General features: G+C 44.6%; 36 protein-coding genes. 18 read left to right on the plus strand and 18 right to left on the minus strand.

Annotated features, from left to right (window positions below):
* Positions 1-220 precede the first annotated feature (220 nt).
* The 4 genes from AAY47_RS10385 (at position 221) to AAY47_RS10400 (ending at position 3413) form a co-directional block, all read left to right on the plus strand.
* Positions 221-988, plus strand: coding sequence for an amino acid ABC transporter substrate-binding protein (locus AAY47_RS10385; RefSeq protein ID WP_047769570.1), 768 nt, complete (start codon positions 221-223; stop codon positions 986-988).
* A 163-nt stretch (positions 989-1151) separates the two neighbouring features.
* Positions 1152-1859 carry an amino acid ABC transporter permease gene (locus tag AAY47_RS10390; protein ID WP_047769572.1) on the plus strand — a complete coding sequence of 236 codons (708 nt, stop codon included), beginning with the start codon at positions 1152-1154 and terminating at the stop codon, positions 1857-1859.
* Positions 1837-2601, plus strand: a complete 765-nt coding sequence (locus tag AAY47_RS10395) for an amino acid ABC transporter ATP-binding protein (RefSeq protein ID WP_047769574.1) — start codon at positions 1837-1839, stop codon at positions 2599-2601. The genes AAY47_RS10390 and AAY47_RS10395 overlap by 23 nt, the downstream gene beginning before the upstream one ends.
* A 38-nt stretch (positions 2602-2639) precedes the next feature.
* The gene (locus AAY47_RS10400; RefSeq protein WP_047769576.1) at positions 2640-3413 is read left to right on the plus strand and encodes an amino acid ABC transporter substrate-binding protein; all 774 of its coding nucleotides are present in this window, start codon (positions 2640-2642) and stop codon (positions 3411-3413) included.
* A 600-nt stretch (positions 3414-4013) separates the two neighbouring features.
* On the opposite strand, the gene rraB is transcribed toward AAY47_RS10400, so the two are convergent.
* Positions 4014-4448: a ribonuclease E inhibitor RraB gene (gene rraB, locus AAY47_RS10405; RefSeq protein ID WP_047769578.1), complete on the minus strand. Its 435-nt coding sequence runs from the start codon at positions 4446-4448 to the stop codon at positions 4014-4016.
* Between the two features lie 233 nt (positions 4449-4681).
* Between rraB and argF the strand changes: the two genes are divergently transcribed.
* A complete protein-coding gene (gene argF, locus AAY47_RS10410; RefSeq protein ID WP_047769580.1) occupies positions 4682-5695 on the plus strand; it encodes an ornithine carbamoyltransferase in 1014 nt (337 codons plus the stop codon).
* A gap of 351 nt (positions 5696-6046) precedes the next feature.
* Complete coding sequence (locus tag AAY47_RS10415) at positions 6047-7327, plus strand: bifunctional O-acetylhomoserine aminocarboxypropyltransferase/cysteine synthase (RefSeq protein WP_047769582.1); 1281 nt, start codon at positions 6047-6049, stop codon at positions 7325-7327.
* An 85-nt stretch (positions 7328-7412) separates the two neighbouring features.
* Here the strand turns inward: AAY47_RS10415 and AAY47_RS10420 are convergent, their stop codons facing one another.
* Both AAY47_RS10420 and AAY47_RS10425 read right to left on the minus strand, forming a co-directional pair.
* Entirely contained in the window at positions 7413-7715 is a 303-nt protein-coding gene (locus AAY47_RS10420) for an XRE family transcriptional regulator (protein ID WP_047769584.1), read from the minus strand.
* 6 nt (positions 7716-7721) lie between these two features.
* A complete protein-coding gene (locus AAY47_RS10425; RefSeq protein WP_047769586.1) occupies positions 7722-8072 on the minus strand; it encodes a type II toxin-antitoxin system RelE/ParE family toxin in 351 nt (116 codons plus the stop codon).
* A gap of 58 nt (positions 8073-8130) precedes the next feature.
* On the opposite strand from AAY47_RS10425, the gene AAY47_RS20620 reads away from it, so the two are divergent.
* Complete coding sequence (locus tag AAY47_RS20620) at positions 8131-8286, plus strand: PLP-dependent transferase (RefSeq protein ID WP_255334813.1); 156 nt, start codon at positions 8131-8133, stop codon at positions 8284-8286.
* A gap of 155 nt (positions 8287-8441) precedes the next feature.
* On the opposite strand, the gene AAY47_RS19985 is transcribed toward AAY47_RS20620, so the two are convergent.
* From AAY47_RS19985 to AAY47_RS23290, 10 genes are all read right to left on the minus strand, one after another.
* Positions 8442-11489 (minus strand): inverse autotransporter beta domain-containing protein, encoded by a 3048-nt coding sequence (locus tag AAY47_RS19985; RefSeq protein ID WP_053014253.1) that lies wholly within the window; start codon positions 11487-11489, stop codon positions 8442-8444.
* 532 nt (positions 11490-12021) lie between these two features.
* Positions 12022-13314, minus strand: coding sequence for a F390 synthetase-related protein (locus AAY47_RS10435; RefSeq protein ID WP_047769588.1), 1293 nt, complete (start codon positions 13312-13314; stop codon positions 12022-12024).
* Complete coding sequence (locus AAY47_RS10440; protein WP_047769589.1) at positions 13311-14117, minus strand: MBL fold metallo-hydrolase; 807 nt, start codon at positions 14115-14117, stop codon at positions 13311-13313. Before AAY47_RS10440 ends, AAY47_RS10435 begins: the two co-directional genes overlap by 4 nt.
* Positions 14110-15129, minus strand: coding sequence for an NAD-dependent epimerase/dehydratase family protein (locus tag AAY47_RS10445; protein ID WP_047769591.1), 1020 nt, complete (start codon positions 15127-15129; stop codon positions 14110-14112). Before AAY47_RS10445 ends, AAY47_RS10440 begins: the two co-directional genes overlap by 8 nt.
* Complete coding sequence (locus AAY47_RS10450; RefSeq protein WP_047769593.1) at positions 15126-16124, minus strand: 3-oxoacyl-[acyl-carrier-protein] synthase III C-terminal domain-containing protein; 999 nt, start codon at positions 16122-16124, stop codon at positions 15126-15128. Before AAY47_RS10450 ends, AAY47_RS10445 begins: the two co-directional genes overlap by 4 nt.
* 620 nt (positions 16125-16744) lie before the next feature.
* The gene (gene potD, locus AAY47_RS10455; protein WP_047769631.1) at positions 16745-17797 is read right to left on the minus strand and encodes a spermidine/putrescine ABC transporter substrate-binding protein PotD; all 1053 of its coding nucleotides are present in this window, start codon (positions 17795-17797) and stop codon (positions 16745-16747) included.
* 192 nt (positions 17798-17989) lie between these two features.
* The gene (gene potC / locus AAY47_RS10460; RefSeq protein WP_047769595.1) at positions 17990-18769 is read right to left on the minus strand and encodes a spermidine/putrescine ABC transporter permease PotC; all 780 of its coding nucleotides are present in this window, start codon (positions 18767-18769) and stop codon (positions 17990-17992) included.
* A complete protein-coding gene (gene potB, locus AAY47_RS10465; protein ID WP_047769597.1) occupies positions 18766-19626 on the minus strand; it encodes a spermidine/putrescine ABC transporter permease PotB in 861 nt (286 codons plus the stop codon). Before potB ends, potC begins: the two co-directional genes overlap by 4 nt.
* Positions 19610-20725, minus strand: a complete 1116-nt coding sequence (potA, locus tag AAY47_RS10470; protein WP_047769599.1) for a spermidine/putrescine ABC transporter ATP-binding protein PotA — start codon at positions 20723-20725, stop codon at positions 19610-19612. Before potA ends, potB begins: the two co-directional genes overlap by 17 nt.
* A 421-nt stretch (positions 20726-21146) precedes the next feature.
* Positions 21147-21275: a helix-turn-helix domain-containing protein gene (locus AAY47_RS23290; protein ID WP_369813309.1), complete on the minus strand. Its 129-nt coding sequence runs from the start codon at positions 21273-21275 to the stop codon at positions 21147-21149.
* A gap of 133 nt (positions 21276-21408) precedes the next feature.
* On the opposite strand from AAY47_RS23290, the gene AAY47_RS10475 reads away from it, so the two are divergent.
* The 4 genes from AAY47_RS10475 to pyrB all read left to right on the plus strand — a co-directional run bounded on the left by AAY47_RS10475 (position 21409) and on the right by pyrB (position 25413).
* A complete protein-coding gene (locus AAY47_RS10475) occupies positions 21409-22833 on the plus strand; it encodes a Na+/H+ antiporter NhaC family protein (protein WP_047769601.1) in 1425 nt (474 codons plus the stop codon).
* 22 nt (positions 22834-22855) lie between these two features.
* A complete protein-coding gene (locus tag AAY47_RS10480) occupies positions 22856-23845 on the plus strand; it encodes a D-cysteine desulfhydrase (protein ID WP_047769603.1) in 990 nt (329 codons plus the stop codon).
* A gap of 202 nt (positions 23846-24047) precedes the next feature.
* Positions 24048-24176 (plus strand): hypothetical protein, encoded by a 129-nt coding sequence (locus AAY47_RS23055; protein WP_255334811.1) that lies wholly within the window; start codon positions 24048-24050, stop codon positions 24174-24176.
* A gap of 295 nt (positions 24177-24471) precedes the next feature.
* Positions 24472-25413 (plus strand): aspartate carbamoyltransferase, encoded by a 942-nt coding sequence (gene pyrB / locus AAY47_RS10495; protein ID WP_047769606.1) that lies wholly within the window; start codon positions 24472-24474, stop codon positions 25411-25413.
* A gap of 101 nt (positions 25414-25514) precedes the next feature.
* Here the strand turns inward: pyrB and AAY47_RS10500 are convergent, their stop codons facing one another.
* Together AAY47_RS10500 and AAY47_RS10505 are read right to left on the minus strand one after the other, a co-directional pair.
* A complete protein-coding gene (locus AAY47_RS10500) occupies positions 25515-26264 on the minus strand; it encodes an FCD domain-containing protein (protein ID WP_047769608.1) in 750 nt (249 codons plus the stop codon).
* A gap of 120 nt (positions 26265-26384) precedes the next feature.
* On the minus strand, positions 26385-27377 hold the full coding sequence (locus tag AAY47_RS10505) for a TRAP transporter substrate-binding protein (protein WP_047769610.1): 993 nt from the start codon (positions 27375-27377) through the stop codon (positions 26385-26387).
* Between the two features lie 262 nt (positions 27378-27639).
* Between AAY47_RS10505 and AAY47_RS10510 the strand changes: the two genes are divergently transcribed.
* The 7 genes from AAY47_RS10510 to AAY47_RS10540 all read left to right on the plus strand — a co-directional run bounded on the left by AAY47_RS10510 (position 27640) and on the right by AAY47_RS10540 (position 35273).
* A complete protein-coding gene (locus tag AAY47_RS10510; protein ID WP_047769612.1) occupies positions 27640-28146 on the plus strand; it encodes a TRAP transporter small permease in 507 nt (168 codons plus the stop codon).
* A 24-nt stretch (positions 28147-28170) separates the two neighbouring features.
* Positions 28171-29472, plus strand: a complete 1302-nt coding sequence (locus AAY47_RS10515; protein WP_047769614.1) for a TRAP transporter large permease — start codon at positions 28171-28173, stop codon at positions 29470-29472.
* Positions 29473-29483: 11 nt separating this feature from the next.
* Positions 29484-30668: a mannonate dehydratase gene (gene uxuA, locus AAY47_RS10520; RefSeq protein ID WP_047769615.1), complete on the plus strand. Its 1185-nt coding sequence runs from the start codon at positions 29484-29486 to the stop codon at positions 30666-30668.
* A 66-nt stretch (positions 30669-30734) separates the two neighbouring features.
* A complete protein-coding gene (locus AAY47_RS10525; protein WP_047769617.1) occupies positions 30735-32210 on the plus strand; it encodes a fructuronate reductase in 1476 nt (491 codons plus the stop codon).
* A 17-nt stretch (positions 32211-32227) separates the two neighbouring features.
* Entirely contained in the window at positions 32228-33661 is a 1434-nt protein-coding gene (uxaC, locus tag AAY47_RS10530; protein ID WP_047769620.1) for a glucuronate isomerase, read from the plus strand.
* A 3-nt stretch (positions 33662-33664) separates the two neighbouring features.
* Positions 33665-34675 carry a sugar kinase gene (locus AAY47_RS10535; protein ID WP_083446799.1) on the plus strand — a complete coding sequence of 337 codons (1011 nt, stop codon included), beginning with the start codon at positions 33665-33667 and terminating at the stop codon, positions 34673-34675.
* Positions 34641-35273, plus strand: a complete 633-nt coding sequence (locus AAY47_RS10540) for a bifunctional 4-hydroxy-2-oxoglutarate aldolase/2-dehydro-3-deoxy-phosphogluconate aldolase (protein ID WP_047769622.1) — start codon at positions 34641-34643, stop codon at positions 35271-35273. Before AAY47_RS10535 ends, AAY47_RS10540 begins: the two co-directional genes overlap by 35 nt.
* Positions 35274-35684: 411 nt before the next feature.
* On the opposite strand, the gene AAY47_RS10545 is transcribed toward AAY47_RS10540, so the two are convergent.
* From AAY47_RS10545 to AAY47_RS10555, 3 genes are all read right to left on the minus strand, one after another.
* On the minus strand, positions 35685-38003 hold the full coding sequence (locus AAY47_RS10545; protein WP_047769624.1) for an FdhF/YdeP family oxidoreductase: 2319 nt from the start codon (positions 38001-38003) through the stop codon (positions 35685-35687).
* A 208-nt stretch (positions 38004-38211) separates the two neighbouring features.
* Positions 38212-41391 carry a type III restriction-modification system endonuclease gene (locus AAY47_RS10550; protein ID WP_047769627.1) on the minus strand — a complete coding sequence of 1060 codons (3180 nt, stop codon included), beginning with the start codon at positions 41389-41391 and terminating at the stop codon, positions 38212-38214.
* Between the two features lie 10 nt (positions 41392-41401).
* Positions 41402-42244 carry a DNA methyltransferase gene (locus tag AAY47_RS10555; RefSeq protein WP_083446800.1) on the minus strand — a complete coding sequence of 281 codons (843 nt, stop codon included), beginning with the start codon at positions 42242-42244 and terminating at the stop codon, positions 41402-41404.
* Positions 42245-42320 lie beyond the last annotated feature (76 nt).

Genomic DNA, 42320 nt, shown 5'->3' on the forward strand with positions numbered 1-42320 from the left:
AAAGGGACAAAAACTCATTTACTTCGTTTATAACGATATTGCACTTAATATGTGAATCCAAGATCATTAAATAATAATCAATAGAAAACCAAGATAGACCCAGTTTATTACCCATGACATCAGGATATGATATAACTTTATTTTATATATAAGGCTGATGATATTACCGCTATAGTGGAAATAATTTCAAAAAACAATAATTCCCTCTCGGAGAAATAACATGAAAGCCATACTCAATATATTATTAGCGGGTATTATCCAGTTAGGTGTCACCTCACTTGCCTATGCACAATCTACCCTTGATAACATTCAATCCACGGGGATATTCAGGATCGGAACCGAAGGTGCCTATTCTCCATTCAGTTATCATGATGCTTCTGGGAAACTGACCGGGTTTGATGTGGAAATCGGCCGCGAAATTGCATTACACATGAAAGTGAAACCTGAATTTATTGAAAGTAAATGGGATGGTTTGATTGGTGGACTGGATGCCGGACGTTTCGATGCCGTGATGAACCAGATTGCCATTACACCGGAGCGCGAGAAGAAATACCGATTCTCCCTGCCCTATGTTATCTCAAAAGCCGTACTGATTACCCGCAAAGATAACAACGATATTAAGACGTTCAGCGATTTAAAAGGGAAAAAATCGGCGCATACCCTGACGAATAACTTTGCCCAAATCGCCAGACATTATGGGGCTGACATTATCGGCACTAATGGTTTTAATCAGGAAATAGAACTGGTGAGCACAGGCCGCGCAGATGCGACAATTAACGATAAACTTTCTTACCTCGATTACAAAAAACATCGCCCGGATGCACCGGTAAAAATTGTTGCCGCAGATACCCAGGCAGCACAAACCGCCGTGCTATTGCGTAAAAATGATACTGAATTAAAAGCCGCAATAGATAAAGCGATTACTGAGATAAAAGCGGATGGGACTTATCAACGCATTTGGGATAAATATTTCGCTGAAAGCGACTAACCAATCATGAAAATAGGAGCCTAACGGAATAGGCTTTTAAAATAAATCTTAGGTTCTAAGCTATAACTTTATTGTATATAACGTTCATCTTTTCTTGCCATATCATCATTAAAACAACCCTATAAAAAATAAATATATTTTTAATCTCTATCAGGAAGGTTTTATGAACCCATCATGGCTCAATTTAGCGTTGGATTCCCTATGGCCGATGATTTACGCCGGCCTGACATTCACGATTCCCCTCACACTGATAACATTCGTACTGGGGATCTCATTGGGGTTTTTCGTTGCGCTCATCAGGTTGTATGGCCCTAAGCCACTGGTGGCTGTCGTTCGGTTTTACGTCTGGTTGATTCGTGGTACGCCTCTGCTGGTACAGCTATTCCTGATCTTCTACGCCCTGCCCAGCGTAGGGATTACGTTGGAAGCGTTCACCTCCGCCGTTATCGGCTTTACCCTGAATGTGGGAGCCTATACCTCAGAAGTGATCCGTGCCGCACTGACTTCTGTTCCCAAAGGGCAATGGGAAGCCTCTCACTCTATCGGCATGAGTTGGTGGCAATCACTGCGCCGGATCGTCCTGCCACAAGCGGCACGGGTTTCAATTCCGCCCTTGTCCAATACCTTTATTTCACTGGTAAAAGACACTTCGCTGGCTTCCGTCATTACCGTGCCAGAAATGTTTCTGGCGGCACAGCGTATCGCCGCCGTCACCTACCAGCCGCTGATCCTGTATACCGAAGCCGCCATTCTCTACCTCCTTTTAAGTTCGGTGTTATCAGCACTGCAAGTCCGGTTAGAAAAGAAATTCACTCAGCAAAACAGCCGTAAAAATAAGGAAGGCAAAGATGATTCAGCTTACCAACATTGAAAAAAGTTTCGACGGACAGAAGGTGCTGAAAAAGATTAACCTGACCATTAAAGAAGGCAGCCTGACGGCACTGATTGGCCCTTCCGGGAGCGGCAAAAGTACTTTACTGCGTTGCATTAATCTGTTGGAGATCCCGCAGGCTGGCAAGCTGGAAATCGGCAAAGAACAGATTATCTTTACCGGGAAGGAACGACTGCCACATCGGGAAATCCAGCGTTTTAACCGGCAAACCGGCATGGTATTCCAGAACTTTCAGCTTTTTCCGCATCTGACGGTGATTGAGAACATTATGGAAGGGCTGATTTGGGTTCAGAAATGGTCTCGTGAACGCGCCAGAGAACGGGCGCTGGCGTTGCTGGATAAAGTCGGCTTATCCCACAAGGCGGATGTTTGGCCCGCCACACTGTCGGGCGGTCAGCAGCAGCGTGTGGCAATCGCCAGAGCAATGGCACCTTCCCCCAAGGTGCTGCTATGCGATGAACCGACATCGGCGCTTGATCCTGAGTTATCCAAAGAAGTCGTCTCAGTTTTGAAACAACTCGCCGGAGAAGGCACTACCATGTTAATGGCAACGCACGATCTGCGTCTGGCGGCCAACCTTGCCCATAATGTTGTATTTCTGGAATCGGGTGAAATTATCGAATCGGGCACGGCAAAAACCATTTTCACCCACCCCAGCAAGGTGCGAACAGTCGAATTTATCTCAACCCTGACAGAAACCTTACCGGATTGGGAAATATAGCGAGCAGTCACGGTACATTATTTATTCGGAGAAACGCGATGAAAAAAATTTTGAATTTATTACTGGCGAGTGCGACTGCTCTTGCTATTTCAGCCCCTGGCTATGCCGGCAAAGATTTTGATGCCATCAAAGCCGCTGGCGTCTTTAAAATCGGCACGGAAGGCACTTATCCTCCTTTTACCTACCACGATACCAACAATCAATTAACCGGCTTTGACGTCGATATCGCGCGGGAAATCGCCCGACGTTTGAACGTCAAACCTGAATTTATGGAAGTCAAATGGGATGGTTTGATTGCTGGATTGGATGCTAAACGTTTTGATGCGGTTATCAATCAGGTCGGCGTTACCCCGGAGCGGACAGCGAAATACAGTTTTTCTCTTCCTTACACGACGTCTCAGGTTGTGTTGATCACCCGTAACGATAACGGTGATATAAAAAACTTCGCGGATATTAAAAACAAACGTTCAGCCCAATCATTGACCAGCAATTACGGGCAACTGGCAACTACTTACGGCGCGAGTCTGGTCAGTACAGATGGTTTTAATCAGGCTATTGATCTGGTCGCTACCGGACGCGCTGATGCCACACTCAATGATCGTCTGTCATTTTTGGATTTCAAAAAACAGCGCCCTAATGCGCCGGTAAAAATTGTCGCCCAGCAAACCGATGCGAGCAAATCAGCCGTCTTGCTGCGTAAAGGGGATGCTGAGTTACTGGAAGCAGTGAATAAGGCCCTGCAAGAGATCAAGGATGACGGTACGTATGCCCGTATCTCTGAGAAATATTTTGGCGTGGATATTTCCAAATAAAGTTTTATTTTCCTAAATAGATGGCGGCATTTTTATTAGGTCGCCTTTTTTATATTAAAAAACAACACGCCCTCCTCACAAACCACCATCATTTTATTAAAAACAAGTAACATATTTAAACATACTGAAAGCATTTAACTAAACGCTATAAAATTCTATGATTCAACCTATTCTCACTAAAACTAAAAACACTCACAAAGGAAATTTATAAATATTCTATAAACGAGTTAAAGATAATATATTTTTATTCAAATAGTTACACCTGAAAAGAATCTACTTACAAAATTTGAATAAGGAAAATAATAAATTCCTCAAAATAATTCAACACTGGGATGATAAATAAAAAACGCCCTTTTCATCAGAATTTGGGGCACGTATTAGAAAAATGCAGGGATTGCCCGACAAATCGTGAAGCAATCTCTTGAGTTTGGCACAGAGCAAGGCTTTAAACGCGCTATCTGGCAACAACAGAAAACCTGAAAGCCGCCATTGCCTTATATGAAATGATAAAAACACTATAACACCCATAAATCAGCCCCACGGTTTAAGTGGGGCATTTGGGTTTAACGCTATCTTTTTCGACGTTATCTTCAATCGATCTTAATGGAGTCTGGGTTCGGATTCATCGTCTTCAGGGGGAAAGAGATCACCATCATCTTCATCATCATCATCAGGCGCGTTAGGATCTTCAAAATACGTCCCCCAACCGTCGTAATAGACACCGATCTTTTCTGCCAGATCGATGAGTTGCACAACCTGTACGTTGATCAATTCAGCCGCTAAACGACTTTCACTGATCACATCACAACACATCAAAACGACACCCTCTTCGGTTTCCAGCTCTTCCGCATCCGTGACTTCATAGCCTAACCTGAATGCTTCAAGGGCTGCTTTTTCCAGTTGATCGAAGTTTTCTGCCGAAAAATGGTGTTCAATAATATAAAGTGCATCAGGATCACTGCCATCTTCCAATAATTCTTCGATGATCAAGCGAGTTTCTTCGCACTGTTCTTCTAAAGCATGTGGGTCTGCCATGCCAATCCCCTCTGTCAGTCGGCTGTCTTGTTTTGCATTCTCCCATCTTTTATGTACAAAGGATATATCTATCCAATTTTGTCCAAAAAGAAATGCATAACATAAGCGACTGATCTATAACCTGTCTTGATACCTTCATGCCAGTAAACGCTGCACACAGGGCTTGTAATTGCATTTTTTATCGATATATAGTGAATATAAATTCAATATTGCCCTAATGGAGACAATGCATAATGAACCCTTTTTTCAAGCGTTCTTTCCTAAGATTACTTGATATTTCCTCCACAGAAATTGATACTCTATTAACTTTATCCCATGCATTAAAAGCGAATAAAAAATCAGGTTCGGAATCTCCCGTCCTTACAGGGAAAAACATTGCCCTGATTTTCGAAAAAGACTCCACTCGTACACGCTGCGCATTTGAAGTCGCGGCGCATGATCAAGGTGCCAATGTTACCTATTTAGGCTCAAGCGGCAGTCAGATCGGGCACAAAGAATCCATCAAGGACACCGCGCGGGTACTTGGGCGTTTGTATGATGGTATTCAATACCGTGGATATAGTCAGAAAATTGTTGAAACGTTGGCACAGTACGCAGGCGTTCCGGTTTGGAATGGCCTGACTGATGAATTCCATCCAACCCAACTTTTGGCTGATTTAATGACGATGCAGGAACACAGCCCAAAACCACTATCTGAAATCAAATTTGCCTATTTGGGCGATGCCCACAATAACATGGGCAATACCCTGCTGGAAGCTGCTGCACTGACGGGTATAGATCTCCGTTTAGTTGCGCCACGAACCTGCTGGCCGGAAAAAAAGTTGGTGGCGGAATGCCAAAAACAGGCAGAGAAAACGGGCGGTCAGATCACGCTGACAGAAGATATTGCGCAAGGGGTAAAAGGGGTCGATTTTCTGTATACCGATGTTTGGGTATCAATGGGAGAACCGAAATCAGTCTGGCAAGAACGCATTGCATTACTGAAACCCTATCAGGTCAATATGGCGGTTGTGAAACTCACAGGGAATCCAGATGTTAAATTTCTGCATTGCCTGCCTGCTTTCCATGATGAAGAAACAACACTCGGTAAGCAACTGGCAGAGGAATTCAATTTATCTGGTGGCCTGGAAGTCACAAATGAAGTATTTGAATCAAAACACAGCATTGTGTTTGATCAGGCTGAAAACCGAATGCATACCATTAAGGCTGTGATGGTAGCAACACTGGTGGAAAACCTCACGTTGTAATCGTTGCTTTATATTTTGCGTCCACTCATATTACATTTTCAATTTTAAGAATATAATTAAATAAAAATAGTGAGTTAAATCACTATTTTTATTTGTATCAACCTAAGTAATATGAATTGGCGATTTATACTCGATAAACTTCAGGTTGCAATCCGCAAGACGACGCGAGGCCTTATATTTCCCCGCACAGCGGGGAAATATAACACGGATATTAAAGTTGGATTGGTATATATTGCCTCATTGCATTGCCATTTTTAATTCAGGATTATTTTTTGATATCAACCAGAACAGAAAAAACGCGTTACTCTTTTTAATTGTCAGTAGCACTTTACCTAACGAAAGGAAATGACAATGAAATTAGAAACTTTATCCATCCACGCAGGTTATTCTCCCGATCCAACCACCAAAGCCGTTGCTGTCCCGATTTACCAGACCACTTCCTACGCTTTTGATGATTCCCAACATGGCGCTGATCTGTTTGATTTAAAAGTGGAAGGTAATATTTATTCCCGCATTATGAACCCAACCAATGATGTATTGGAAAAACGTATCGCCGCTTTGGAAGGTGGTATCGGTGCGCTGGCGGTTGCTTCTGGTATGGCGGCCATCACCTACGCCATACAAACCATTGCGACTGTCGGGGATAATATTGTCTCTGTCGCAAAATTGTATGGCGGAACTTATAACCTGATGGCGCACAGTTTCCCAAACCTGGGAATTGAAACCCGTTTTGTTGATCATGACGATCTCGCTGCCGTTGACGCATTGATCGACCAGAAAACCAAAGCCGTTTATTGTGAATCCATCACCAACCCAAGTGGGAATATCGTGGATATTCAGGCGCTGGCAGATATTGCCCATCGGCACGGCATTCCTCTTATTGTCGATAATACCGTCGCAACCCCCTATTTATGCCGCCCGTTTGAACAGGGTGCCGATATTATTATTCATTCTCTGACCAAATATATTGGTGGGCATGGTACTTCTATTGGCGGGATCATTGTCGATTCTGGCAAATTTCCCTGGGCTGTGCATCAGGAGCGATTTGCGATTTTAGGCACCCCGGATCCTTCGTATCACGGCATCACCTATACCGAACATTTTGGTGCCGCCGCCTTTATCGCGCGCTGCCGTGTCGGGCCACTGCGTAGCACAGGAGCCGCTTTATCACCATTCAATGCTTTCCTGATTTTACAGGGGCTGGAAACCCTGGCACTGCGTATGGAGCGCCATACTGAAAATGCCCTGAAGATCGCACAATATCTGGAAAGACATTCTCAGGTATCTTGGGTTAACTATGCAGGATTGCCTGCACATCCTGAATATAATTTGGCTATCCGCTATATGGGGGGCAAGCCAGCCTCTATTCTGTCTTTCGGCATTAAAGGCGGGGAAAAAGCCGGTATACGCTTTATTGATGCTCTGCAACTTATTGTGCGTTTGGTCAATATCGGTGATGCCAAATCGCTGGCCTGCCATCCAGCCTCAACCACCCATCGTCAGCTAAATGATGAAGAAATGGTAAAAGCAGGCGTTTCACGTGATTTAATTCGCTTATCCATCGGTATCGAACATAGCGATGATATTATTGCCGACCTCGCGCAAGCGCTGGAGGCAGCAAAGACGCAGTAAGATCATTGTTAATAGCGGTAATACCAGAATATTGCAAATGTAGTAAAAATAAGCACAGGCTCTAATTTTGAGCCTGTGCTTTAGATTAAACGACAAAACCATAGTGTGTGCCGTCGGGTAACTCTACGTCGATACGCAACTTACCACCGGATGCTTCCACGTAACGTTTGAGAGAAGATAACTTCAAGTCGCGGCCAGGTTTCTCCATATCGGAGACAGTTGGTTGCTTAATGCCGAGGGCCACAGCAATGTCGCCTTGAGTCAGATTCATGCGTTCACGAAGTTCTGCCAGATGGATGTTAAGCAACATCTCAGTCGCTGCTTTTTGTGCGTTGGCAACAACTTCGGGCTTTTCACTTACCAGTATTTGGTCAAGAGTTCTTGCCATAATTATCTACTCCTTCTTCAATTTCTCCAGATGCGCCGTGAATTCGCGGTCAGCAATCGGAATCATAATTTCGTAAAACCTTTTCTCATTTCCGTTCTTGTTACCGGCACAAAGAAGGATCCCTTTACGTTTAGGATCGAACGCAAAGAACGCTCGGATTGGATCGCCTTTACTTTGAACCCGCAGCTCTTTCATGTTGCTGTAGAATGAACCCCTAACGGCGTCTGCGTATGGCCGGGGTAACATCGGGCCTCGCTCCCGAAGCACCATCATTGAAGCCAGAACGTTGGTACGGTCGGTGTCATCCAGAACATTGAACCACTCATCAAAGGTATCCGTTGTCTCTATGGTCCACATGATTATCCCTCGCCACGATATAGATTAAATACTATATAGATGCAAGCCTATGGTCAAGATCTTTCTCTCGTTTCGGTATGATATGCTAAATGATGAAGAAATGGTAAAAGCAGGCGTTTCACGTGATTTAATTCGCTTATCCATCGGTATCGAACACAGCGATGATATTATTGCCGACCTCGCGCAAGCGCTGGAGGCAGCAAAGACGCAGTAAGATCATTGTTAATAGCGATAGCATCAGTAGATTTTGTTTAGAATACCTTATTCAATAATAAAACAGGCTCAATAACGCTGAGCCTGTTTATTTATTACTATACTGCTGATCGGTTTTTGTTACCTTTAGTTTCCTGAAGAATATTAGTAATAGTTTCAGTATGATGTAACTAGACAAAGTCCATAATTAGGGTCAGCTTTGCCTTTATCAACAATTGTCAGTTTTTGAACATCAAACCCGACCAACTTGTTTTGACCAACCACGTTATTAAATACCGTCGGAATGGGGTTAGGATTATTACTAGGCTGAGTGACATCAGTACCTATAATGCTCCAATCCATTATATTGGGAAACTCTTCCAGTAGAGACGTACCATCTTTTGCAATGTTACGACCTGACTTAGGATCGCTCCATGGCCACAAATCGGTCAACTTAACTGTTGAAAACCTTGATGACTTACCCGGGCTACCATATGCTTCATAAGACGTTTCACAGGTATATTTTGTTGTGTCATACGCGAGTCCATTAAAATAGCGTAATGGCTTCACTGTATAAGTGTACGTCCTTATTGCTCCTGTTTGATTGTTAGTAATAGTGGCCCTGAACTTTGTCGGTATCATTGTTGTATTTGGTTGCAAAGCAAATTCGATAGTCCCATTGATACCATCTATTACTGGCTTAAGAATTTGCTTATCCTTAGTATAAACCGAAGCTGCTAACCCTGATACTATCTCATAATCGCCTGTTTCAACCTTTGCATCAGTAATAAGAGGCGTACCTGGATCAACTCGTAACTCCGCGTATAACGATGCGAAAAGGTTGTGAGGTCCATTTTCATGACTCTGGTAGAATCGACTGACACTTGTGTTATTGTTATTGTAAACATACAATCCCGCAGGCTGATCTACCGATATAAATGTCACGTCAGTGTTCGCCGTCGATTCCCGTTTTCCGTCTTTCGTCACAATCTCCAACTTGGCTCTGACCTTGTTAACACCAACAGAACTGGTCAACGTTACAGTTAAATATCCCTGATCATCCGTGGTTAACTTTTTATTATCGAAAACCAGCTTATTTTCCTCTACCAGCTTGTTGTGGTCAAACTTGTCGGAATTAACAACGCTCCAAATCACTTTATCGTGACCAAAGGTCAGATGGGGTATGGCAGTAACACCAGAGGAATCAGTGATTTTTGCCTTATAGGTATAAGCCTCTTTTCCGTCACTATTGAGCGTCTTATTAGCAGGTATAATTTCCAGATCGCCAATCTTGATGTCACCGATGAAAGTCACTGGATTTTCAGCGTATGCCTTTGTTTTCCCACCATCAATTGATGCCCCTACTTTAATACCTTGTACAGGGTTGGTACTGGTTAAGGTAGCAAACAAGCGTCCATTAGTATCCGTAGTCTCTTGCACTGACGACCATTTCATGCCATTCGGTAATTGTTCAGGATACCACTTAACATCCACTTTATGATTTTTCAGCGGGATACCATTCTTATCTTTCACATCTGCCGTAAAGGTATAACCATTATCTCCGGCGAGAAGTGTCCCTGACGCCAATGGCTTGACAGATTGAACCGCAAAGTCAGAGATAAGGCCACTAAAGCCAATATCACCAATATGGGTTTTTGGCATGCCAGGCATTTCCAGGAAAACTTTCACATCTTTCAGCGGCTGGGAAGTTGCTACTGTTGCCTGCAATTGCCCCTGGGAATTGGTTTTGCTGGGGTTCTCCCAATTCAGGATCACATCCTTACTTTGTGGCTCAATAGACCAGATGGCATCCTGGATCACGCCATCGCGGATAATGTCTTTATCGGCTGTACCATGAGCGACAGTTGCCAGTAGATTATAACCCCCCTGAGCACCCGCAGCAGAGGAAGATAATTGTTCAGTCTTAAATTGTCTGACAACAAAAGGCTGTACTGTCACATTCAAAATAGCAGGCTTGCTGAACTTACCGTTATTTCCTTCCGCAACGATATTGATCGTATGCGTATTCTGTCCCTCAGGAACATATTTAGGTAATACAAGCGCAAGCATCTCATTACCACCGCCAATATTGGAAATAGCGCCGCCATTTTTTACAAATGCATTATCTGCCTGAAATAGGATTTTCTTGACACGTGATTTTATATTAGCCGTTACAGGTATTGGCGTTGGCCATACTTGCTGGCTATAACCAACAATAGCGCTTTGTGATAATGACAGTTGCAATTCGTCTGGTTTCTTCCTGTGATCAAGCACGATATGGTTGTTCCTTTCCACTAAGTCATAGCGGCTGCCTGCCAGTGTGCGTATGGAAGCAACATTTTCAGGTGAGAACTGCACACCAAGCGGTACACCAAAGCGATAATTCAGGTTGGCCTGGAACAGCGTTTCACTGTGCCCGCTGCCGCCATATTTGTAATCTACTCCCATTGTCACCAACGGAATCGGCGTATAATTCAGGCCAACTCTCCCCAGACTGGGGTTTTTCTGTTTGCTGTCACGATTGAACAGCGTAACGTTATCACCAAAGTATTGTTCAAAGCCTAACTTACCCCCCAGATTCGGGTAAGCCGGTAAATAGAATTCGCCATGCAGATCAAAACCGTTAGCAGGACGCTCTTCCCAATCCTGTTCTTTCAGTGACTGACGCCAGTTAGTCAGACGCCAGTATGAATTGGCAGAGAGTTTGACATAATTTGTCCAGGCTTCCGCCCCTAGACCAATACGCTGATTTTTACCAGTGACATCATGGTCAAAGAAGGTGTTCAACCCATACATCCACTGAGGCGTAAAATAACGCCCGCCCAAGCCGACGTTCAGGGTATGGCGGCTGTCTTTATGACGATAACCAAATTGGGAGAAAACCAACCAATCGGCTTTATTGTCGTAAAGCGGCAGCAGCATATCCAGAGAGCCATTATCCAGTTTGCCTTTTCTGTCTAAGCCAAAGTTAATTTTGGCTGTACCAAACTGCGATAACCATTTCTGTGTCTCGCCGGATATTGCCCCATTAATTCTTCCTAACGCGTAGGATTTCGCTTGTTCAGTAAGTTCGGAAGGTGAAGACGACAGTACCCTGCTGACCGTCTGAATATTTTGCGCAATTAAATTTTCTGTTTCATCTCCCCTATTATTTAACTGGTTTTCAGTTGCCACTTTCTGGGTTTGCTGGTCAATGCTTTTTTCACCTATAGCAAGTGTATTCATTGATATAAATGGTAAAAACACAGAACCTATATATAGAAAAGACCGAATGAACTTCTTACTCATATATGAGTCCATATATAGTACCTCGTTGAATATTTGATGTCCTAACACGCGATAAGAATAAAAAATTAATATTTTTGTGCACTTAAGATACATTAGGTGATTTATTGCTAATCTGCTTAATGACAATTTTCTATGACTTGATAATAAAAAGTTATCACTTTCTGTTTTGAATATCAGGTGATGACATGAGGTGCGAATTAGCGTAAAAAAGTCAGGCTGCTATTCAATAAAACAGGAGGGTAATAGTGTGTTTTTTATATTTATTTTTCGAGAAAAATTTATTTGATGATAAATTTCAAGTTACAGATAATAACACTGTAACTTGAAAAGTAAGGGTTGTAGATTTAATTCCGGGTCAGGCTTTAAACATCAAATTTTTTCCCTGAACGGTTCATCCGTCTGCTGTCTATCAGACATGAAATCGCCTATTTGATGGCAAGTCCCCACAATGTCGCTCGCTTAAACCAAGCTATCTTCCCCCGGACTCTCCCTTCCTCCTGATAATCCGGCGGCGCTTATTAAACAGATCCGGCAGGATCGTCTGCGATACGCACTGCCACTCAATTTTATCGATATCAACCCCCTGTTTGACAAAATAGTCTGACAGCGCTGACTGGCATTGTCCGAGTACTTCAATGGCACAATTCCCTTCCAATGTCAGCAACAACTCAGTCTGAGTTAGCCGATAATCACTCGTTAGCGGCAGAGTATTAGCGATGATCCGCGAACAGGGATCAGCAAAAATACTCACCATTTCCCCATTAAGCGCAGGTAAAATCAACTGATCATCATTGCGCCCCTCTATACGCTCTATCGCCAATGCCGGATTGCCACAAGCACACGGGGTTTTCTTCACGACCAAAATATCATCAAGCTGGTAACGCACAATGGGCTGAGTTTCTCGGGTAAAATCGGTAATAATCGGATTAAAACGCGATTCATCTATCCATTTTGGCTCAATATGCAGAAAATCTTCATTAAGATGCAGCGTCCCATGCGAGCAGGTACACGCCAGAAAACCTTCCGTTGCCTGATAAATTTCTCCCACCTCCCTGAATACGGCCTGCAACAGTTGGCGATCTTGCGGCTCAAGCACTTCTGCCACCGAGATCACTTTAACCGGCGGCAACGAGGCTTCACCTTGCTGGATCTTCAATGCCAGCGCCCGCAATACTTGAGCCGGTGCCACAATAATCGTCGGCCTGTACTCTACTAACGCTTGCACCTGCTGATTAAAGTCAGCGAACAAATCAAAAAAACGGAAGGATATCCAACGATTCTGGACACTATCGTAGAGCGTGTTTCCCGCCCGTAAAAACAGCGCAACCCGTTCACCGTGAAATAAGCCATTTGGCAGCATCTTAGCAAGCATCATTCCTGCCCAAATGCTCCGCTCTTTCGGGCTGGCAACAAAAATACCCCGCTGCCCTGATGTCCCTGATGACAGGCCAACGCTGAATTTGCCGACTGTTGGCTTGAAATCTCGTGACTGTTCGCTCAACCGCGCACATGCCAAAAGCTCGTCACGCCTGAGACCTGCTGTATTCATCTGGTCGAAATTTTCCATCATGATGGCTTTATTCATCAGCGGATATTCCACTAACGGTAAATCAGCGTATGAGGAAAAATAAGGGCTTTTCGCCAGAACCCTATGCTTAAATCTCGCCAGTTCTCTCAATTGATGCTGCTCGAGCTGCTGTCGGTTGGCAAATTTCCACCGTTTTTTGGCTCGCCAATAGTAGCAAAGCGTTTTCAATATCATTCCAAATCTCCCTCATGACATAGCTGGATAGGGATCTGTTTTTGGTCAATTTGATGCAACTTATTCAGTGTTTCGTAATAAGCCCGGCTGTCATCCATAATAAGATTCGCCAGCTTTGCAGGCCCGCGCAGTTCACGGTAATTCGTCGGTGACCAGGCAGCATCTCCCGCCAGCAATACCCAACCCTGTTCAGTCAATACACAAAGGCCAAGATGCCCGGCCGCATGACCGGGCAGCGGAACAATCAGGATCTGTTTCTGACTTCCTGGCACGGCATAACCTTCTCCCAATACCGCTAATTCTTCCGGCAATGAGCTGGTTTCAAATCCTTCATAAAAACGGACTCTGGATTCGAAATCTTCCGGGACTAATCCCCGCACAAACGCTTTTCGTAGTGCGGTGATCCCACGTAAATGACGGGTTTGCCGCCAACCTTCCCCAGAACAGATAAATTTAGACTGCGGGAAATCCCGTAATCCGGCAATATGATCACCATGAAAGTGAGAAATGATGATGCCATCAATATCACGTGCCTGAATACCTTCTTCCTTGAGCTGCATCACCAGTGCGTCTTTGCTGTCAAAGTAAACCGGCGTGACCGTGCGATATAACCGAATAATCCCATTGCGGGTATGATCGTAAAAATGATTGGCGTATCCGGTATCAAGTAGCCAACGCTTATCATGACACGCCAGCAACCACGCACGGGCTGGAAATTTGCATACGCGAAGACTGGCACCTTTCAGTGCCATGCAACCGGAATGAGTGCAATAGCCCACTTCAAAAATACGTATTTTAACCATGTGAACCCGTTTGCTGGTCTGCCTGTTTTAGCCAATTGGCTGTTAAATGAATGCCTTCCTCTATGGTATAAATCGGCGAATAACCCAGCTCTTCCTGCGCCTTTGAATTATCCAGTGTCATGGCGTAATAAGCTGCGCCAATACCATAACGCGTCAGCAACGGCTCTTTTCGGGTGAACATGGCAATGCCTTCCAAAATTGCCGCAACAGCATACAAAAGTGAATAAGGCAATGATTTGATCCGGTAACTAAACTGCATCTCATCAAATAACTGCCCCAGCGTTTTTGCCAATGGCTGTGGCTGTTGATTGGTAATGTTATATATCGCCCCGCTTTGTACGCCTTCGCGCTGGGTTGCCAACGACATAGCATGGACAACATTCATAACGTAAGTGAGATCCAGCGCATTCCTTCCCCCGGCCGGTAAAGCCACCACGCCTTTACTGGCCTTAACCTGAGCCATCAGACGCGGTAACAATACCCTGTCATGCGGGCCAAATAATCCACGGGGACGCAGGATAATGTAAGTAGTGTCAGGATAGCGGGGAAACAATTGGCGTATGCTCTCTTCCGCCAGAAACTTAGTCCGGGCGTAATCATTGGCGAAATACTGGCTGCGCTGATTTTCGGTAACATGCTGTTGGTGGGAAAAATTAAAATACACGGCTGGAGTAGAAATATGGATAAAGCGCCGGATACCACCTATTCCGGCTGCCTGTGCTAACGTATAGGTCGCCGCCACGTTGATACGTTCAAACGCATCAGGATCACCCCAGGGAGAGGATTTGGCGGCACAATGCCAGACGGCATCACAATCTGACATCAATGCGAGGGCGTCATCCTCCGTTAACGTCGCCAGTTCAGCACGACGAAACTCCGCGCCCAATTGAGTCAAGAATGCTCCCGCCTGCGGGTCACGCCCGGTTGCCACCACCGTTTCTCCCCGGGATAACAGGTAATCAACGGCATTACGACCTAAACCACTGGTTGCGCCAGTTACAAGAATTTTCATGGTATCAGGATCATCTCACTTAATGAAAGCCCGGCCGCGGTACCAAGCAACATCACATAATCACGGCCATAATAGCGATTTGTCATAATGGCTTCATGCAGTGCGCTTGGAATGGATGCCGCAACCTGATTACCGCGATAACGATAGATATTCACAAATCTCTCATTTTTGATATTCAGTCGCTTGAGAATATGCTTCAATCCCAAATGGCTTGCCTGATGCGGTATCACGGTATCAATATCGGACATGGCAAGATTGGCACTGTCTAATACACGTGCAGTAAATTCTTCAATCAATGAGGCAGTCAGTTTAAACAGTGGTTTACCCTGCATCTGGAACAGAAAATCGCTATCTTCCATGCCGGTACGCAGATTTTTACGGGTTCCACCCGCCCGGATCTCACATAATTCAAGGCCTTCCGGGTAGGTTTCATGTTTGTAGGTAACAATCCCGCTTTGCCCATCCCCTCTTTCGACGATCATACACGCCGCCCCATCACCAAAAATCAGCGAAGACTCCTGATGTGACCAGTCAATGCCACGGGAAGCCATTTCTGAGCAGACAATGGCAATCCGCCGATACTGCCGGGTTGACAATAATCCACCCGCCACACTCAGCGCAGAGATAAAACTCACACAGCTAGCATTAATATCAAAACAGGCCGTTCCTGCCTTTAATCGACTCTCTTTTAAAATATGTGCGGCGGAATAAGGTAAGGCTTGAATCGGGATAGCAGAAGCTGAAATCAGCAGATCAATTGAATCTGGCGAGATTTGATGTGTTTCTAACGTATTATGCAATGCATCTGAGGCTAATTTAGCCGGTGATGCTGCATAATCAGAATGATAACGATACTCTATTCCAGAATGTTTTTCGACAAAACCCTTTGGTTTATTGAGTTTCAAATCTAAATCGGATGAATACACTTTTTTTTCTGGTAAAGCAATACCAGACGCAATGATCTTTAATGGGATCAATTCATTTGAACTTTTCATTTTTTTTATTACTTCCAGATGTTAATTTTTTGTTTAATTTTATTGTCAGAATATGAAGTTAATTCTGATTAGGGAGAGAATAAATAAATATTTATCAGATAGCTGATTAAACAGGAAGTATATATTTATGATACATCATATTATTAAATTGAAATATTAAATGCAGCCATATGAAAAATAGAAAGTTTTTTCAGTTCATCATTTCAATATGATGAACTTTTTTTAATGAAGAAAGCATGTTATGAGATTTAATGATGATATTTGTTGCTTCTATGTAAAACAAAAATCAATGTTAATTGACAAATAAATAAATTTTATTTAATTAATAGAAATAATTGCCTTTGGTTTTTATTTCATTGGTTAACTATATAAAGATAGAAGTCTTGAGAGTTCCAAATAAGTATTAATTTAATCTTCTTAATTTATCTTAAAACAAAAAAATAGTAATCCACTAATATACCAATCCAACTTCAGGATGCGTGTTATATTTCCCCGCACAGCAGTGAAATATAAGGCCTCGCGTCGTCTTACGGATTGCAACTTGACGTTTATCGCGTACAGACTTCAAGTAGATTAAAAAGGGGAGCCAAAGCTCCCCCATCATTCAAGGTGATGCCAGATCACTGGCTGGCTTTCAGTTTTTGAAAGTACTCTTCGTACAGGATATTGGCGTTACCAACATCACTCTGCCATTCGCCTTTTTTGATCTCGGCGGCATCTGGGTACAGCGATTTATCTTCTGTCATCGATTTCGGCAGTAATTTTCTCGCTTCCAGATTCGGGGTTGGGTAGCCAATTTTCTCGGCAACCTGTGCCGCAATTTCCGGACGCAACAAGAAATTGATCAATTTCATCGCACCATCGACATTTTTAGCATTCGCTGGAATAGCCAAACTGTCCATCCAGAAAATCCCGCCCTCTTTCGGCCAAATAATCTCAACCGGTGTACCAGCCTGACGCGCAACATAAGCAGAGCCGTTCCACATCATACCGATATCCGCTTCGCCTTCCATAAATGGGTTGGCAGGGTTATCAGAGTTAAATGCCAGTACATTTGGCATCAGTTTTCTCAGTTCCTGATAAGCCGCTTCAATCTCTTTCGGATCAGAGGTATTACCGGAATAGCCCAATTTCAGCAACGCCATCTGGAAAACTTCACGCGCATCGTCAGTCAGTACTAAACTGTTTTTGTACTCTGGTTTCCAAAGATCAGCCCAGGAAGAGAGAGACTTGGGATCAATATTATCGCCATTGACGCCAATCGCCGTTGCCCCCCAAATATAAGGGATAGAGTAATCGTTATTCGGGTCAAAAGACTTATGAAGCAGGTTAGGATCAAGGTTATGGAAGTTGCTCAATTTACGGGTATCGATTTTTCGCAACATCCCTTCTTTACTCATCTTTGAGATAAAGTAAGTGGATGGAACCACTAAATCATAAGCGCCGTCTTTATAAGTTTTCAGCTTGGTGTACATGCTCTCATTGGATTCATAGGTGGAATAAATCACCTTAATCCCAGTCTCTTTGGTGAACTGGTTGAGCAAACCAGGCGGAACATATTCAGTCCAGTTGTAAAAATACAGCGTTTTGCCATCATCAGCGGCAGCGGCATTCACCGAACCAATGCTTAATGCCATCATCCCAGCGGCTAACAGACAGAACCACTTTTTCATGTTGTTTTTCATGTCATGTTTCCCCTCGCAGTTGGTGCGTTAGTATCATATATAGGTTCGGTGTGAACCTATCCCCGAAAAGGGGGCTATTATAAAAGTGACATTTAATGGGGTAAAGCAACTTATTTCTTGCTGAAACGGTGTAATATGAAAGAAAAGCGTGGCCAATCCGCAACCACGCTTAAAAGAAGATTAAGATTTCCCTGTGCGATCACGCATCACAAATTGGCTAATCAGCACCAAAACCAACGACATAAGTAACAAAATCGTTGCTAATGCGTTCACTTCCGGCGAAATTCCCACTTTTACCATTGAATAGATCTTAAGTGGCAAAATCTCATAGCTTGGCCCTGTCACGAATGAGGAAACCACCACATCATCCATCGATAAGGTAAAGCTCAGTAACCAACCCGCCATCACCGCCGGCATCGCCAGCGGCAGGATGATTTTTCGCAGGATAGTCAATTCACCCGCGCCCAAATCACGCGCCGCTTCCAGCATCTTGACATCGAAATCTTTCAGGCGGGAGTAAACCGTTATCACCACAAACGGCAAGCAGAAGGTGATATGCGAAAACAGCAGTGACCAGAATCCCAGTGAAACGCCGAGCAGCATAAACAGTACCAACAAAGAGATTGCCATCACGATATCCGGCGACATCATCACGACGAACAGCATACCGCCAACAAACTTTTTGCCTCGGAATGAGTAACGATACAGAGCGACCGCCGTCAGGGAGCCAATTAAGGTGGCAAACGTGGCGGACGTTACCGCCATCGTCAGGGAATGGCCTGCCGCTTGAACCAGACTGTCATTAGCGAACAGCAGGCTATACCATTCAGTGGTAAAACCCTGCCAGCTAATGCCAAAGCGTGATTGGTTAAACGAGCTGACCAGCAGAATAATCATCGGGATATACAGGTAAGCGTAAACGATGGTCATGAAGCCACCGCGCAACAGGCGTCCGATCATTCCAGTTCCACCTTCTTGTTCAGCAACTTAGCCGCACGATAATAAACCAGTAACATCAATCCCATGACCAGCGTCAAACAGATGCTGGTCGCCGCCCCAAACGGCCAGTCGCGGATATTGAGGAATTGGCTCTTAATCACATTACCGATCAGCAGGTTCTTCGCCCCACCCATCAAATCAGCTACGTAGAACAGCCCCATCGCGGGCAGCAATACCAGCAAACAACCGGCGATAATGCCCGGCATGGTCAATGGCACAATGATGCGGATAAAGGTCTGCAATTTCCCCGCACCCAAATCGCGTGCCGCTTCCAGGCAAGGTTTATCCAGCTTTTCAATGCTGGAATAGAGCGGCATCACCATAAACGGCAACAAGATGTAAACCAGCCCCAGCACAACCGCTTCGGGGGTATACATGATGCGAAAGGGTTTATCGGTAATGCCTATCCACAGCAGAAAATCATTCAAATACCCACGGGTACTGAGAAACATCTTCAAGCCATAAATACGGATTAACGAGTTCGTCCAGAACGGCACGATCAACAGGAATAGCATCAGCGAACGCTGTTTCTTTGGCATACGAGTCAGGAAAAAAGCGAACGGATAGCCAATCACCAGACAGCACAACGTCGCTATAATCGCCATATTCAGCGAATGCAGCAGCACCTCGGCATACAGCGGATCGAACAATCGGCTATAGTTATCCAGCGAGAATACCATCTGCACTAAATTGGCATCATCACGGGTCAGGAAGCTGGTTCCGATGATCATCAGGTTCGGCAAAAAGACGAACAGCATCAGCCAGGATACGATGCCCGTAATGACGATATTCTGGAATAGTTTACGCGTCTTCTTCATCGACCAGCACAACCTCCCAGCTTTCTACCCAAGTGACGGCAATCTTCTGGTTCAGGGAATGGTCAACGTCCGGATCATCTTCGTTGAAGAATTCACTGACCATGACCATCTTGCCATTTTCCATTTCGACCACGGAATCCAACGTCATGCCCTTGTAGTTACGCTCACGGACATAACCAATCAGCCCCGATACCTGCTCACCGTTGTTGATCTCTTCCACGCGCAGATCTTCCGGGCGCAGTAAGACTTTCAACGTTTGCCCCACCGTCACGGGCAGCGAGGTGAAAATATCACATTCATGGCCTTCGACATTGGCGCGTATCCGTTGATCATCAATACGATGCAGCACTTCAGCATCAAAGATATTGATTTCGCCGATAAAGCGGGCAACAAACAGGTTTTTCGGCTCTTCATAAATCTCACGCGGAGAGCCATCCTGTTCAATGCGACCGTTCCGCATAACCACGATGCGGTCTGACATGACCAGAGCTTCTTCCTGATCGTGGGTCACGAAGATAAAGGTGATGCCGAGCTTACGCTGGAGCGCCTTTAGCTCATTTTGCATCTGCTTGCGCAACTTGTAATCGAGCGCGGAGAGTGATTCATCCAGCAGCAAGACTTTCGGTTTATTGACAACCGCACGGGCAATCGCCACACGTTGCTGTTGGCCGCCGGAAAGCTGGACAGGTTTACGCTGGGCAAACTCTTCAAGCTGCACCATGCGCAGTGCTTCCTCAACACGCGGAGCAATCTCTTTTTCCGGTGTTTTCTGCATCCGAAGTCCAAAAGCGACATTTTCAAATACGGTCATGTGGGGGAACAGGGCATAACTTTGGAAAACCGTATTAACGTGACGGTGCTCGGCGGGAATATCAGTAATATCCTGCCCTTCCAGTAAAATTTTGCCGCTGTCTGCATCTTCCAGCCCGGCAATCAGGCGGAGTACTGTAGTTTTGCCACAACCGGATGGCCCAAGAATGGTCAAGAACTCGCCATCATTGATTGTCAGATCGAGCTGTGAAATAACTTGTTTACCGTCGAAGCCCTTACTCAAGGCTTTCAGTTCAACGAGTGGTGTCAGAGAGGTGTTCTCAGTCATTTATGCTATCATCTATCCCTTGGAATAATGCAGATAGAACCGCCACGGGAAAAGACTGTGTTAGCTAGCAGAAGGCATCATTTCTCCGCTAAAGCTCAAAGCCAGTGGCGCCGGTTGAAATTACGAAGCGCGCATCATAAACGCAGTACGCCCAAATTGAAAGCCGAAACAATAACAATATGTCATTTTTTATGACTATTTTATGAATGGTCATCGCGTGTCTTATTTTGCACCGAATTGTACCAGATGGAAATAGTTTCATATCGGATATTTTTGAAACAAAAAAATACTTTTGTTTTCCAATGAATTCAGGCAGGTATCCTCCCGATTCGGGATCAGGCTGCGGCCAGCTTTACATTTCCCGCCCTTCCAGCGGGTTTTACCAACACTGCTTACACTTAATAGGTTAACTTATAATAGGTTAACTTAGCGTGGACTCATGAAACCCCATTCGCGGGGCAATTTCAGTGAGACTGAATTTTGCTTTAAAAAGAATCTCAATCTGGTATCTTTGACCTTCAGTTAGCTGCTGATAATACACGTTTCTCACACTCGTCTTTGGTCGGACAAATGAAGATTTTATCGGTAACGATTCCTTGTCCTAATTTTCTTTCGAGCATTGCAGTTATTATATGGATTCAGGCTTAATATAAAAAATAACAAGAAAATAAGGTGAGTAAAAAATGAATGATTACGGTATTTGGACCATCATTACCCCTGTTGTCACAATTATTTTAGCTATATTTACACGCCAGGTTATTTTGTCACTACTACTCGGTATATTAGTGGGTTTTACTGTCATTAATGACCATAATATTATTTCAGGTATACAAGGGACTAGTGAAGGTATTATTGATACCTTTTCCTCCTCAGGCAATACAAAAACCATTATTTTTATGTTGATGATTGGTGGCATAATGCGGCTTGTGGTTGTTACAGGCGGCGTGCGATCTTTAGTTCGTTTACTTACGAACAAAACACAACTTATTAAAAATAAAAAATCTGTTCAGTTCTTAGCAATGATCATTACATCATTAATTTTTATTGAAAGCTCAATTAACCAATTAATTGCTGGAGCATCAACCAAGAAATTAGCTAAAAACTACGGTATCCCACCAGAAAAAATGTCTTACATTATCCAGACATCCTGTGTTTCTGTCTGTTCTTCTGCCATGATTAACGGTTGGGGTGCCGCAATGATGGGCGTCATCGGTGTACAGATTTCCAGGGGGTTAATCAGCGGGGAGCCATTCGATATCCTGGCTGGCTCTATGGTTTATAATATTATGGCTTGGTTATCTCTGGCTTCTGTCTTATTTTATATTTTCTCTAATGTTTCCTGGGGACCAATGAAAACCGCAGAAATGCGGGCCTTATATGACCATTTAAATAGTGATATTGAAGATAAACACAATGAAGATAGTGAAGATGTTATTGAACACCCTAATAGCCATACTTCATTAAACTTTTTTATTCCTATTTTATCGACGGTATTAATGCTCCCTGTTGCTCTCTATATCACAGGTGATGGTGATTTTAGTAAGGGCAGCGGTTCAACCTCTATCTATTGGAGTGTTATATTTGGAACCACGATCTCTTTTTTCTGGTTCTTATTACGCCGTGTTTTAACCATCGAAAGCTTTTTTAAAGAGCTTTATATTGGTTATGCCAGCATGATAAAAATAAGCTCTGTCATGGTATTGGCATTCTTAATGGGTAACGTTTCCGCTGATTTAAATACCGGTGCGTATATTGCACAAATAACGTCTGGCATCATTCCGGCGGGTTTTTCCATCGGCTTTATTTTTCTGATTAGTTCCATCATGTCATTAGCAACAGGCACCTCATGGGGGACATTCGCAATGATGATCCCCATTGGGGTACAGCTAGGCATTTCAGTGGGTATGCCTCCTGAATATATGATCGGTGCCGCAATTGCGGGTTCCATTTTTGGTGATATGACATCGCCAATTTCCAGCGATGCTATCGTTGCATCAATGGCAACAGATTGTGACCATATTGAACATATTCGGACTCAAATGCCATACGCGTTGGTTACTGCAAGTTTCACCCTCGCTATCTATTTCTATTTAGGCCTTACTTATTAATTTACCATCCGCTGAGGATAATATGTCTTTAACAGAAAATTTGGCAAAATTTGCCCGGATTGATTTACTTAAAACGGCCACTATGATGGATAAATTGGAAAATTTATCCCACTACTTAGGACGCGATATTTATATTAAGAGAGATGATTTAACCCCCCTGGTGATGGGTGGGAATAAATTACGTAAACTGGAGTATCTTATTGCTGACGCATTACAAAAAAAGGCTAAAGTTATTGTTACCGCTGGCGCAATTCAATCAAATCACGTCCGGCAAACAGCCGCTATGGCGGCGAAGTATGGTCTAAAATGCGTCGCTTTATTAGAAAATCCCATTCAAAATCAGGACAGTAATTTTCTCAATAATGGCAATAAATTACTGACGGAATTATTCAATCCCCAATGCGTCATGTGTGATGAATTGACCGATCCAAACAGGCAAATGGAAGAATTGGTTGATCAACTCAATCTCGAAGATGCCTATATTGTGCCTGTCGGGGGTTCCAATGCTCTGGGTTCATTGGGTTATGTGCGTTGTGCATTAGAAATAGCCGAGCAGCGCCCGAAAGAGGTGGAGTTTGCCGCCGTGATTGTCGCCTCTGGAAGCGCGGGTACACATGCAGGGTTGGCTGTCGGGTTACATTCTGTACTACCGCAGACACCGGTTATTGGCGTTACCGTCTCACGTGTTACCGCCGAGCAAGCGCCAAAAGTAAGTCAATTGCAGCAAGAGATCAGCGCGCTCTTAGGCCAAACAACCTGCCCAGATATTCTTTTGTGGGATAATTATTTCGCTCCCATGTATGGCATGCCAAATAAATCAGGATTAGACGCCATTACGCTACTGGCACAAAAAGAGGGTATTTTATTAGATCCCGTCTATACCGGAAAAGCGATGGCGGGATTAATTGATAATGTACTGAATAACACCATCGAAAGTCAGAAACCATTGCTTTTTGTTCATACTGGTGGTGCTCCTGCATTGTTTTCTTATTCTTCGATAAGCGCAATCTAATTTTACAGAAAAAACAGCTCTCTTTTTAGCTGTTTTTTCCAGTTTAGTGAGATTTTTTGGCTCACACTTAGCAAAATCACTGATTTTATTTTCATCTAATCTTGGTGATTTTTTTTCAGGTTAAATTGGCTATCTTTCTATACGCGATAAACTGGCATTAGAATGGTGCGAAGCCTTAACAACAAATCCCAGACAAAGTATCTTGGATAAGATTAAAGAACGCCTGGATGCTGTTTTCACCGAAAAAGAGATTGTTGACCTGACAGCAACGATCGCCTTAATGAATGCCCTTAACAGAATGGCGGTCAGTTTAGGGGACCGAAACGAATAATCACATCATTATGCAGGCGATTTAACCTGACCATTCATTGAAAAATTTCTGCCCGCAATCTTTGCGATGAATGCTATCGTGAGTATAATGCGCGACGATTTGCCGGGAGAAAACATGAAAGATTGCGCTGTAAAGGCTGTAACAAAACACCAAGCTAACGAGACACTGTCTGCTGGCAGCGTAAGCGCGTTGTTTTTCCCATTGCTTAACCGAACATTAAAAAAGCCCCTCAGTTGAGGGGCTTTTTTTTGCCTGACCAGTCCAAGTCTAGAAGTCATAAAAGAGGAACGTAACCATGGCTAATCCGTTATATCGCAAGCATATCATTTCAATTAATGATCTGAGCCGTGCAGATCTGGAACTGGTATTGCAGACGGCCGCTGCATTAAAAGCCAATCCACAGACTGATTTACTGAAACACAAGGTGATAGCGAGTTGCTTCTTTGAAGCCTCCACACGTACCCGTCTCTCTTTCGAGACCGCCATTCAGCGACTCGGCGCTGCCGTCGTGGGCTTCGCTGACAGTAGTAATACTTCATTGGGTAAAAAGGGAGAAACGTTGGCTGATACCATTTCCATTATCAGCCAATACGCCGATGCCATCGTCATGCGTCACCCACAGGAAGGTGCGGCACGATTGGCTTCTGAGTTTTCCGGCCCTATCCCTGTTATCAACGCTGGCGATGGCGCAAACCAGCATCCGACCCAGACGTTGCTCGACCTGTTCACCATTCAGGAAACTCAGGGCAGGCTGGAAAACCTGAAAATTGCGATGGTCGGTGATTTGAAATATGGCCGTACCGTTCATTCACTGACACAAGCGCTGGCGAAATTTAACGGCAACCATTTCTGTTTTATTGCGCCAGATGCACTTGCAATGCCAAGCTATATCCTGCATATGCTGGAAGAAAAACAGGTGAGTTACAGCCTCCACAATAACTTTGAAGATGTGCTGCCCGAACTGGATATTCTGTATATGACCCGTGTCCAGAAAGAGCGTCTTGACCCTTCAGAATATGCCAATATCAAAGCTCAGTTTGTCCTGCGCGCGGCGGATCTGGTGAATGTTAAAGAAAACCTGAAAGTACTGCACCCGCTGCCACGTATTGATGAAATTATGGGAGATGTCGATAAAACGCCATATGCTTACTACTTCCAGCAAGCAGGAAATGGCATTTTTGCCCGTCAGGCATTATTGTCGCTGGTATTGAATGAAGATGTTGTTATAGCCCGCTAAGAAAACTATCTATACCAATCCAACTTCAAGGTGCAGCCAACAGCGCTGCAACTTGAAAAACGATAACTAACAATGAGATGATTTCCCCAATCCCCCAAAACTCACTTCCCAATTCCCACCGGATACGATTCAAACAAATACCCGTCAAAATTCGGGTCATCCACATCTGACAACGCCAGCAAACTCTGTTTCACGTTTTCTAAGTGTTGCCACATCGTTTGCTTCGCTGCGGCGGGATCTTTTTTGATCATCGCTGCCAAAATGGTCTGATGATCATTCAACCACGCTTTACGGTAATCAGTATTGGTAATTCGGCTATGCAGTTTCACCCACATGGGATTATTTTCACGCCACGCCCAGGACTGTTTAAGCAATTCAACTAACATACTGTTATGCGTTGCCAGCGCGATGGCTAAATGAAACTCCCTGTCACCGGATTCACTGTCTCCCGAAATCAGATCATTTTTCTCTTTTTCCAATGCCTTGCGCATATTGGCAATATCGGCGGGAGTCACCTGGAGCGCGGCAAATTCAGCGATATTACTTTCCAATAATTGGCGCGCCTGTAACAACTCAAAAGGCCCTGCGGCATTGATGGTGGTATCGTTTGAATAGGTGCGTGGCCGTCGGAGGAGATAAATACCTGAGCTTTTGCGTACTTCAATGAGGTTTTCCAATTCCAGTACAATTAACGCTTCACGAACAAGTGTGCGCGAAACGCTGAATTTTTCTGCAATTTCACGCTCTGTCGGTAGACGATCACCGGGAGAATAATCCATCTCTATCATCATCTGACGTAATGATTGGGCTACTTCGTGATAGGGACGTCTGGAGTCTGCAAGGTTCATCATTTAATGCCGCCGTAAGTTCATATACTCAAATGGATCGACTAAAAATGATGTTATTCTAAGACATCAATGCCAGAAATATAACCACCTATTCTTGTTACAATAGGTGGTTTTGAGAGAAAATTATTCTAATTTACGCACTCGACTAACCATTTCGAATAATTCCGGTTGGATCTTAGCAAGATCGTCATACATGGGTTTGACCGCATCCTGAAAGCGGGTTTTATCGACGGCAATAAATTCAACCCCTTGCTTTTCTGCTTTAGCACGTTCTTCCTTTTCTGATTGTTCCCACAGTTGAATCATGTATTTTGAGGAGTTCAGTGCTGCTTTTTTCACAATCTCTTGCTGTTCAGTGGCTAACTTATTCAATGACTTGTTCGATATTAACAGGACATCAGGGATCATCGCATGCTCATCCAGCGAAAAGAATTTTGCCACTTCATTATGACGGCTTAACGTAAAAGAAGTAATGTTGTTCTCTGCGGCATCCACAACCCCTTGTTGCAATGCGGTATAGAGTTCACCGTAGGCGAGTGGCGTTGGATTTCCTCCCAACCCTTTTACCATCGCAATGGCGGTTGGGCTGGGTTGTACGCGAATTTTCAAACCCTTTAGATCTTCAGGTGTGCTAATCGGTTTTTTCGCATAAAAACTGCGTGCGCCCGCATCATAGTAAGTAAGACCAATAAACCCCATGTTTTGGCTTGAATCGAGGATTTCTTTACCGATATCGCTATTGATGACGTGTTGATAGTGCTTTTTATCGCGGAATAAATAGGGCAGGTTAAAAATGGAATAAGCTGGCGAGAAGGCTTCTAATTCTGCCGCGTTGGATTTAGCAATATCCAGAGCGCCGTTTTGCATCAATTCGATGGATTCACGCTGGTTGCCCAATTGAGAATCAGAATAGATGCGAATACGAACTTCCCCGTTAGTTTTTTCTTCTACTTCGTTAGCGAACTCGGTCATGGCCTTATGGACAGCATGGTTTCGGTTCTGGTTATGGCTGAGTTTCAGTGTTGTCGCAGCAAAAGCCGGGGATGCTCCCAGCATAAACATGATACCAGCCGCTATGCTTGCTATACCTGAAACTTGTCGTTTGGTGTTCTGCATGTTTGGTTCTCCAGAGGTGAAGGTCGATTGTTGTTATTTTCTGTGGACAAACAATAATCAGAACTGATTTATTGGGCAAAGGGCAAAATGCAATTGGTCGATCTTACTCGCAAAAAATGGCATTATTGGTTGACCTTTTTGTATTTGTGATCTATCTCACCCTCTTTTAAGACATTATTTCAAGGTCTTTAGTGCAATCAGTATAGATTCTCATTCCTGTGTGGGTTTTAATTGGTAAACCAAAATGACAGGGATCAGATAAATGAAAAACCTTGTAGCGATGACCAATAAAAGTTTGGCATTTTTTACCGTCTGCCTGCTGACCTTCTTGGTTTTATGTGTGTCGTGGCAGGTCATTTCACGCTATGTCTTAGAGGCACCGAGCACCGAGACAGATGAATTAGCACGTTATCTGTTTATGTGGGTCGCAATGATTGGCGCTGCCTATACCACCGGCCAGCATCGCCATCTTGCTATCGATTTGCTGATGATGAAATTAACCGGAGTCAAAAAAAGTATTATCGGCCTGATTATTCAGGCAGCCATTATTATATTTTCTGCCATTGTGCTGCTTTATGGTGGCAGCCTGCTTGTTGCATCGACACTGGAAAATGGTCAAATCACACCTGTATTAGGCTGGAAGATGGGATACATCTATTTATGTTTGCCGATTAGCGGAATATTGATGATTTTCTATGCGCTGGTTGATGTGATCTCGATTGTTCAGCATTTTTCTGGTCAACCCCCCGTTGTGTCTGAGAATCATTAACTTGTGGAAATAAGAGGTCAGAGTATGGATTGGTATATCATTGCCGCACTCTTTGGCACATTTGCAATATTACTGGCGTTGAGTATCCCCGTTTCTTTTGCTATCGGCTTATCTTCGTTAGTCGCTATTACGATGACATTGCCGCTGGAGTCTGCGATCACGGTTGTGGCACAACGTATGGCGGCGGGGGTCGATAACTTCTCTCTATTGGCGATCCCGTTCTTTATCCTGGCCGGAAATATTATGAACCAGGGTGGGATAGCTGCACGTTTGATCAATCTGGCTAAGATGATCGGCGGCCGTTTGCCGGGATCATTAATGCACGTCAATATCATGGCGAACATGCTGTTCGGGGCAATTTCAGGCTCGGCAGTGGCATCTGCGGCTGCGGTCGGGGGAACAATGGCGCCGATGCAGCGAAAAGAAGGATACGATCCTCATCTGTCTGCTGCTGTGAACATCGCTTCTTGCCCTTCTGGTTTGCTGATCCCACCCAGCAATACCTTGATTGTGTACTCGTTGGTTTCAGGGGGAACCTCTATTGCTGCCTTGTTTTTAGCGGGTTATATCCCTGGCATTATTATGGGCGTTTCACTCATGATTGTGTCTGCCATTATTGCCAAGAGGAAGCGCTATCCTGTCGCAGCCCGGCCAACGTGGCGCGAATTTTTTGCTACAGCGTGGAAAGCGATACCGTCATTAATGTTGGTTGTGGTGATTATGGGCGGAATTATTGCGGGGATCTTCACGGCGACAGAAGCCTCAGCCATTGCCGTTCTCTACAGTTTTATTCTCGCGGTGGTGATTTATCGTGAAGTGAGTCTCAAACAACTGCCCAAAATTATTCTTGATTCTGCGGTTACCACATCTATTGTTTTGCTGTTGATTGGCGTATCAATGGGCATGTCCTGGGCGATGGCCAATGCTGACCTGCCCTATCTGATTGCCGATACGTTGATGGCGGTTTCTGATAATCCGCTGACCATTTTGCTCGTCATTAATATCATCCTGCTGATTGTGGGGATCTTTATGGATATGACACCTGCCATTTTGATCTTCACGCCGATTTTTTTACCCGTTGCCATGAGCATAGGGATTGATCCTGTACATTTTGGCATCATCATGACGTTTAATTTGGCTATTGGGATTTGTACGCCGCCCGTAGGCAGCGCGTTATTTGTGGGTTGCTCTGTAGGAGAAGTGAGTATTGATAAGGTACTGAAGCCACTATTGCCGATGTATATTGCGCTGATCTCGGCGTTAGCGCTGGTGACATACCTGCCGCAATTGAGTTTGTGGTTACCTGAATTAGTCTTGAATGCGTGATAGGGGGAGTTATGAAACAAACCTGGCGTTGGTATGGACCGGAAGATCCTGTTTCATTAGCGGATATCCGTCAGGCAGGAGCAACAGGAGTGGTAACGGCGTTGCACCATATTCCTAACGGCGAAGTCTGGCCTGTCGAGGAAATAGCGCAACGTAAAGCACTGATTGAAACCAATCAACTTGAGTGGACGGTGGTCGAAAGTGTTCCCGTTCATGAAGATATCAAGACGCATACCGGAGAGTACGACCGATGGCTCGAAAACTATCAACACACCTTGCGTAACCTCGCTGCCAGCGGGATCAAAACAGTATGCTACAACTTTATGCCGGTTCTGGATTGGACACGTACTGATCTCGACTATGAATTACCTGACGGCTCAAAAGCGTTGCGTTTTGATCAAATCGAATTTGCGGTTTTTGATATCCACATTTTGCAACGTTGTGGCGCAGAAAAAGAGTATTCCGAAGATGAAATTGTGCAAGCACAATCACGCTTCGCTGCAATGACAGCAGAAGAAAAACAAAAACTGACAAAGACGATCATTGCGGGTCTCCCTGGTGCAGAGGAAGGCTATACCTTAGAACAATTTCGCCAACAGCTAAAACGTTATACCGGAATGGATAAGGCCAAATTGCGTGAACACTTTGCTTATTTCCTGCAAAAGATCATTCCGGTTGCGGAAGAACTCGGGATCAAAATGGCGGTTCATCCTGATGATCCACCGCGTGAAATCCTGGGCCTGCCACGCATTGTTTCTACGATAGAAGATATGCGCTGGATAGCTGAAACGATGGACAGCAACGCCAATGGCTACACAATGTGCACCGGATCTTACGGCGTGCGGGCGGATAATGATTTGGTGAAGATGATCAAATTATTGGGTTCCCGTATCTATTTTCTCCATTTGCGTTCAACCGTACGTGAAGAAAACCCATCCACGTTCCATGAAGCGGCACATCTGGCGGGGGATGTGGATATGTATGAAGTGATCAAAGCGGTTGCGGAAGAAGAACATCGCCGGTTGGCGGCGGGTGAAAATCACCTGATCCCCATGCGGCCTGATCATGGTCATCAAATACTTGATGATTTGAAAAAGAAAACGAACCCCGGCTATTCGGCAATCGGCCGTCTGAAAGGGCTGGCTGAAATTCGTGGCCTTGAATTGGGTGTTCATCGCGCATTTTACCCAAAATAGTTGCTGAGCTAACCCTACATGGTAGTGGATAAATATCACTCACTACCGCTTATTGGTGAGTCCATTATGGAAAAAAATCTTGTCAATGCAATAACTTCTGTCCCATGCCCTGGCTGGACAACCGAACGCCTGACTTCCCGTATTGTGCATTTAGGGTGCGGTGCATTTCATCGGGCGCATCAGGCGCTTTATACACATCATGTATTAGAGCAGACAGACAGTGATTGGGGATTCTGTGAAGTTAATCTGATGCTCAATGATGCTTCACTGATTAAAAATCTTAAAAAACAGTCCATGCGCTATACCGTTGCCGAGAAAGGGCCGGATGGAATGACATTAAAAATGATTGGTTCGATGAAAGAGGGGATGCATCCATTAATTGATGGCGTTCAAGCGATTATTGAAAAAATGGCCGATCCTGATGTCGCAATCATCTCTTTGACAATAACTGAAAAAGGATATTGTACCGATGCTGCGACAGGCCGTTTAGATCTCAATAATGCATTAATTATTAAAGATATTGCTAATCCTGTGGTGCCAAGATCAGCCATCGGCTATATCACGGCCGCATTAAAATTGCGTTTTGAACGAAGCCTTCCGGCAGTGACGATTTTGTCGTGCGATAACGTGCGGGAAAACGGGCATGTTGCCCGTGAGACCGTATTAGGTCTGGCGCGTTTGCAGGACGAAAAATTGGCACAATGGATAGAAAATCAGGTGACATTTCCCTGCACGATGGTGGATCGTATTGTGCCGGCAGCCACACCAGAAACGTTAACTGAAATTGCTCAACGGCTGGGCGTTGAAGATCCTTGTGCTATTGCCTGTGAACCTTTCCGTCAATGGGTAATTGAAGATAATTTTGTCAATGGTCGCCCGGATTGGGATCGGGCCGGAGCGCAATTTGTGGATGATGTGGTGCCCTTTGAAATGATGAAATTGCGCATGTTAAATGGCGCTCATTCATTTCTGGCTTATCTGGGCTATTTGGGCGGCTATGCGCATATCTCCGATACCATGACAAATGCCGATTATCGTCGGGCCGTGTATGCATTAATGCTGAATGAACAGGTCCCGACACTGTCGATGCCAGAAGACATCGACTTAGTGACCTATGCGGATAACTTGCTCGAACGGTTCACTAATCCCGCGTTAAAACATCAGACCTGGCAAATTGCGATGGATGGCAGTCAGAAATTGCCCCAGCGCATGGTCGATTCCATTGAATGGCACCTTTTGCGGGGAAGTGATTATCGCCATTTAGCGCTCGGTGTGGCGGGTTGGATGCGTTATATCAGTGGCGTGGATGAACAAGGTCAACCGATTGATGTGCGTGATCCATTAAAAGAGACCTTTGCGGCGATTTTTGCCCAATATGGTCATTCTGTTGCTGTGGTGGAAGATGTGGTGAAAGAGCTATTAGCAATTGAATCGATCTTCGGCAAGCAACTGGTAAAAAACCGTGATTTTGTCGATCACGTCACCAAAGCCTATCAGAACTTACTCAATGTTGGCGCACGCCAGGCGGTTGCGGCCCTTTGAGCATAGAGGAAAACGTAATGAAAACCTTTATGTGTGAAGATTTCCTGTTAAATAATGATGTTTCCCGTCGCCTTTATCATGATTACGCGGCGTTGATGCCGGTTTATGACTATCACTGTCATCTCAATCCCAAAGAGATTGCGCAAAACCGCCGTTTCCACAATCTTGGTCAAATCTGGCTGGAGGGCGATCATTATAAATGGCGTGCGATGCGTGCGGCAGGGATTGAAGAGGCGCTGATTACCGGTGCTGAAAGCCGTGATTATGAAAAATACCTCGCATGGGCGAAAACGGTTCCGCTGACAATCGGCAATCCACTTTATCACTGGACTCATCTGGAATTGCGGCGCCCCTTTGGCATTCGCGGAAAATTATTTGCGCCTGACACCGCAGAGGCTATCTGGCATGAGGCGAACGAGAAACTCTCTCAAGATGAATTTTCTGCCCGTGGCATTATGCAGCAAATGCAGGTACGCATGGCAGGAACAACGGATGATCCTATTGATTCTCTCGAATATCATCAGCAGATCGCCAAAGATAAAGACTTTACTATCAAAGTATTACCAAGCTGGCGTCCGGATAAAGTCTTCAAAATTGAGTTGTCGGGTTTTTGTGACTATCTCGAACAATTAGGAGAAGCCGCCGATATTGCTATCGGGTGTTTTGCCGATTTATTGCAGGCATTAGAATGCCGTCTCGAACACTTTCAGGAGCACGGTTGTGTGGCATCAGATCATGGTATTGAACAGTTGCGTTACGCGCCGATACCTGACGAAAAAGTGTTAGATGGCATTTTGCAAACGCGCAGACAGGGGCAATTACTCAGCGAATTAGAAATAGCCCAATTTACGACAGCGGTGCTGGTTTGGTTAGGTAAGCAGTACGCAAAACGCGGCTGGGTCATGCAACTGCATATTGGTGCCTTGCGCAATACCAACACGCGTATGTTTAATCGGTTAGGGCCAGACTGCGGCTTTGATTCCATTGGGGATAATCCTATCGCTTACCCATTATCTCGCTTGCTGGATGAAATGGATAAAACAGACCAATTACCAAAGACTATTCTCTATTGCTTAAACCCCCGTGATAACGAAGTGATCGCAACTATGACCGGCAATTTTCAGGGCGGGAATCGGGGTGATAAAAGTATTAGGGGCAAGATCCAATTTGGATCGGGCTGGTGGTTCAACGATCAAAAAGACGGTATGCAGCGTCAATTAGAGCAACTTTCCCAATTAGGCTTATTAAGCCAATTTGTCGGTATGCTGACAGATTCACGCAGTTTCTTATCCTATACCCGCCATGAATATTTTCGGCGCATTCTCTGCAATATGCTGGGAAATTGGGTCGAAAATGGTGAAATTCCCCATGATGAAAAAATGCTGGGGCAGATAGTTCAGGATATCTGCTTCAATAATGCTGAACGTTATTTTCAGGCTGTAAAGGATTAAAATATGCAGATGTGGAAAATTGCCCTGATTGGCGAAGGGATGATTGAGCTAAATGGCACGCCATGTGGTGCCATGACACAAAATTATGGCGGTGACGTGCTAAATAGTGCCGTTTATCTGGCTCGCGCTGGCGGCGATACACTTGATGTCCATTTCGTCACGGCGATGGGCACGGATCCTTTGAGCGAAAGCATGATCTCACGCTGGCAGCAAGAAGGCATTAATACTTCGCTCGTGTTGCGTGATAACGCGCATCAGCCCGGTCGATACCTGATCCAGCTCGATGAAAAAGGTGAACGCACGTTTCTTTACCAGCGCGATAACTCGGCGGCGCGTTATCTCTTGCGCCATCCTGATTATCCCCTGTTGCGCCAACAATTGCGGAATATGGATGTGCTCTACCTCAGTGGGATCAGCCTGGCTATTTTGCCCGAAAATGATCGCCAGTTGCTGTTAATTGATTTGAAACAGTTAGCTTCTGAAGGGAAATTGATTTTCTTTGACAGTAATTACCGCCCGGCCTTATGGGAAAATGAAACGCAAGCCCGTGAGTGTTATCAGCAAATGTATGCCATCACTGATATTGCGTTAGTGACTGACGATGACGAAGCTCGTCTCTGGGGAGACACGTCAATTGAGGAGAGCGTTAACCGCCTGAAAAGAATCGGGGTTAAACATGCCATTATCAAAGCGGGTGAACGGGGCTGTTTTTATCGTGACTTAAGCGGCTGCAATGCCACACAACATATTAAGACGCAACCTGTTACCTCTGTCGTTGATACCACTTCGGCAGGCGATGCGTTTAATGCGGGTTTTATCGTGGGGCGGTTAAATGGGAAATCCATTCATGATTCAGCATTAATGGGGCATCAGCTCGCAGGGGTTGTGATCCAGCATAAAGGGGCGATTGTGCCACCGGCGGCGACACAAGAAGTTATCGCGCGTTTTTTTAATTTGAACGAAATCGGAGAGAATGATAATGCAAGAGATAATGGCACGTCTGCGTCAGATTAAAATTGTGCCTGTGATAGCGATTGAAGAGGCCAGAGATATCATTCCCCTTGGTCACGCGTTAGCAGACAACGGCCTGCCTGTGGCTGAAATCACGTTTCGTACCGAGAGTGCCGCCGAAGCAATTAGCCTGCTAAAAGCGGCGCGGCCAGATATGCTGATCGGTGCGGGAACCGTGCTTCATCGTGAACACGTACGTCAGGCAAAAGCAGCGGGGGCAGAGTTTATTGTTTCACCCGGGTTTAATCCAAACACCGTTCAGGCGTGCCAGCAAATCGGTATTCCTATCATTCCCGGCGTAAATAACGCCAGCACGATTGAACAAGCGCTGGAATCAGGCATCAATTTTGTCAAATTTTTCCCGGCTGAACCCTCGGGTGGCATTGCGATGATTAAAGCACTACTCGCTCCGTACCCACAGTTACACGTCATGCCAACCGGTGGGATCAGTGTTAAGAACATTCTCGATTACCTTGCTATCCCACAAATTGTGGCATGTGGGGGTTCCTGGATGGTCAGCCCACAGTTGATCCGAGATAAAGAGTGGCGAACGATGGGTAAATTAGCAAGGGAGGCGGTGGAGTTGGTGGACGTGTTGTGAGATTGTGATCCTGCATGATCCCGTTGAACGACAGAAGGAGATAAAAAAAGCCACCCCTGAACAGTATAGAGGCAAGATCTATGCCGCCCGTTATTCGCAGGCAGGCGTTTCCAATCAAACCGACCCGATGAAAATCGTCCACTTGTGCCCTGTTCTTGTTCAAGGATAAGAAAACGGCTGATGTTGATCAGCAACTTGAGCGTATTTTGGCGGAATTGGATAGGCGAGATAGCGAAAAAATAAGCAAAACAGGTCAGCCAGAGAGCAAATGCGTTAGAACGAAAATGATAACGCCTCCTGATTGGGGGCGTCTTTCTTAAAATAATGAATACAAATCTCAATGAATTTTCAAAAACCGAACCTGAACCGACATATTTGTGGTGACTATTAAACAAAAGAACCATAAACGCCTTATACAATGCGCTGAGGCTCAAATCCATTCAGTTCAGTAAGGGATAATCTCACCGGTACAGATTTTGAAGTTGGCGTGCCAGTCCCATCACCAACACTGTCCATTGGGACTAATGGGTTGGTTTCCGGGTAGTAAGCAGCAAGGTTCCCGCGCGGAATGGCATAAGGCACTAACTTAAAGCCGGAAACTTTACGCTTAATACCGTCATGCCATACGGTTTCGATATCGACCAAATCACCGGCCTGATAGCCCAATTGGGCAATATCTTCCTCATTCATAAACAACACTTCCCGCTGACCATAAACCCCGCGATAACGATCATCCAGCCCATAAATCGTGGTGTTATATTGATCGTGCGAACGCAAGGTTTGCAAAGTGAAAGGAACATCAGCGCCTTCAATTTGTGGGAACCGCGTTTTTGGTAACGGTGCATGACTGAATTCGGCTTTTTTGCTCGGTGTTGCAAAACGTAATTCGGCCGCAGCATTGCCAAGATAGAAGCCACCAGCGTGTTCACATTTTTTATTAAAATCATCAAACCCGGGAATAGTCGCTGCAATATGATCGCGGATTTTATTGTAATCTCCCGCTAATTCCGACCAGTTAATGGTTGTGGTATTGCCGACTGTCGCATTAGCAATACCGGCAATAATCGCTGTTTCAGAACGCTGGCTATCAAATAATGGCTTATTTACGCCCTCTGAGGCATGAACCATGCTGAACGAGTCTTCTACCGTCACAAACTGTGCGCCGGTAGCCTGAATATCTCGTTCAGTGCGCCCTAATGCCGGCAGAATCAAGGCGCCTTTTTTACCGGTAATAAGATGACTCCGGTTTAATTTTGTGCTGATGTGTACCGTCAAATCACAATGCCTGAGTGCGGCTTCTGTTCGTGGGCTATCCGGAGCCGCTGCTGCGAGGTTCCCACCCAATGCGATCAGAACCTTAACTTCATCACGCAACATGGCACTCAACGCTTCCACAACATGATGACCATGAGCACGGGGTGGCTCGAAACCAAAATGAGCAGCCATGTTATCCAAAAAAAGTTTGCCCGGTTTCTCATTAATTCCCATCGTCCGGTTACCCTGTACATTACTGTGTCCACGTACCGGACAAAGCCCTGCGCCCGATTTACCCAATTGTCCAAAAAGCAATTGCAGGTTGACGATTTCACGCACCGTAACCAAAGAGTGTTTATGTTGGGTTATCCCCATTGCCCAGGTACAGATGACGCGCCCGGCATTCTGGTAAATGGCTGCCGCTTCACGCAGTTGTGCTTCGGTCAATCCCGATTGCTCTTCAATCAATGACCACTCGGTTGCAACCACTTCTTGCAAATAAGCCTCCACGCCGTGGGTGTAAGTGGCAATGAATGCCAGATCAAAAATACCTGATTTGCTCTCAGCCAGCAGGGCGTTATGGGTTGCTAAAAGTGCCTTGACTATCCCTCGTACCGCAGCCATATCGCCACCAAGTTTCGGTTGATAGTAACGATGGCTAATTTCACCCGCCATTGGGGTGATCACTTCAAGCGGTTTTTGTGGATCAGCGAAACGTTCCAAACCGCGCTCATGCAGGGTATTAAAAGTGACGATGCGCGCGCCGCGTTCAGCCGCATGTCGTAAGCTATGCAGCATTCGTGGGTGATTTGTCCCGGGGTTTTGACCAAATATAAAGATGGCATCGGCATGATCAAAATCTTGCAGCCGAACAGTGCCTTTCCCAACGCCTAAGCTTGCCAACATACCGGAACCGCTGGCTTCATGACACATATTGGAGCAATCTGGGAAGTTGTTGGTTCCCACTACACGGCCAAACAACTGGTACAGCCACGAAGCCTCATTACTGGCTCGCCCCGAAGTGTATAGTTCAAGCTGATTGGGGTTATCCATCGCCTGAATATGGTTGGCTATCAGGGCAAAAGCCTCATCCCAACGGATCGGCTCGTAATGATCCGTCTGCGGGTTATAGCTCATCGGCTCAACCACTCTTCCCTGGTATTCAAGGAAATAATCGCTTTGTTGGTAGAGTTGACTAACGCTATGGGTTTCGAAAAACTGCCGATCAACATACCGACGAGTCGCTTCCCAAGTGACTGCCTTGGCACCGTTTTCACAAAAGCTAAACAGGCTTTTGTTGTCATCTCCCCATGCGCATCCGGGGCAATCAAAGCCTCTGGGCTTGTTCATGCGCATCAGGTTAACTATATTTTTCAGTGCTTGTTTACTATCAAAGACAAAACGGGTTGTTGCCTCCAGTGAACCCCAACCACCCGCCGCCGCATGGTAAGGTTTTATTTTTGATTTGAATTTCATAAAAATCTCTATTTTTTATGTCGTAGCCAGCATCGGGCCACATATCTACAGGTGAACCCGTCACGTCGATTTCATTCATTGGCGGTTTACCGCCGATGTGATCATACTCCTATCTGCCTATAGTGATAATTATTCCGTGGTTATGTCACGAAAAAACCGGACTATTTGCCAAGTATATAGGCACTATTGCTAGTGCCCTTAGATGCCATTAAGATCCAAAATTAGCACTGAACGTATCAAAGTTATCAGCTTTAACAAACCTAGCAGCGTTAGACACCTCTTTGCCATCTGCGTCTTTACTTAATGCATTAAAATGCTCAACACCACACTTGATTTTGGCCTTTTCAGCTTCACGCAGGTCAGCTGAGAATATGCTTGATTTCGTTTCAACCACAAAATAAAGCTTTTCCCCCGTTCCATCACCTGTGTCAATTAATACTGCCCAATCAGGATTGTAACTACCCAGCGGAGTATCAATCTTGAACCAGGATGGTAATTTGGAATAAATCTTCACTTCTTCAGCGCGTTCTAGCTTTTCAGCGAAGTTAAACTCGGTATCTGAATCGCAAATAATGTAGTCATATACCGACTTTTCAGCTTTCACCATATCTTTGAGGTAGCCAGTCAGCTCTTCTTCCTGGAAAAGCTCTTGAGCATAGTATGCCTTGTCACCAATACGGTGATATTTAATGCCATCTACAATGACAATACGCATCTGTTTACGGATAACTTCACCCGCTAATTCGATAAAACGTTGCGGGTTGTTTTTGAAGGCTTCCAGCTTATCGCCTAAACCTAGCAGAATGTCAATAATTGTCTGGCGGGTCAGATGGGTCTGATCGGTCAGATAAGTTACGATACCTGGCAACTGGAAGTTGCGATTACGATAATACTGAATCTTGGTTTTCTCATCGTAGGTTTCCAGTTCAGCTTCAGTGACAGCAACCTTAACCTTGGTGTACTGGAACCTGGCACTGGCAACTACCACGTTCGCTCTAATTTCCTTGATACAGTTTTCAACCAGTTCGTTGATATTAAAATTAACACGATAAGTTGTTTTATATTTAATACGCTCCCAAAGGGCCTTGAAGTCTTCACTCAGTACAACCTGCTTACCATGTGTATCTTCACACAAGGCTATAGAGCGCTTTTCTTCGTGTTTTTTCACGTTCAGGCCCTTTACCAACTTCTTCAGTGTAGCAACGATGGCTTCAGCATGTTCAGAGACACTGGAAGGCAGATTCAATTCATTGTTATTCATAGCAATTTTTAGTGTATCCTGAATCTTGCCTTTGCCATCAATATAACCTTGGGACAAAAGATGCTGGAAAATCTCTTCCGACTTCTTCGCTCCCAAGAAGGTCTTTTGATCCAACTCGCCAGAAACAACAATGTTGGCAAACTGGTGAGACTCAACCACACCAAATTTAATGCCTTCCTCTGCTTCAATCTCTTTTTGCAGCTCAGAAACAAAGCCTTCATAAGATTCATTTGCCATAACGGTCAGGGTATTTACCTCAAAACCATAAGGCACGCGCTCACCAGATTGATCAACGGCTAAACGTAGGCCACGACCGATTTCCTGTCGTTTTTTAGTAATTGAGCTGGTTTCATTCAACGTACAGATCTGGAAAACATTTGGGTTATCCCAGCCTTCTCTCAGTGCTGAGTGTGAAAAGATAAAGCGCAGCTTCTCGTCCATAGATAGAAGCTTTTCTTTGTCTTTCATGATCAGATTATAGGCTGACTCATCAGCCGTAGTTTTACCCCCTTCGCCTTTAACTGAAAGCTTCGAGTCAGCGAACTGAGGATTGCCAGAAATATCTTTTTTCTTGTCCTGTGCAAAGTAACCACCGTGCACTGTTTGAGTGAGTTCTTGCAGCGCTATTTCGTTAATCGTGTATTTATCGCCATCTTTGTCCCAGACCCTTGGGTACAACACACGATATTTAGGCTTTCTAACCTGCCTGGCACACTCTTCTTCAAACCACCTGGCAAACTTACCCTGAACAGGAACGCCATCTTTGGCATAGCCACGGTAGTTAGCAACCTTATCGATAAAGAACAGACTCAGCACCTTAACACCTTTCTGGCTTAGGATTTTCGCGTGGTTGATCTTGTCATAGCCCGTTGTTACTTTGTGGTAGAATTTCAGCTCTTTTTCCAGGTGCTCTTCGATAGTTTTGGCTATTTGAATGCGCTTAAAGTCCTCCGAATCCACTTCGCCAATGGCTTGCCCAAGGCGCACAATCTCATCGCGACTGGTAAAATCAATATACTCATTACCTTCTTCGCAATAAATATCGTTAACGATATAGCCTTCATAAACACTACGCCCACCCGAAAGTTCGAATAAATCATTGATCTGACCATCTTTGATGGTTATTAGCTTACGGGGTTGCAGCTTGCCTGTGCGCGTTTGAGCATCAATTTCAATTTTGGCAGAAATGGGGGACTTCTTATTATCTACACTCACTAGTTTGACGTAGGCCTGGTTATGTCCGTCTTTAACATCCAGCGAAGCAACTTCAATTTGCTTAACCAGTTTGCGCTCATAGGCATCAATAGCGTCGAGCTTATACAGCAGGTGCGGTGCTTCCTCCAACGTGGCCGAATAACGGAATGTACACAGCGGCGCCAAGCTGCTAATCGCTTCTTTTCGGTTTGCCGTTGATACAACTGACTGTGGTTCGTCAATAATAACGACTGGACGAGTAGCCTGAATAAATTCAATGGGCTTCATCCCGTTCAATCTGTCATCGGTACGATGAATCAGATTTGCCGTAGTTTCCTTCGTCGGATCGGTAAATGACTTACTGAACGCATCAACATTGATCACCATGATTTGAATGTAATCATTGGTAGCAAAGTTACGAACCTGTTCGCGCTTTGATGAATCATAAACAAAATAGTCATACTGGACGTTTTTGTACTGCTCACGGAAGTGCTGCTCAGTGATTTGCAGTGATTTGTAGACGCCTTCCTTAATCGCAATGGACGGCACCACGATAATGAACTTTGTCAGTCCATAACGCTGATTGAGTTCAAAGATAGAACGCAGGTACACATAGGTTTTACCTGTCCCTGTTTCCATCTCAATACTGAAATCCAGACTTGGTAGTTCTTGCTTTGCGTTTTCAACCTGTGGCAAGCCATTCTTTAACTGGACATTACGTGTGTTGGCATAAATCTCATCAGGCAATAAGGTAAGAGCATTTCCGACCCCGAGGTCGCTGTTTTGACCAAAGATATTTAATTGCTGATTAACCAACATCTTATTAGCGACAGTAAAATTGCATTGAAATGTTTCCTGCCCTCCAAACACACCTAAAACAGCTTCAATCGCATTGATTTGGTGTGATAAGTCCGATCTAAACTGAATCTTCATCACCATCACCTTAAATGCTCTTCACATCGTCGATACCATACTGCTTCAGGATCTGAATCACATTGGTTTTGACGACACTGTCTGCAAAGCCTTGGTCTTTAAAAACGACTTGGGTATTTTCAGGATTGAGTTTTTCTTTTAGTTTAGCGATCCCCTCAACCACCTGTTCAGTGATATCATCGTCCAGGCAAACTATTAAGGCACCTGTGCCAATGACAAAGACTTTTTTGCCTTCAATTGTAGTTTCTTCCACTTGTGCGGTCAGCTCTAAACCATATTTCAACAAGATCTCGTAAAGTACATCTTCAGGTATGCGGTCATCTTTGATAGATTTAGCAGCTAATTGCAGAACAAGTTCTAAGTTTTCAAAATCAGCATCCCAAGAGTGAATATTTGTTTGATCTAATTTGAAAAACTTAACACCTTGCGTTTTATCTTCTTCTAAAATGGCTTTTTTTATTCTTTTTAGGGCAATTCTGGAAATCAATTCGGGTATTAACTCCTGAGTGCAATACGCTGTTGCGCCCGCATTTTTTGAGACAGGCTCAGGCAATTGAACCAAGATAAACTTTCTTCTGCCGCCATCTTTCTTGTTTTGTTTTAATACCGCATGACCGGTAGAACCACTTCCAGCAAAAAAATCAAGAATGATATCTTCACTATCCATAACCTTCATTAAGTGCTCAATTAATCCTGTTGGCTTGGGATAATCAAAAACAGATGAACGTAGAAGGGCTTCAACCTCTTTACTTCCTTGCTTCGTTGTAAAATCTGTTATTATTGTTTTTGGATGTTCAGTGCCCCTCTTCTTAACATATTGAAGAACACCATTAGGTTTAAAGAAAAATTCAATAACCTGCTGTCCCTCAGGGCGCGAGCATACTTTTTAACACCTATTGAATAAGGGTTAATAACGTGATCTAATTAGC

This window comes from Xenorhabdus griffiniae (assembly GCF_001028135.1).
Classification (GTDB): Bacteria; Pseudomonadota; Gammaproteobacteria; order Enterobacterales; family Enterobacteriaceae; genus Xenorhabdus; species Xenorhabdus bakwenae.

What these genes read in the sequence shown, in the direction of transcription:
- AAY47_RS10535 (WP_083446799.1), top strand. Translation starts at nt 33,665, where the DNA reads ATGCAGATGTGGAAAATTGCCCTGATTGGCGAAGGGATGATTGAGCTA.
- potD (WP_047769631.1), bottom strand. Translation starts at nt 17,797, where the DNA reads ATGAAAAAGTGGTTCTGTCTGTTAGCCGCTGGGATGATGGCATTAAGC.
- rraB (WP_047769578.1), bottom strand. Translation starts at nt 4,448, where the DNA reads ATGGCAGACCCACATGCTTTAGAAGAACAGTGCGAAGAAACTCGCTTG.
- AAY47_RS10400 (WP_047769576.1), top strand. Translation starts at nt 2,640, where the DNA reads ATGAAAAAAATTTTGAATTTATTACTGGCGAGTGCGACTGCTCTTGCT.
- AAY47_RS10435 (WP_047769588.1), bottom strand. Translation starts at nt 13,314, where the DNA reads ATGATATTGAAAACGCTTTGCTACTATTGGCGAGCCAAAAAACGGTGG.
- AAY47_RS10480 (WP_047769603.1), top strand. Translation starts at nt 22,856, where the DNA reads ATGTCTTTAACAGAAAATTTGGCAAAATTTGCCCGGATTGATTTACTT.
- AAY47_RS10425 (WP_047769586.1), bottom strand. Translation starts at nt 8,072, where the DNA reads ATGTGGACCATAGAGACAACGGATACCTTTGATGAGTGGTTCAATGTT.
- AAY47_RS19985 (WP_053014253.1), bottom strand. Translation starts at nt 11,489, where the DNA reads ATGAATACACTTGCTATAGGTGAAAAAAGCATTGACCAGCAAACCCAG.
- AAY47_RS10550 (WP_047769627.1), bottom strand. Translation starts at nt 41,391, where the DNA reads ATGAAGATTCAGTTTAGATCGGACTTATCACACCAAATCAATGCGATT.
- AAY47_RS10510 (WP_047769612.1), top strand. Translation starts at nt 27,640, where the DNA reads ATGAAAAACCTTGTAGCGATGACCAATAAAAGTTTGGCATTTTTTACC.
- AAY47_RS10475 (WP_047769601.1), top strand. Translation starts at nt 21,409, where the DNA reads ATGAATGATTACGGTATTTGGACCATCATTACCCCTGTTGTCACAATT.
- argF (WP_047769580.1), top strand. Translation starts at nt 4,682, where the DNA reads ATGAACCCTTTTTTCAAGCGTTCTTTCCTAAGATTACTTGATATTTCC.
- AAY47_RS10500 (WP_047769608.1), bottom strand. Translation starts at nt 26,264, where the DNA reads ATGATGAACCTTGCAGACTCCAGACGTCCCTATCACGAAGTAGCCCAA.
- AAY47_RS10505 (WP_047769610.1), bottom strand. Translation starts at nt 27,377, where the DNA reads ATGCAGAACACCAAACGACAAGTTTCAGGTATAGCAAGCATAGCGGCT.
- AAY47_RS10450 (WP_047769593.1), bottom strand. Translation starts at nt 16,124, where the DNA reads ATGAAAAGTTCAAATGAATTGATCCCATTAAAGATCATTGCGTCTGGT.
- AAY47_RS10415 (WP_047769582.1), top strand. Translation starts at nt 6,047, where the DNA reads ATGAAATTAGAAACTTTATCCATCCACGCAGGTTATTCTCCCGATCCA.
- AAY47_RS10445 (WP_047769591.1), bottom strand. Translation starts at nt 15,129, where the DNA reads ATGAAAATTCTTGTAACTGGCGCAACCAGTGGTTTAGGTCGTAATGCC.
- uxaC (WP_047769620.1), top strand. Translation starts at nt 32,228, where the DNA reads ATGAAAACCTTTATGTGTGAAGATTTCCTGTTAAATAATGATGTTTCC.
- AAY47_RS10440 (WP_047769589.1), bottom strand. Translation starts at nt 14,117, where the DNA reads ATGGTTAAAATACGTATTTTTGAAGTGGGCTATTGCACTCATTCCGGT.
- AAY47_RS10545 (WP_047769624.1), bottom strand. Translation starts at nt 38,003, where the DNA reads ATGAAATTCAAATCAAAAATAAAACCTTACCATGCGGCGGCGGGTGGT.
- AAY47_RS10540 (WP_047769622.1), top strand. Translation starts at nt 34,641, where the DNA reads ATGCAAGAGATAATGGCACGTCTGCGTCAGATTAAAATTGTGCCTGTG.
- AAY47_RS10385 (WP_047769570.1), top strand. Translation starts at nt 221, where the DNA reads ATGAAAGCCATACTCAATATATTATTAGCGGGTATTATCCAGTTAGGT.
- pyrB (WP_047769606.1), top strand. Translation starts at nt 24,472, where the DNA reads ATGGCTAATCCGTTATATCGCAAGCATATCATTTCAATTAATGATCTG.
- AAY47_RS10525 (WP_047769617.1), top strand. Translation starts at nt 30,735, where the DNA reads ATGGAAAAAAATCTTGTCAATGCAATAACTTCTGTCCCATGCCCTGGC.
- AAY47_RS10420 (WP_047769584.1), bottom strand. Translation starts at nt 7,715, where the DNA reads ATGGCAAGAACTCTTGACCAAATACTGGTAAGTGAAAAGCCCGAAGTT.
- potC (WP_047769595.1), bottom strand. Translation starts at nt 18,769, where the DNA reads ATGATCGGACGCCTGTTGCGCGGTGGCTTCATGACCATCGTTTACGCT.
- AAY47_RS10390 (WP_047769572.1), top strand. Translation starts at nt 1,152, where the DNA reads ATGAACCCATCATGGCTCAATTTAGCGTTGGATTCCCTATGGCCGATG.
- AAY47_RS10515 (WP_047769614.1), top strand. Translation starts at nt 28,171, where the DNA reads ATGGATTGGTATATCATTGCCGCACTCTTTGGCACATTTGCAATATTA.
- AAY47_RS10395 (WP_047769574.1), top strand. Translation starts at nt 1,837, where the DNA reads ATGATTCAGCTTACCAACATTGAAAAAAGTTTCGACGGACAGAAGGTG.
- potB (WP_047769597.1), bottom strand. Translation starts at nt 19,626, where the DNA reads ATGAAGAAGACGCGTAAACTATTCCAGAATATCGTCATTACGGGCATC.
- uxuA (WP_047769615.1), top strand. Translation starts at nt 29,484, where the DNA reads ATGAAACAAACCTGGCGTTGGTATGGACCGGAAGATCCTGTTTCATTA.
- potA (WP_047769599.1), bottom strand. Translation starts at nt 20,725, where the DNA reads ATGACTGAGAACACCTCTCTGACACCACTCGTTGAACTGAAAGCCTTG.